This window comes from Ottowia flava (genome assembly GCF_008017535.1).
GTDB lineage: Bacteria > Pseudomonadota > Gammaproteobacteria > Burkholderiales > Burkholderiaceae_C > Ottowia > Ottowia flava.
In genome coordinates this window covers 1-56,567 of the sequence record NZ_VRUA01000010.1, presented here as the reverse complement: position 1 = coordinate 56,567, position 56,567 = coordinate 1, and the positions used below count along the sequence as shown (strand labels likewise).

The window sequence follows — 56,567 nt, the reverse complement described above, 5'->3', positions numbered from 1 at the left end:
CACGCGGAAGAAGGGCCGCGTGTGCTGCAAAGCATCGGTCAGCGCTCGGCCGTCATCCTGCGCAACCACGGCCTGCTGAGCTGGGGCCAGACGCTGCCGCAAGCCTTCGCCGTGCTGTGGACCTTGCAGCGCGCCTGCGAGATCCAGCTGGCCACGCAAAGCATGGGCGCGCCGCTGCCGGTGCCCGAAGCCATCGCGGCCAAATGCACGCGCGACTCGCTGCAGTTCGATCCGAAGCGCGGCGCGGGGCAGGACGTGTTCAACGCGCTCGTGCGGCAGATCGATCGGATCGATTCGAGCTATAAAAATTGAAGCTGCCTGCGCAGATGGTTGTAAGGCTGGAGGCCTAAATGATTCAAAAAGTGGCAATCTACGGCGCCGGCGCCATCGGCGGCTGGATGGGCGCGTGGCTGGCCGCGGCTGGCGCGCAGGTCAGCGCGGTGGCGCGCGGCGACACGCTGGCGGCCCTGCGCGCCCACGGTCTGCGCCTGCGCGATGGCGACCAGGAAACGACCTACCCCGTTCACGCCAGCGACCAGCCGGCCGACCTGGGGGTGCAGGACCTCGTCATCGTGGCCGTCAAGGCGCCCGCCATGCCCGACGTGGCGCGTGCCATCGGCCCGCTGGTCGGGCCGCAGACGGTGGTGCTCACGGCCATGAACGGCGTGCCGTGGTGGTTTCTGCAGGGCTTTGGTGGCCCGGCCGAGGGTCGCACGCTTGAATCGGTGGACCCGGACGGCACCATTGCGCGCGCCGTGCCGGCCGCGCAGGTCATCGGCAGCGTGGTGCACGCGAGCTGTGCCGTCGAGGCGCCCGGCGTGGTCCGCCGCCACAAGGGCGCGGGCCTGATCATCGGCGAGCCCGCTGGCGGCGATTCGCCGCGGCTGCAGGCGCTGGCCGAGCTGCTCACGCGCGCCGGTTTTGAGCTGACTGTGTCGCCGCAGATCCAGAAGGACATTTGGTACAAGCTGTGGGGCAACATGACGATGAACCCGATCTGCGCGCTGACCGGTGCCGCCAGCGACCGCGTGCTCGACGATGAGCTGGTGCGCGGTTTCCTGAGCGCCGTGATGCTGGAGGCGCGCGAGATCGGCGCGCGCATCGGCATCCCGATCGATCAGGCGCCCGAAGACCGCCACGCGGTCACGCGCAAGCTGGGCAGCTTCAAGCCGTCGATGCTGCAGGATGTCGAGGCGGGCAAGCCGGTCGAGCTGGACGCGCTGGTCGGCGCGGTGCGCGAGCTGGGCGCGCTGACCGGCGTGGCCACGCCGTCCACGGACGCGCTGCTGGGCCTGGCGCGCCTGCACGCGCGCACGCGCGGGCTGTACCCGGCGTGACACAGGCGTCGCCCACGCGCCAGTCCTGGCGCAGGCGCGCTGGGATGATGGGCGCATGACCGCGCCCACCCGAGCCTTGAGCGGCCTGGCTTTCGCCACGCTGCTGTGCATTGCCCTGCTGATGGGTGCCAACCACGTGGCCGCGCGCATGGCCTTCAACCACGGCGTGGACGTGCCCACGGCCGTGATGTTCCGCAGCCTGGTCACCGCCGCGGTGGTGGGCGCGTTGCTGATGATCAACCGCGTGCCGCTCACGCTGACGCCACGCCAGCGCAAGGCGCTGCCGGCGATCGGGGTGCTGATCGCCATCCAGAGCGTGTGCCTCTATTCCGCCGTGGCGCGCCTGCCGGTCGCGCTGGCGCTGCTGGTGTTCAACAGCTTTCCGCTGATGACCGCGCTGTGGGCGCGCCTGTTGTACGGCCACCGGCCCGAGCGCGCGTTATTGATCGCCATGCCGGTGATTCTGATCGGGCTGGTGCTGGCGCTGGACGTGCTGGGCGCGGCGTCGGGCCTGGGCGCGGCCGGGCAATGGCGCGAAATCGGCGCCGGCGTGGCGTTTGCCGTGGGCGCGTCGGTCACCTTCGGGCTGGCGCTGGTGTTGACGCAGCACGAGGCGGGCGGCCTGGACGGGCGCCTGCGCACCTTCGCCACCATGGCCATGGTGGGCGTGCTGGCCGCCAGCGCGGTGCTGGTCGGCGGCGGCCCGGCGCTGCCCACGGCGACGCCCGGCTGGTGGGGCTTGGCGCTGCTGACGCTGCTGTACGGCACCGGCATCACGCTGCTGTTCACCGTGCTGCCGCGCCTGGGCGTGGTCGGCAACTCGGCCATCATGAACGTCGAGCCGGTGTTCGCACTGATCCTGGCGTGGCTGATCCTCGGCCAGGCGATCGCGCCGGTGCAGCTGGTCGGCGCGCTGATCGTGGTGGGGGCGGTGATGTGGCTGGGCACGCGGAAAAAGTGAGCACCCCCTGAGCCGCTGACGCGGCTTCCCCCTCCAGGGGGACGACGTCAGTGCCCGGCGCAGGTCCGGGCACGGCGTCTGCGGGTTTGGCCTGCTCCGCGGCCATTTGGGGCGGCTTGCTGCGCAGCCTTGGACGGAGGCGTGTTGACGGCGAGGGGCTTTTGCAGCGCGGCCGCGGTCGCCTGGCTTGAACGGCGTAACTTGCGGCGGTGAGGGGCCACCGTCCAACCAGCCGCGCTACCATTTGCGCTCTTGCCCACTGCACCAGCACCATGACGACCGACCAGACGCCTGCGGGCGGCGATGACGCCGCTGAATTCGACGATGCCACCAGCGCGACGCTGGACACGCTGGAGGATGTGCTGGACGCGGTCCGCGAGCGTGACCCGGACGTGCCGCAGTGGGAGTTCTGCGAAGGCGTGATGACGGCGATGCTGGTGATGCGCCGCACGGTCGACGAGACCGAATGGCTGCAGGCGATCTTCGGCCGCGAGGCCGGTGACGTGTTCGCCAGCCCGGCCGAGCGCACGCGCTTTGTCATGGGCTGGATGGAGCGCGAAGCGCAGCTGCGCCACGCGCTGGACAACCCGGTGGAAGAGCTGGACGCCGACGGCGCGCTGGCACCGGCCGTGATGGACTGGCGCGGCCTGCTCGCCACGCTGCCAGAAGAAGAGCGCGCCGAAGCCGCCGATCCGGACGAGCCGCCACCCGCGCTGGCGCGCCTTTGGGCCTTGGGTTTCATGCACGCGGTCGACGTCTGGGAAGACGACTGGGCGCCGCCGCGCGACCCCGAGATCGCCGCCATGATGGCCGACGCCCTGCAGTGCATCGCCGACCTGCTGGACGACGACCGCGGCGCGCCCGCCATGAACCTGTACGACCCGGAAGGCCCGCCCAGCGTGAGCGAGGCGCGCTTCGAGACCTTTGGCGAAGCGCTGTGGGCCGTGTACGACCTGCACGACATCGCCAAGAGCCTCGGCCCGCGCCAGCCGCCCGTGCGCAACGACAACAAGGTCGGCCGCAACGACCTGTGCCCCTGCGGCAGCGGCAAGAAGTACAAGAAGTGCCACGGGGCGTAAAGGATCGCCCCCCCCCACGTTCCACGCGCTGCGCGATGTTTCGCCACCCCCCGTGCGGGAGCGCCGCTGTTGACCGGTGCGCGCCCGGCCAAGGCGGCCACTGGGTCGGCCTGCTCCGCGGTCATTGGCGCAGTGATCGGCGCGGCGTCGCCGGGCTTTGGCTGGCCGCGTGGTTGCACAAAGCGGGTCAAAGGATCGCTCCCGCGCTGCTTGTGCGACGGGATGTGTTGCTGTCTCCGCTTCTGTCCTGACTGCCGTGCGTCGTGAGCTGTCAAATCAGCTATATCATTGATAGCTGGTCGCGCAGGTGGCTGTAGCGCTGGAGGCTGATTTGGTTCTGAACTTCGTCTGGCTGGGTTTCTTTCTCAGCGCCTTCGTCGCGGCACTGGGGCAGACGCTGGCGGGCGACTGGACGGTGTTTCCGCGCCTGCTCACGGCCATGTTCGACGCGGCCAGAACCGGTTTTGACATCTCCATCGGCCTGGTCGGCATGATGGCGCTGTGGCTGGGGCTGATGAAGATCGGCGAGCGCGCCGGCATGATCGACGCCTTTGCGCGCGGCGTGAACCCGGTGTTCCGCCACCTCTTTCCCGGCGTGCCTCGCGGCCACCCGGCACAGGGCGCGATGACGATGAATCTCAGCGCCAACCTGCTCGGCCTGGACAACGCGGCCACGCCGCTCGGGCTGAAGGCGATGCAGGAGCTGCAGTCGCTCAACCCGAAGCCTGACACGGCCACCAACGCGCAAATCATGTTCCTGGTGCTGAACACCGCCGGGCTCACGCTGATCCCCACCTCGGTCATCGCCATTCGCCAGACGCTGGCCGTTAAGCAGGGCTTGGTCGGCTTCAATGCGGCCGACATCTTTCTGCCCACGCTGGTCGCCACCGCCTGCTCGCTGCTGTCGGCCCTGGTCGCGGTGGCCTGGGTGCAGCGGCTGCCACTGTGGCGCGCCGGCTTGCTGCTGCCGTTCGCCGGCTTCGCCGCCGTGGTGGGGGCGCTGGTGCTGTGGCTGTCGCACTACCCGCCCGATCAGGCGGCGCAGCTCATGGGCTTGGTCGGCGCTGGCTTCATTCTGGCGGTGGTCGCGGCGTTCTTGGTGGCTGGCGCGCTGCGCCGCGTCAATGTGTACGACGCCTTCATCGACGGGGCCAAGGACGGCTTTGGCGTGGCCGTGGGCATCATCCCCTACCTGGTCGCCATGCTGGTGGCGATCGCGGTGTTTCGCGCGGCAGGCTTGATGGACTTGCTGATGGGCGCCATCACCGCGGGCGTGTCGGCGCTGGGGCTGCCGACCGACTTCCTGCCGGCGCTGCCGGTGGGGCTGATGAAGGTGCTGTCCGGCTCCGGCGCGCGCGGGCTGATGGTGGACGTGATGCAGACCCACGGCGTCGATTCGTTTGCTGGCAAGCTGGCCGCCATCATCCAGGGCTCGACCGAAACCACCTTCTACGTGCTGGCCGTGTACTTCGGCAGCGTCGGTGTCAAGCACACGCGCCACGCGCTGCCCTGCGCGCTGTTCGCCGATGCGGTGGGCTTGGTGGCGGCGATCGCCGTGGCGTACCTTTTCTTTCGATGAGCGGCCCCGCAAGGCAAGAAGACAGCGCCCTAGGGTTTTGACCGGCGGTACCGCAGCCGCCGTCTTCCCGAGAGGCCGAGCATCAACGCGGCGGCGGCCAGCGCCCACACGCTTGCCGTGGGTACCGTGCTGATGGCGGTGCCCGTGCCGGCGCCCCCTTGGTCAACAATGGTGCCGTTGGTCTGCAGGTCGTCATCGCCCAGGCCGCCATCGGTGATCGTGAAAGTGGCCGTGTTTCTGACGATCGACGCCGGCATCACGTACCAGTGCGGCGTCCGGTTGTCAGGTGTCGGCCCCCACTTGTAGTACTGGGTATTGGCGGGAAGCGTTTGCGGGTAGGCCACTTCCAGCGTGATGTTGGCCGCGCCTCCTTCGACGTTGGAACACTGCGTGGCGCTGAAGTCAAACAGTCCGTGCGGGAACGCCACCCCAGCGGGCGTGCTGGGGGACGCTGACGGCTCGGTAGCGATGTAGCGAGTCGTGGCGGCGAACCCGCAGGCGTCGCCGCCGCCAGAGAGCGCGGCGGTGATGGTGCCAGTCCCGGTGGGCGATGGCGCGCTGTAGATCTTGTTGCCGGCCAGCGGCGCCGAGCACGCAGCCGCGCTGCCGCCTTGGCTGCCAGCGCATGACCACGTCCACGGCCCACTGCCGGACACCGCTGAAGCGGTGCCGACCTGACACAGGTTGGCGGTGGGTGGGCTACTGGCCGCAACACCAGTGGCAGCGCCACACGTGCCGTCGACGGCGCTCAGGTCGGTGTTGACCACGGGGCCGCCAACACCCGTCGTGCAATTCCAGGTGAACGCCGAGCTGTAGACCGGATGGGTCATGGCGGTGTCGGTGTAGGTGTAGACGGTGAGCGTCACCGGCGTGTCCGGGGCGGCGTTCAAGCCCCAGGCTGACGGGAAACTAAACCCATAGCCAATAGGCCCGCCTGCTGCGAGTGGGCCGTCTCCTGACGAGCGGTGACCGACGAAGTTCGGTGCGGTGACGGTGAAGTTCACGTAGACACCGGTCGCGCCAATGTTGGTGGCTTGAATCGTACCTGAGACAACATTCCCACCCGAGCAGGTGTCGCGGGGCTGACCGAGGTTGGCAACGACCACCTGCGCGGACGACGCCGCGTGGGCCGGAAAGAGCGCACACATGCCCAGGGCAACGACGATGGTTTCGATGAACGGCTTCATACGGGCTTTCGAGGTGAATCCCTTTCGGTCGCGCGTGCGCCGCGATGCGGCGCCGCAGGGCAAATCTAAGGAGATTCTTAGGTGCTCACCAGTGCCGAAAGTCATCTCTCTCTCCAGAAGACTTGCGGCATGGATTTCTTCGCTCTAACCCATGACTTTGGGCACTGGTGCCGGCAGGGTGTCGGACCTACAGTGCGCGTTCACGGTGCCTTGCAGGCCGGTCAGGGAGCCGCACGGTCTAACGGTACCTTGGTACTCATGGGACTGGGTGCTGGCGCGTCCCGCGCAGCGGCGCTGCGTCCCCGGCGGCGCATTGAAGTCAGCGCGCCATGCCATCTGGAGGGTGAGGGTGAACCAGGGCGCCCAAGGTTCAGTCAATGCGAGCGAACCGCCGTTGAGCTTGCCTGAGCGAGTCCGGCGTGAACAGTTACTGGCGCTGTTTCGCAACCGTGTCGGCGTGAACCTGGTCGCACTCCTGATCACGCTGCTCTTTTGGGTCGCGTGTTGGATGCGGTTGCGCAACCCCTGGATTCCGGTGTGGGGCGTCGCCCTGCATGCGACGCAGCTCTTGCCCATGCCCTGGTACCGACGCTTCTTCCTCGCCAGTGAACGTGGGCAGATCGATCCGACATGGGTCGTTGGGCTCCATGGGATCCTCATGGCCAGCGCACTGGTCTGGTCGGCAGCGCCCTGGCTCATGATGCCGGCCAACGACCTCACCATGACCACGGTGGTCGTGATCCTGATGATCGGCATCATCAGCGGCAGCGTTGCGTCGCTCGCCTCGGTCGCGCGCGTGATGTTCACGTTCACCGTTCCGGCGACCGCTGCGTTGTGCCTGGCCTTGCTGCGCCGCCCAGACGCGTTGCATGCCCTGTTGGCGCTGGCGGTGCTGGCTTATGTGGGCGTCACCTTGCGGTTCGCCTTGCGCCAGCACCACCTGGTGGCCGACGCGCTGGCCATGCGTTTCGAGAAAGAAGCGTTGGCCGAGCGCCTGGGCGAGCAGATCGCGGCCACGGAGCGGGCAAGCCAGGAGAAGACGAGGTTTCTCGCCACGGCCAGCCACGATCTGCGCCAGCCGCTGCACGCGATTGCGTTGTTTGGCGCAGCGCTTGAACACCAACTGCGTCAACGTGAGCGGGCCGAGCAGCAACTCGCTGTTGAGCTGATGCGCGGGGTGAACGCGCTCAGCGCTTCGCTCGACACGATGCTCGACATCTCGCGACTGGACGCCGGTGTGGTGGTGCCTGCCATCCAGGCATGTGTGCTCAACGACACGCTGTTGGCGGTGAGTGCCATCTTTGGCGGCGCGGCCGATGCCAAGGGCCTGCAGCTGCGTGTGCGTGCCACAAAGCTGGTGGTGCGAAGCGACCCCCAATTGCTGCTTCGCCTGCTGTCGAACCTGGTCGACAACGCGATCAAGTACACGCAGCGCGGTGGCGTGGTCGTGGTGGCCCGCGAGCGCGCCGACAGGGTGTGGCTGGACGTGTGGGACACCGGCGAAGGCATCGCTGGTGAACACGTCGAACAGATCTTCGACGAGTTCTTTCAGGTCGATAACCCGGGGCGCGATCGCGGTCGTGGCCTTGGCATCGGCCTGTCGATCGTCAAACGCCTGTCGCGGCTGTTGCATGCGTCGGTCAGCCTGCGCACGCGCCTTGGCGTGGGCAGCCGCTTTCGAATTGAGCTGGCCCACGCGGGCTCCGTGCAAGCACACGTTGTGACGCTGGAGGCGGCGCGCGAGGCGCAGTTGGGTGAGTGTCCTCGTCCGCGGCGCGTGCTGGTGCTGGACGACGAAGACAGCATCCGCTCCGCTTTGCTCGAGTTGCTGCGGGGGCACGGCATGCTGGCGAACGCTGCGTCGTCGGAATCGGCAGCGGATCGGGTGTTGGCCGACGCGCGCGCGGCCGGGCAGCCGTTCGAGGTGCTGGTGTGCGACCTGCGGTTGGCGAACGGTGCCAATGGGCTGGCGATTGGCAAGGCGCTGCAGCAGCGCCATGGCCCCGGGCTGGCCCTCCTGATCGTGACCGGCGAGACCGCGCCCGACGCGCTGCGTCAAGTTCGCGCGTCGGGCGTCACCGTGCTCTACAAGCCGGTTCAGGCGCAGCGCTTGCTCGCCACCATCTCCGCAGTGCAGGCCGAATCTATCCCGGAGAAACTATGAAAATAGTAGCTGATCGCGCAATATGGAAAGGCGCTATGGCTACTTTCAATATAAATGCTGGGTGAGCCCGGCGGCATTGGCGCCTAGCCGGTCGCGAGCGAGTAGGCGGCATCCAAAGCGACGGCAGCCACGGGCGTGTGACGTCCACCTCCAGAAATCGCCCCACGGCGCCGGCGTCCACTGGGCCGGCGGTCTGAACCCGACGAACGGATCGGTTCGCGGCCGTGTTGCGCGCTTGGCGCGGTGGACCGCGTCTGGATTTCGCGCAAGGTCTACTCGATGCCGTTGGCAGTATCCTGCGATGGCCTGCTCATGAAACTCAACGACGCCGATCCTGCCGCAGGATCATTCGAAGTCACTGCCGAGCGCATTTCGCGCGAGTTGCTTCACGGCCTGCACGCCACTTACCGCCCGTCTGGTTGGGGCGCTTTCGTGGCCATCGCCTTGTTCGGCGGCTTGTTCTACTGGCTTTTGCGCGATCCGAAGGTGCTGGGGTGGACGCTGGCCTTGTATGCCAGCGCAGCGCTGGTATGGCTCTGGTATCTGCGCTTCGATGCCGACGCCGGGCGCGTCGCGCCGCGTCCGCTTTCGTACTGGCTACCGCGCTTCTACGCCGTGCAGGCACTGGCGGGGGCTTGCTGGGGCGCTGCACCCTGGCTGTTTGTCCCGGTAGGCGATTTGCCGGTCACCGCCGTCTTGCTGGTGGTGGTGATGGGGCTCGCCAGCGCCAGCCAGGGCACGCTGTCGCTGGTGCGACACGGAATGGCGAGTCTTGTGCTTCCGATGATGCTGAGCGTGGCGATGGCGCTGTTGCGGCGACCAGACGCGTTGCACGTGGTGCTGGCGTTCTTCGTGCTTGCTCACATGGTGGTGGCCATCAAGCTGGCGGAGGGCCATCACCGGCTGCTGGTCAGTGCCTTACAGGCCCGGTTCGACAATCAGGCCTTGGCCGAGCGCCTGACCGAGCAGGTCGCGGCGACGGAACGCGCCAGCCAGGAGAAGACGCGGTTCCTGGCGGCCGCCAGCCACGATTTGCGCCAACCCCTGCATGCGCTGGCGCTGCTGGGCAGCGCATTGGAGCGTCGGTTGACTCAGCGCAGCGCCGTCGAAGCGCGCGAGGCGACCGACATGTTGCGTGCTGTGGACGCCTTGCGGGCATCCTTCGACGCGATGATGGATATCTCCCGACTGGACGCGAACGTGGTGGCGCCCGCGCGTGCGCCGGTCGCCTTGAACGCCGTTTTTGTCGAACTGCAGCGTGTCTTCGGACCCGCCGCGGAAGGCAGGGGGTTGGCGCTGCGCCTGCGGGCAACGCCATGGTGGGTCGACAGCGACGTCCAGCTGCTGGAGCGCCTGCTGTTCAACTTGCTCGACAACGCCTTGAAATACAGCGCGCGCGGTGGCGTGTTGGTGGGCGCACGCGCGCGCGGCACGCACATTTGGGTGGACGTCCTCGATACGGGGGTTGGCATCGCGCCGGAACACACCGAACGCGTGTTCGACGAGTTTTACCAGGTGGGCAACCCGGGTCGTGACCGCTCCAAGGGGCTAGGCATTGGCCTGTCGATCGTGCAACGCCTGGCAGCACTGCTGGACGCACAGGTGCATCTGCGTTCCGAGCCCGGCCGTGGCAGCCGATTCCGAATCGTGCTGCCACGCACCGCGGCGCCCTGCGCGGCCCCGCTGGCTGTTGAGGTGGCTGCGGCTATTAGCCCCAGGCCGCTGCCGCGACGTGTGCTGATTCTGGACGACGAACGCGATATCCGGCAGGCCACGCGAGCCTTGCTACGCGACCATGGAATCGACGCAGAAGCGGTGGCTGAAGAGGCGCCAGCCCTCGCCGCGCTGTGTCAGGCGCGGGATGCCCAGCAGCCTTTTCAGGTGCTGCTGCTCGACGGTCGGCTTGGTCACGGCGCGGACGGTTTGCAGGTGGCCCAACGCCTGCAGGCTGCGCTGGGGGCCGAACTGGCCCTGTTGCTCATCAGCGGGGACATCGAGCCCGATCGACTGCAACAGGCGCACGCTGCGAACGTGCCGATGCTCCCGAAGCCGGCGCACGCCGCCGCCTTGCTTGAGGCGCTTCGTCAGGTGCATGGCGCCATAAAAAAATAAGCTGCCGGCGAAGATTTTTCGGTCACCCGCGTTAAATTTGTCGGGCAAGGGGTTGCTCGACAAACTACGTCCTCGCGGCGCACGCTCGGTCGTCGGCGTCAGCGGCATCCTGCTGTGGGGCATCCGGAACGCTGCGATTCGCCGCGCGTTGCGGCGCTCAACGCAGACGGCTGATGAGCTGCGCGCGCGAACGAACGCCGAAGATCAGCAACAGCGCCGAGACATGGTTCTTGACGGTGCCTTCTGTCAGGTGCGCCCGCCCTGCGATCTCGCGGTTGGATTGTCCTGCCAGGACCCAGTCAAGCATTTCGGCCTGACGATGGGTGAGGCGCAAGCGTTCGCCGTCTCGCGTCTGGATCGTGCGCGTCGCATCACGGGCACCGTACGGACTTGACGCACATGGGCTCTCAGCGAGGGGCATCGCTGGGGGGCCAACCAGACCTTGCGCAGCCAGGTAAGCGATCACGTCGGCAAGGTGGCCAGCCTTGGGCAAGAAGGCGCGCGCCCCGGCCTGCAGTGCCTGTTGTCGGAGTGCCGGGTCGCTGTCGCCAGACAGTACGGCAATGGGGGCGGCGGGAAAGCGCGCCATGAATTCGCGCAGCCCCGACAGGCCGTGCGTGTCCGGCAGATGCAAGTCCAGTAAGACGAGCGTGATGCAGTGCTGGTGTTCCGCGTAGACGAGCAGGCCTTCGGCGAGCGTGCACGCTTCCAGCGTGTCGCTGGTCGGGCCGTCAGTGGCTTGTGCGGCCATCAGGGCGGCCAGGCCCAGCCGTACCAACTCATGGTCGTCTACGACCATGAGACGCGGACGGGCGGTGGAGAAAGCCGAAGCGCACGGGGCCATACCCCCTATGGTAGAGACCATAGTGCCGCCAGTGAAGTGACCAAAGTCATGGGCCCATGGCAGGTGGTCAGGGTGGTCAGGGTGGTCATCGGCAGACTGAGGTGCCTCATCGCGCCGTCCACGCGGCGTCTCAGCCGCCTTGATCGCGCCATTTCAGCGCCTGGTCGTACAGCGCATTGCGCGCCGCGCCGGTGATCTCCGCCGCCAGCTTGACGGCGGTTTTCAGCGGCAGCTCGGCCAGCAACAGGCGCAGCACGCGGTCTTCATCGCCCTGGTCGCTGGCGGCTTCGAACGGGTGCAGCACCAGCGCGAATTCGCCGCGCTGGCGCTGCGGGTCGGCGGCCAGCCAGGCGGGCAGGTCGGCGCAGGGCAGGGTGGTGATCTGCTCGAACTGCTTGGTCAATTCGCGCCCGACGGTGATGAGGCGCTCGCCCAAGGCCGCCAGCGCATCGGCCAGCGCGCCGATGCGGTGCGGCGCTTCCAGCAGCACGATGGCACGCGGCTCGGCCGCCAAGGCTTGCACGGCGTGAGCGCGCTCGCCGCTCTTGGCGGGCAGAAAGCCGGCGAAGACGAAGTGCCCGTCGCCCGACAGGCCCGCCACGCTGAGCGCGGTGACGACGCTGCTGGCGCCCGGCAAGGGCACCACGCGCCGCCCGGCCGCGGCGCAGGCGGCGGTCAGGCGCGCGCCGGGGTCGCTGATGGCGGGCGTGCCGGCATCGCTCACATAGGCCACGCGCTCGCCCGCCTGCAGGCGGGTCAGCACGGTCTGCGCGGCTTCCAGCTCGTTGTGTTCGTGCAGGGCGATCAGCGATTTGCCGTCGATGCCGTAGGCGCGCAGCAGTTGCTGCGTGTGGCGGGTGTCTTCGCAGGCGATGGCGTCCACGCGGTCCAGTACGTGCAGGGCGCGCAAGCCGATGTCGGCTAGGTTGCCGATCGGCGTGGCGACCACGTACAGCGCGCCGGCCGGATAATCCTGGCCACCCGCCGCGGCGCGCGCCGCCGCCAGCGCTGGCAGGAAGTTGGCGGGGCCCAGGGAGGGTTCAAATTTGGACATGGTTCATTGGTCTGGCGCTACAGGAGTCTGCGCATGCCGCTATTGAATTGGAAGCGAAAGGTGACCACACGCCAGTCCGGCGCGGCCGCGGAAGACGTGGCGCTGGCGCACCTGCAGTCGGCGGGCTTAAGCCTGGTGACGCGCAATTATCGGACGCCCGGGCGCGGCGGCGGCGAGATTGATCTGATCATGCGCGCGCCCGATGGCACGCTGGTTTTCGTCGAGGTGCGCGCGCGCCGCAACACCGACCAGGGCGGCGCCGCGGCCAGCGTGGGCGCCACCAAGCAGCGGCGCATCGTGCTGGCGGCGCAGCATTACCTGATGCGTCTGACCGCGCCGCCGCCTTGCCGCTTTGATGTGGTGGCGATCGACGGGGGCCAGATCAGCTGGCTGCCAGGCGCTTTCGACGCGGGCTGACCCTCGGCTTGGCTCGGCCCGGCTGGCGACAGGGGCATGCTTCCAAGTGCAACGTTGCTCCTAAATTTGCACCGAATTCGCGCCGCGCAGGTATGATCGGCGCCGATGGTGGAACAACGCATTCAGCAGCACTTCATCGACAGCGCCGACCTGTGCTACCAGTGGGCGCAGACGCTCGCGCGGCCGGTCATGGACGCGCTGCAGGCGCTGCTGGCCTGCGTGACCGGCGGCGGCAAGGTGCTGGTGTGCGGCAACGGCGCGTCCGGCGCGCTGGCGCAGTACACGGCGGCCCTGATGATCGGTGGCATGGAGCGCACGCGCCCCGAACTGCCCTGTGTTGCGCTGGGGTCGGACGCGGCGGCGTTGACCGCCGTTGCGCGGCGCGGTGAATTCGCCGACGTTTTTGCCGCGCAGGTGCGTGCGCTGGGGGCGCCGGGCGATGTGCTGCTGCTGATCACGTCCAATGGCAACACCGCCAACCTGGTGCGGGCCGCGCAGGCGGCGCACGACCGCGACATGGTCGTGGTGGCGCTGACCGGCCGGGGTGGTGGCGAGCTGGGCCGCATGCTGCGCGAAACCGATGTCCACGTGGGCGTGCCGCAGGAAAGCGTCGCCCGCATCCATGAGGCGCACCAACTGGTGCTGCACTGCCTGTGCGATGGCCTCGACGTTGAATTGCTGGGTGAAGAGGAGAGTTCCGAATGAACCAAGGCTTGACTTCCGGGTGGCTGCGCACCGGCCTGCTGGCCGTGGCGGTGGGCGCCAGCGTATCCGCGTGCGTCCCGGTCGCCCTGGTGGGCGGCGCCGTGGCCGGCGGCACCTTGCTGATGTCGGCCGATCGCCGCAGCGGGGACACGCAGACGGCCGACCGCAACATCGAAGCGGGCGCACAGGAAGCCATCGTCAAGCTGCTCCCGGGCCGCGGCCACGTCAACGTCAACAGCTACTACCGCAAGGTGCTGATCACCGGCGAAGTGCCCACCGCGCAGGACAAGCAGGCCGTTGAGGCCGCCGTGCGGGCGCTGCCCAACGTGGCCACGGTGCTGAGCGACCTGGCCGTGATGCCCGATTCCAATGCGCTGCAGCGCTCCAACGACAGCTTGATCACCAGCAAGGTGCGCACACGGCTGGTGGGTACCAACGGCATACCGGCGGGCAGCGTCAAGGTGTTCACCGAGCGCGGCGCGACCTACATCATGGGTCGCCTGACCGCGGACGAGGCCCAGCGCGTCACCGACCTGGTGGCGCAAACCGATGGCGTGCAGCGCGTGGTGCGCGTGATCGACATGGTGTCCGACGCTTCGGTGCGCGGCGGCACAAGCGCCGGCTCGGGCACGGCGGTCGCGGCCGACCCGGTGGTGGTGCCCAAGACCGGCAACGAGACGGCGCCGGGCGTGGTCACATCGCCCGTGACGCAGCCGACCATCGAAACGCCGCGCCAGCCGGTGCAGGTGCAAGAGCTGCCGCCGCTCAAATAACGATAGCTGCCCGCGCAGGTGGCACTAAGGCCAGCGGGCGATTTCTTTCAAATTTTCGGTCAAACAAAAAGGCGCCCTGAGCGCCTTTTTTTTGTTGGCAAGCCGACGCGCTCAGCGCAGGCGCTTGATCAGGCTGGACGTGTCCCAGCGCCCGCCGCCCATCTGCTGCACGTCGGCGTAGAACTGGTCGACCAGCGCGGTGACCGGCAGGCGCGCACCGTTGCGTTTGGCTTCGTCCAGCACCAGGCCCAGGTCCTTGCGCATCCAGTCGACGGCAAAGCCGAAGTCGAACTTGTCCTGCACCATCGTCGGGCCGCGGTTGTCCATCTGCCAGCTTTGCGCCGCGCCCTTGCCGATCACCTGAAGCACGGCGTCCATGTCCAGGCCCGAGCGCTGGCCAAAGGCCACCGCTTCCGACAGCCCCTGCACCAGCCCGGCGATGCAGATCTGGTTGACCATCTTGGCCAGCTGGCCGGCGCCGCTCGGGCCCAGCAGCGTGAAGGCGCGCGAAAACGCCATGGCCACCGGCTTGACCGCTTCGAACGTGGCCGCGTCGCCACCGCACATGACGGTCAACAAGCCGTTCTGCGCGCCGGCCTGGCCGCCCGACACCGGGGCGTCGATGAACTGCAGGCCGCGCGCGCGGGCGATCTCGTCCAACTCGCGCGCCACCGTGGCCGACGCCGTGGTGTGGTCCACGAACACAGCGCCCGGTGCCATGCCGGCAAACGCGCCGGTCTCGCCCAGCACGACCGAGCGCAGATCGTCGTCGTTGCCGACGCAGCAAAACACGATCTCCGCGCCCTGCGCGGCCTCCGCCGGCGTGGCAGCGCTTTTCACCTTCCCGGCGCCTTTCAGGCGTGCGCAGAAGGCTTCCGATTTGCTGGCGTTGCGGTTGTAGACCGTGACGTCGTGTCCTGCCAGCGCGAGATGGCCGGCCATCGGGAAACCCATCACGCCGAGGCCCAGAAAGGCAACGCGGCGCGCGGGGGTGGGCTCGTAGGTCTTGGCGTGGATGTCGGTGTTCATGGCGGCCATTGTAGGAGTGCGCTCTGCGCGCCGAGGCAGACTCGGACGCCGCAGCAGCGACCACACATGGCCGCGCACGCTATGCGGCCACTGCCGCCGGATCAGACGATCTGCAGGTGCTCGGTGCCGGCGGCCAGATCCAGCGACTTGGCGCGCTTGCTGGTCAGCTTGATCTGCAGGCGCAGGTCGTTGGCCGAGTCGGCGTTGCGCAGCGCGTCTTCGTAGCTGATCAGGTTGTCTTCGAACGCGTCGAACAGCGCTTGGTCAAAGGTCTGCATGCCGAGCTCGCGGCTCTTCTTCATGATTTCCTTGATCTCGCCGACTTCGCCCTTGAAGATCAGGTCGGAAATCAGTGGGGAGTTCAGCATGATCTCCACCACCGCGGTGCGGCCCTTGCCATCCTGCTTGCCGATCAGGCGCTGCGACACCAGGGCGCGCAGGTTCAGCGACAGGTCCATGAGCAGCTGTTGGCGACGCTCTTCGGGGAAGAAGTTGATGATCCGGTCCAGCGCCTGGTTGGCACTGTTGGCGTGCAGCGTGGCCAGGCACAGGTGCCCGGTTTCGGCGAAGGCCACGGCGTGCTCCATGGTTTCGCGGTCGCGGATCTCGCCCATCAGGATGACGTCGGGTGCCTGGCGCAGCGTGTTCTTCAGCGCGGCTTCCCAGTCTTCGGTGTCCAGGCCGACTTCGCGCTGCGTGACGATGCAGTTCTTGTGCGGGTGCACGAATTCGACCGGGTCTTCCACCGTGATGATGTGGCCCTGCGAATTGACGTTGCGCCAGTCCACCATGGCGGCCAGCGTGGTCGATTTACCGGAGCCGGTCGCGCCCACCAGGATGGTCAGGCCGCGCTTGCTCATCGCCACGTCCTTCAGGATCTGCGGCATGCCCAGCGTGTCGATGGTCGGCAGTTCCTGCGGAATCACCCGCATCACCATGCCCATCTGGCCTTGCTGCACGAAGGCGTTGCAGCGGAAACGCCCGATGCCGGCCGGCGAGATGGCGAAGTTGCACTCCTTGGTGCGCTCGAACTCGGCGGCCTGCTTGTCGTTCATGACCGCGCGCACCAGCGCCAGCGTGTGGCCCGAGCTCAGGTTTTGCGACGACACCTTGGTGACCTTGCCGTCGACCTTGATGGCGGGCGGGAAGTCGGCGGTGATGAACAGGTCGCTGCCCTTGCGGGTGAGCATCAGCTTGAGCAGGTCGTTGATGAACTTGCTGGCCTGATCGCGTTCCATGGTCGGGGCCTTCCTGCGGCTTCAATGAACCGCAAATGCTATTGTTTCGGTAGCTGGCCGCGCAGATGACTGTAGCGCAGCCGGCCGATATTGCTTGAAATCAGCCGGGGAAGTTCTCGGGGATCTTCGCCTTGCCGCGCGCCTCAGCCGGGCTGATGATGTTGCGGCGGACCATCTCGGTCAGGTTCTGGTCCAGCGTCTGCATGCCGGCGCCGTTGCCGGTCTGAATGGCGGAGTACATCTGCGCCACCTTGGCTTCGCGGATCAGGTTGCGGATGGCGGGCGTGCCGATCATGATCTCGTGCGCGGCGACGCGGCCGTCACCGGCCTTGGTCTTGCACAGCGTCTGCGAAATGACGGCCTGCAGCGATTCGGACAACATCGCGCGAACCATTTCTTTTTCTTCGGCCGGGAACACGTCGATGATCCGGTCGATGGTCTTGGCGGCCGACGAGGTGTGCAGCGTGCCGAACACCAAGTGGCCGGTTTCGGCGGCGGTCATGGCCAGGCGGATGGTTTCCAGGTCGCGCATCTCGCCCACCAGGATCGCGTCCGGGTCTTCCCGCAGGGCGGAGCGCAGCGCGTTGGAGAAGCTGTGGGTCATCGGGCCGACTTCGCGCTGGTTGATCAGGCACTTCTTGGATTCGTGCACGAATTCGATCGGGTCTTCCACCGTCAGCACGTGGCCGTATTCCATCTCGTTGAGGTGGTTGACCATGGCCGCCAGCGTGGTCGACTTGCCCGAGCCCGTGGGGCCCGTCACCAGCACCAGGCCGCGGGGCTTGAGCGCCAGGTCGCCAAAGATCTTGGGCGCGTTCAGCTGCTCCAGCGTCAGGATCTTGCTGGGAATGGTCCGCAGCACGCCTGCGGCGCCGCGGTTCTGGTTGAAGGCGTTGACGCGGAAGCGCGCCAGGCCTTCAATCTCGAACGAGAAGTCCACCTCCAGGTTTTCTTCGTACACCTTGCGCTGGGTGTCGTTCATGATGTCGTAGAGCATCGCGAAGACCTGTTTGTGGTCCAGCGGGTCCACGTTCAGCCGGCGCACGTCGCCGTGCACACGGATCATGGGGGGCAGCCCAGCCGACAGGTGAAGGTCGGATGCTTTGTTTTTGACGCTGAACGCCAGCAGTTGCGTGATGTCCACGGTGCCTCTCGTAAACCTGAAAAAGGGGTGGTTGCAGTTTGATACGCTCCAGGCATTATGACGACGATCGAGGGTAATCTCCAACACGTCCGTGCCCGTATCGCCACAGCCTGTGCCGCTGCCGGGCGCAACGTGGAAGATGTCACGTTGCTGGCGGTGTCCAAGACGTGGGGCGCTGACGCCGTGCGTGCCGCCTGGGAGGCGGGGCAGACCGCCTTTGGCGAAAACTACGTCCAGGAGGCGGTCGCCAAGATCGCCGCCCTGCGCGACCTGCCCCTGCAGTGGCACTGCATCGGCCCGCTGCAAAGCAACAAAACGCGCGTCGTCGCCGAGCATTTCGACTGGGTGCACACCGTCGACCGCCTGAAGATCGCCGAGCGGCTGTCCGAGCAGCGGCCCGAAGCGCTGGCGCCGCTGAACGTGTGCATCCAGGTCAACATCGACGGCGGTCCGAGTAAATCCGGCGTGGCGCCGGCCGACGCCCTGGCGCTGGCCCGGGCCGTTGCGCAGCTGCCACGGCTGCGGCTGCGCGGGTTGATGACCATTCCCGACATCACTTCAGATTTGATAGCTGCCCGCGCAATTCACTCCAGGGCCAAAGCCCTGTTTGACCAATTGAATGCCGCTGGACTGGGCTTGGACACTTTGTCGATGGGCATGAGCGCAGATCTGGAGCCGGCGATTGCCGCCGGCGCGACCCTGGTGCGGGTCGGCTCGGCCATCTTCGGCACGCGCCCGCCCAAGGGCTGAGGCCGGCGCAGGGCCGGCCGCCGCGGATCGGTCAGCGGAAGATGACGGTGCTGTGTCCGTTCAGCAACACGCGGTGCTCGCTGTGCCATTTGACGGCGCGCGCCAGCACCTGGCTTTCGGTGTCGCGCCCGCGCGCGGTGAGGTCTTCCACCGTATCGGTGTGGTCGGCGCGCGCCACGTCCTGCTCGATGATCGGGCCCTCATCCAGATCGGCCGTCACATAGTGCGCGGTGGCGCCGATCAGCTTCACGCCGCGGTCGTGCGCCTGGTAGTACGGCTTGGCGCCCTTAAAGCTGGGCAGAAAGCTGTGGTGGATGTTGATGGCGCGCCCGGCCAACTGGCGGCACATGTCGTCCGACAGGATTTGCATGTAGCGCGCCAGCACCACCAGCTCGGCGCCCTCGGCTTCGATGATTTCCAGTTGACGCGCCTCGGCCTGCGCCTTGTTGCCCTTGGTCATCGCGATGTGGTGAAAGGGCACGTTGTAGCTGGCCGCCAGCTGATAAAAGTCGCGGTGGTTGCTGACGATGGCGCGGACGTCTAGCGGCAGCAGGCCCGACTTCCAGCGGAACAGCAGGTCGTTCAGGCAATGGCCCTCGCGGCTGACGAAGATCACGGTGCGCATCGGCGCGCCCTTGGCGTGCAGGCCCCAGGTCATGCCAAAGGGCTCGGCGAACGTCGTCAGGGCGGCGCGCAGCGCGTCGGCCGAGGGCTCATCGCAGCTGAATTGCACGCGCATGAAGAACAGGCCGCTGTCGGCGTCGTTGAACTGGGCAGCTTCCTCGATGTTGCCGCCGCGCTCCAGCAGGAAACCGGTGACCGCGTGAACAATGCCGCGCCGATCCTGGCACGACAGGGTGAGAACATAGGTGTGTGACATGGGCCGCGATTGTCGCAGGGCGGCCTCGCGGTTCAGTCGGATCGGGCGCGCGGCGTGGCGCGCAAACCCAGCACGCGACCGGCCAGGCCAGTCAACTCAGCCACCATCTCCTCAGGTGACAGGCGCCCGTCCGGGCGGTACCAGTGATACAGAAAGCCGGGCAGGCTGCATGCGGCCTGGGCCGTCACGCGGGTTTCGTCGAAGTCGAAGTGGCCTTCGCGTCGGCCCTGTTCCAGCAGCGCGCACAGCTGCTCGTAGAAATGGTCGGCCACCTTTTTCTGCGCGGCGCGGTATTCCGGGCGGTACACCTGCGGCTCGCGGTAGAAGAAAAACGCTGCCGGGTGGTGCGAGATGGTGGCGCGGATCAGCCGCTCCAGCCCGTCCATCACCTTCTCGTGCGCGGGGCGCGCGTCGTCTGCCGCGAAGTCCATGCTGGTGAAGCAGTCGACCGCAGGCGCCCAGGACAGGGTCTCGAAGATCTCCTGCTTGTTGCGGAAGTAGTAGTAGACGTAGGGCTTGGTCACGCCCAGCGCGCTGACGATCTGCTCCATCGTCGTCTGCGCATAGCCCTGCTCGTGGAACAAGCGTTCGGCCGTGGCCAGGATGCGTTCGCGCTTGGCGTCGGTGCCGGCGGTGGCCGCCTTCTGGCGGCCGCTGGCGCTGGCGGCGCGGGGCTTCAGGGTTTTCACGTGGGTTGTCGCTCAGGTTCTACCGAAGGGTAGCATTGTTCTACCGAACGGTATATATTGCGCCAACAACAGCATGGGCGCCAGCGCATTGTGCCTGCGCCCCACCGTCTGGAGACACGCTTGTCCGCCGATCAGCCCCTGCACGAATACTTGCGCGCCAACGCCCGCCAACGTCCTGACCAGGCCGCCGTCATCTGGTACGGCCGCGTCATCACCTGGCGCGAGCTGGACGACTGGAGCGATGCGCTGGCCGCGCATCTGCAAGGCATTGGCGTGGCGCAGGGCGACCCGGTCGCGCTGTTCATGAACAACTGCCCGCAGTACATCGTGGCGCACCACGCCATCCAGAAGATCGGTGCCATCGTCTGCCCCTGCGGCCCGCTGAACAAGGCGCACGAGCTGCAGTACCAGCTGGACGACCTGGGTGCGCGTGTGATCATCGCCGCCGACAACCTGCTGCCCATCGTCGAGCAGGTGCGGGGCGACACCGCGCTGACCCACGTGCTGGCCGCGCGCTACGGCGAGCTGCTGCCGCCCGAGCCCGACTTGCCCGTGCCGCCGGAAATCCAGGGCGCGCCCGCGCCGCTGCCGCTGGGCTGTGGCGACATGCTGCAGATCGCCCGCACCGGCGCGCAAGCCGGCGTGCGCCCCACACCCGTCGCCATCGGCATGGACGACGTCGCGCTGATGACCTACACCAGCGGCACCACCGGCTTGCCCAAGGGCGCGATGCTGAGCTTTGGCAACGCCTTGTTCAAGACCCGCGTTACCGTGGGCAACTTCGGTCTGGCGCCAGACAGCTTGGCGCTGTCCATCGCACCGCTGTACCACATCGCCGGCATGCTGATGGGCGTCAACCTGCCCATTTACGCCGGCACCACGCAGGTGCTGCTGTTCCGCTTTGACCCGGCCGCCGTGCTGCAGGCCATCGCGCAGTACCGCGTGACGCACTGGTATTCCATCGCGCCCATGAACGTGGCCTGCATGCAGGTGCCGGACGCGCAGCGCTTTGACCTGCGCAGCCTGCAGCGCAACCCGACCACCAGTTTTGGCATCAGCTTCACCGAAGCGCTGGCACGGCAGTGGGAGGCGTTCACGCGCGGCCCTTGCATTTCGCACGAAGCAGCGTATGGCCTGAGCGAAACGCACACCATGGACAGCGGCATGCCGCACGACGCCATCCGCTGGGGCACGCACGGCAAGCCCATGCCGGGCGTGACCATCCGCATCGTCGACCCCGAAACGGGCGTTGAGAAAGCGGCCGGCGAAGTGGGCGAGATCACGCTGCGTTCGCCCGGCAACTTCAAGGGCTACTGGAAGAAGCCCGAGGCCACCGCCAAGACGCTGAAAGAGGGCTGGGTCTGGACCGGCGACATGGGCAAGCTGGACGCCGAGGGCTACCTGACCTTCATCGGCCGCACCAAGGAAATGATCAAGGTGTCGGGCTACAGCGTGTTCCCGGAAGAGGTCGAAACCATCCTCATCAAACACCCTGCGATCGCCCAGGCGGCAGCGCTGGCCGAGCCCGATGCCGAGAAGGGCGAGGTGGTCAAGGCCTTCATCGTCACCAAGGCCGGCGCCAGCCTGACGGCCGACGAATTGGTCGCCTGGTGCCGCGACAACATGGCGCCCTACAAGGTGCCGCGCCATGTGCGCTTCATTGATGCCTTGCCCGCGACGGGCTCGGGCAAGGTGCTGCGCCGTTTGCTGAAGGACGAGGCCTGAGGCCAAGGCGCTGACCTGACCGGATGCGGCGCGTACGCCCGCCCGCGTGGTGGCAGGCGCCGCATGCCAACGCCACCCCACCTGCTTTTTTCCTCAAGACGCCCTGCCCAGGCAGGGCCAGCTTTGACCCGAGTGCGCTCTGTGAGAAGCGCGCCATTCACAACCCAGGAGACATCACATGAAACTCACCACTTGGCTCGCGGCCAGCACTTTGTGCGCCGCATTGCCCTTCGGCTTGGCCCAGGCACAGGTCAAGATCGGCATCCTCAACGACCAGGGCGGCCCGTACTCCAGCATCACCGGCCCTGGCGCCGTGGCCGCCGCGCGCCTGGCGATCGAAGACGCGGGCGGCTCCTTGCTGGGCAAGCCCATTGAGTTGGTTTCGGCCGACCACCAGCACAAGCCCGACGTGGGTTCGGCCATCGCGCGCCGCTGGTACGACGCCGAAGGCGTGGGCGCCATCTTCGACATCTACAACTCCGGCGTCGCGCTGGCGGTGCAGAAGCTCGCCGAAGAAAAGAACAAGATCGTCGTGTCGACCGTGAACACGCTGGACATCACGGGCAAGTCCTGCTCGGCCAACGGCATGCAATGGGGCGCCGACAGCTACGCGCATTCCAACATCACGGTCAAGGGCGCCTACAAGGGCAAGCCCGAGTCCTGGTACTTCATCACCGTGGACTACTCGGCCGGCCACAGCATGGAAAAAGCCGCGCGCACCGCCATCGAGGCCGGCGGCGGCAAGTTCCTGGGCGCGGTGCGCTACCCGCTGGGTTCGACCGACTTCAGCTCCTACCTGCTGCAGGCGCAGGCGTCCAAGGCCGACGTGGTGGCGCTGATCGGCGGCGGCACCGACTTGCTCAACGGCATCAAGCAGGCCGACGAGTTCCAGATCCGCAAGACCAAGCAACGGCTGATCCCGTTCTCGTTCTCGACCGCCGATGCGGTTGCGCTGGGCAACAAGACCACGGCGGGTTTCCCGCTGGTGCTGAGCTTTTACTGGGACGAATCGCCCGCCACGCGCACCTGGACCGAGCGCTTTCGCAAGGTCAACGGTGGCAAGCTGCCGACCGACCTGCAGGCCAACGTCTACAGCGCGGTGCTGCACTACCTGAAAGCGGTGAAGGCCGCTGGCACGACCGACACCAAGGCCGTGCTGGCCCAGATGAAGGAAACGCCCGTCACCGATTTCTACACCGCCGGGGCGCGCATCCGTGAAGACGGCCGCCTGATGCGCCAGATGCTGTACGCCGAAGTGAAGACGCCCGAGCAGATGAAGAACAAGGACGATTTGATCACCGTGGTCAAGAAGTTCTCGGGCGAAGAGTCCTTCATGCCGCGCGCGCAGAGCGAGTGCCCGCTGATCAAGAAGTAAACCCGGCGCCGAAGGCCTGCCGCCCCCGCTCTGGTGGATGCGGCAGGCTTCGAGAGTTTAAGAGAAATCGGCCTCTGGCCCTACAGCTGTTTGCGCAGGCAGCTACTCCAACGATAGCAAGTCCATGACCTCTCCCACCTTCCACAAAGTCTTGATCGCCAACCGGGGCGAGGTCGCGGTGCGCCTGATCCATGCCCTGCGCGACGCCGGCATCGCCAGCGTGGCGGTCTACGCGCAGGACGACGCGCAAGCCCTGCACGTGCAACTGGCCGACGAGGCCGTGGCGCTGGCCGCCAGCGGCCCGGCCGCCTACCTGGACGCGGCCGCCGTTATCGCCATCGCGCGAGCGAAAGGTGTGGACGCGGTGCACCCGGGCTGGGGTTTTCTGAGCGAACAGGCCGACTTTGCCCGCGCCTGCGCCGACGCGGGGCTGGTCTTCATCGGCCCGCAGCCGGAGCAACTGGCGCTGTTTGGTGACAAGGCACGCGCCCGCGCGCTGGCGGCCGAGCATGGCGTGCCCTGCATGCCCGGGATCGACCACGGGGTGTCGCTGCAAGAGGCCGAGGCCTTCTTTGCCGAACAGGCGGCCGACGGCGCCGCCATGATCATCAAGGCCGTGGGCGGTGGCGGTGGCCGCGGCATGCGCGTGGTGGAGCGCGCCGAAGACGTCGCGCCCAGCTGGATGCGCTGCCGCTCCGAAGCCAGGGCCGCCTTCGGCGTCGAAGGCGTGTACGTCGAGCGCTTCATGCCGCGCGCGCGCCACATCGAGGTGCAGGTGGTTGGCGATGGCGCCCAGGTCATCGCGCTGGGCGAGCGCGAATGCACCTTGCAGCGGCGCTTTCAAAAGCTGGTGGAAATCGCCCCCAGCCCGACCCTGCCCGACGCGCTGCGCCAGCAGATCAGCGAGGCCGCGCTGTGCATGGCGCGCGCTGTGGGCTATCGCAGCCTGGGCACGTTCGAATTTTTGGTGGACGACAGAGCACTCGAGCCGCCGCCGGGCCGCCCCAAGGCGGCGAGCGCCCCCGCGGGGGGCAGCGAACCACGCGAAGCTGGGAGCGTGGGGGCCATATCCTTGCCATTTGTGTTCATTGAGGCCAATGCGCGCCTGCAGGTCGAACACACCATCACCGAAGCCGTCACCGGCCTGGACCTGGTGCAGCTGCAGCTGGGCGTGGCGCAAGGCCGCACGCTGGCCGAGCTGGGCCTGGCGCCCGGCACGCCGGTGCCCGTGCGCGGCCACGCGATCCAGTGGCGCATCAACGCCGAAACGCTGACGGCGGACGGCCAGGCGCGCCCGGCCAGCGGCACGCTGCAGCGCTTTGATTTGCCCAGCGGGCCGGGCGTGCGCGTGGACACGCACGGCCGCGCCGGCCTGCAGCCGTCGCCGCACTACGACACGCTGCTGGCCAAGCTGATCGTGCACCACCCCAGCGCCGACTTCGGCGCGGCGCTGCGCCGCTCGCACCGTGCGTTGGCCGAATTCGGCATCGCCGGCGTGGCCACCAACCTGCCGCTGCTGCGCGCCCTGGCCGACCGGCGGGAGACCGCAACCAACGCCGTCGACAATCGCTTTGTCGAGCGCGAGCTGCCCAGCCTGCTGGACGCCGCGCAGGCCTTCGCCGACGCCAGCGCGCCGGTGCCCAGCGCCGCCACACAAGCCGTCGCCGAGACCGAAGCCGAGCCGACCGACGGCACGGCGCTGGTGCGCGCGCCCATGGCCGCCAAGCTGGTGGCCTGGGAAGTGGACGTGGGCGACGTCGTGCCCGCCGGCGCGCAGCTAGGCGTGCTGGAGGCCATGAAGATGGAGCACCTGCTGCACGCGCCCAGCGCCGGCCGCGTGCTCGCCTTGGCGGCGCAAGCGGGCGATTTTCTGGTCGAAGGCCAGGCGCTGGTGCGGCTGGAGCCGGTGGATGCCGTACACAGCGCGACCGAGGCCGAACAGGCGCTGGATCTGGACACGCCGCGCGCCGACCTGCAGCGCGTCATCGACCGCCACGCATTCACCCTGGACGCCAACCGCCAGGCCGCGATGGCCAAGCGCCACGCGCAGGGTGGGCGCAGCGCGCGCGCCAACATCGCCGACCTGTGCGAATTGGGTGACGCTATCGATACCGAAGCTGGCCGCGCAAGCGTGACACCGGCCAGAAGCGGAAACTTCATTGAATACGGGGCGCTGGCGATTGCCGCGCAGCGCAGCCGCCGCACGCTGGAAGACCTGGTCGCCAACACGCCGGCCGACGGCATGGTGACCGGCGTCGGCAGCGTCAACGAAAAGCTGTTCGGCCCCGAGCGCTCGCGCTGCGCCATCATGGCTTACGACTACACCGTGCTGGCCGGCACGCAGGGTTGGCGCAACCACCACAAGAAGGACCGGCTGCTGAAAGTGGCACACCAGCTGCGCATTCCGCTGGTGCTGTTTGCCGAAGGCGGTGGCGGCCGCCCGGGCGATGTCGACATGCCGATCCTGGCGGGCCTGAACAACCACACCTTCAGCGACTTCGCGGCGCTGTCGGGCGTGGTGCCGGTGGTCGGCATCGTGCACGGCCGCTGCTACGCCGGCAACGCCGCGCTGCTGGGTTGCTGCGACACCATCATCGCCACGCGCGCCAGCAACATCGGCATGGGCGGCCCCGCCATGATCGAAGGCGGCGGCCTGGGCACGTTCGCACCCGAGCAGATCGGCCCGTCGGCCGTGCAAAGCGCCAGCGGCGTGATCGACGTGCTGGTGCAGGACGAGGCCGAAGCCGTCGCCGTGGCGCGCCAGTACCTCAGCTACTTCCAGGGTGCGGTGGCGGACTGGCAGTGCGACGACCAGCGCCTGCTGCGCCACGCGATTCCCGAAAACCGCCTGCGCGTATACGACGTGCGCGCCGTGCTGCGCGGCTTGTTTGACAGCGGCAGCTGGCTGGAGCTGCGCGCCGGCTTTGGCGCCGGCATGGTCACGGGCCTGGCGCGTGTGGAAGGCCGGCCGGTCGCGGTGCTGGCCAACAACCCGCACCACCTGGGCGGCGCCATCGACCCCGACGCAGCGGACAAGGCGGCGCGCTTCATGCAACTGGCGAATGCGCACGGCCTGCCGATCGTTGCGCTCGTCGACACCCCGGGCTTCATGGTCGGGCCGGAGATCGAAACGCAGGCCCAGGTGCGCCACACCAGCCGCATGCTCATGATCGCCTCGCACCTGCGCGTGCCGTACTTCGCCATCGTGCTGCGCAAGGGCTACGGCCTGGGCGCGCAGGCGATGACGGCGGGCGGCTTCGACGCGCCGGTCTTCAACGTCGCCTGGCCCACCGGCGAATTCGGCGCCATGGGGCTGGAAGGCGCGGTGCGCTTAGGCTTCCGCAAAGAGCTGGAAGCCGTGCCCGCCGGCCCGCAGCGCGATGCGCTGTTCGACCAGCTGCTGGCCAAGCAGTACGCCAACGGCGAGGCCATGGCGATGGCGCAGACGCTGGAGATCGACGCCGTGATCGACCCGGCTGACACGCGCGCGTGGCTGGCGCGCGGGCTGGACGGCTGCACCGCGCCGCTGGGGCCGACCAAGCCGTTTGTTGACGCCTGGTAGCTCGGGCGAGCCTGAAAATCCGGCCTTTTCGTTGTGAAAAAACGACGAAAAGGCCGATTTGGTTGGGTCGCTCCCCCTGGCCGCAACGCTTGTGTACCGAACTTTGCAAGCGGTTTGCACAGCCTTGACGCAGCCGGCGCACCATGAGGTTGTCGCTACTTCGTGAAAGGAACGCGAACCATGACGAACCGAATCTCCCGCCGCGCGGCCGTATGGGCCGCCACCGCGCTGTCCGTCGGCGCACTGACCCTGGGCGCCGCCGGCACGGCCCACGCTCAGGCCTACGTCAACGTGCAGATCGGCCCGCCGCCGCCGCCGGCACACGCGATGGTGCCAGCGCCGCGCGCAGGCTATGTGTGGGCGCCGGGGCACTACGAATACCGCCACGGCAACTACGTGTGGACGCGCGGCTACTGGATGCGCGAGCGTCCGGGCTACGCTTACGTGCCGCCGGCGTGGCAGCGCCACGGGAATGGCTGGGCCTACCAGGCCGCCCGCTGGGACCGCAGCCCGGTCCCTGGTTACGCGAACGGCCCGCGCTGGCGTGACCGTGACCGCGACGGCATCCCGGACCGCTACGACCGTCGCCCGGGCCGCGCCGACAACCGTGGTGACCGCGACCGCGACGGCGTGCCCAACCGCTACGACCGCCAGCCGGACAACCCGTACCGCCGCTAAGGCGTGAAAGCGGCGGGGCGTGCCAGACAGGGCGCGCCACCGCGGCACCCACAACAACGCCGGGCAGTTGCCCGGCGTTGTTGTTGGTGCGTTGCGTCATCGGGCGGCGGGCATGACCTGCCGCAGTTCGGCGCAATGGTCGCGCGGTGGCGCAGGGGGTGTCGGCCAGCGCAGATCGGCTGCCTCCGCAGGCTGCGCGGTGTTGCTGAGCGCTCTGTTTTCAGTAGCTGCTTGCGCAGACTCGGATTGGGCTGAGAGCACTTTTGATCGAGTTTCTTTGGAGAGGTGCACCGGCACGCCCAGCCCCCGCTGCACATGGCCATTGCCCGCCACCAGCAGCACGGTGCGCCCCGGTTGGCGCGCGGCGCTGACGGTCTCGGCCATCGCCTGGTCGCGCGCGATCTGCACCCGCGCCATCGGGCGGATCTGGCGGTCTGGCAGCAAGTTGCAATGGCCTTCGCGGATGCGCCGCTCCTGCTCGGCCAGCATGGGCGGCGCCAGCAGCTGGTCGAGCGTGGCGTTCTGCATGGCGGCGCGCAGGCCACTGCGCGGCAGGTTGGCGCCCAGCACCGGCACGCCGGCGCGCACGGCGGTCATGACGACCGGGCCGTAGCGCTTCCACGGCCAGCCGGCGTCGTCCCAGGCCAGGGCGCGGCGCACCTGCGTGGCGCTGGCAGCGCGCGGCAAATCGGCGGTGCTGTGGCCGCGCTCGGCCATCTCCATCGCCACGGCCGCCAGCGCGCCGCGGTCGGCCAACCATTGCACGACTTGGCGCTCCAACTGCTGGTGGGCGGGGGCATCGTGCTGTTCACCGATCAGCAGCGCGTCGGCCGGCAGCAGGCTGCCCAAGCGCTCGGATTCGGGCGGCGTCAGCGGTGGTGCGGGCAGCGTGGCGCAGGCGGTGAGCGTGGCGCAGAGTAAGCCGTAGGCAGCGGTCCGGAGCGGGGCGGGACGGTGACGCATGCGGGCATCGTACCTGTGCGAGATGCGGCGCGAGACCGCCTGGCTGCCGCTGCGGGGAGCCGCGGTCAGCGCGCCGCGCCGTTAGGTGATCGGATGGTGAAAATCGACATCAAATAACCCGTTAGCGCTACACCTGCTTGCGCAGGCAGCTATCAATACAGAAGCAATCATGACATCAGGTTTCGGGCGCTGAAAAGACAAGACCCGCCAAAGGGCGGGTCTTCAATGAAAGTCCAGTGCGACCAGAGCAGCCGCGTCGGCGGGTCAGTGCACCACGACCGGGTTCTGCGCCAGCTCGGCGTAGCCTTCCAGCGTGTCTTCTACCTCTTCCTGGGTGGGCGTGCTTTCCTGCCAGGCGGCGATGCGCTGCTGGAACATTTCGGCCCACAGGCCGTCCAGGTAAACCTCTTTGCCCGAACGCTTGTCCACGATCTCGAATCCGTGGCGCGCCAGCGCTGGTGTACCCGCGGGCAACTCGGCGCTGTCGGGCGCCTCGGGCAGCAGGTGGACGACCGCGAAGCTGTCGGAGTCGTAGAGCGTGTTCATCGTTGGGTTGAGCCTTTCTCGGGTGGGTGCGAAGGGATTTCGCGCCCTGCATACATAAGAACGCGCGAGCCCTTTTCAAGGTGTACGGCAGCGCCTACAGCGGGTGTCAGCCAAGCACGTTGTGCCTGCATCACGCTCAAAAATGCACACTTTCAGCGTATTTTCAGGGTTGTAGCGCGAGATTCTGCAGGCTGTGCTCCACGGTGTCGGCCTGCGCGAATGTCTGGCGCAGGCGCGCGGGCAGGTAATGCCAGGGCCGCGCCAACCACAGGGTGACAGCGGGTTCGTAGGGGCGCTCAGGTTGGTGCATCAGCACGGCGCAGGGCACGGGTTGGCCGTCAACGGTGAGAACCTCGTCTACTTGCACAGTCCATTCCCGCACTGCAGCGTCGCGTGCGCCCGTGATTTGCAGGCTGAGCCGGCTGCCCGGAGGGTACCGTTCGGGCGCGGCGGCCAGCAGCGCGCCCAGCTGCAGCACGGCGCTCAGCCGGTCCTGGCCACCGGGCGACCAAGGAGCGTCGGGCGTATTGGCGCTGAACCGCACGCGGCCACCCGCGGCATCGAAATGCGCTGCGCGCTCAGCGCGCGTCCGTTCGGCAAAGCGTTCCGGCATCAGGCCGACGCTGGTGACCAGGCCCTGGCTGTGCCAGCGGTGTGCCGGACGCGGGCCGTCGGCCAGCGTGCGCCATTCGGCTTCGTAGTGGCCCCCTGCGGGTTGCCAGCGGAGTTCTGATCGGGTGTCGACCGGCTGGCCTCGCGCTGTGCCGGTCACCGCGTAGGTGAGCGTGGCCGCCTGCGCGACCTGCACGCGGGGCAGCTCGGTGGCGCCGGCTGCGGGCGCGGCCGTCGCAGGTTCATCGACGGGCGCATCGGTGCCGGCAGCTGCAGCGACAGACTGGGTGGTCGTTGGCCGCGGTGCTGCCGAGACCGAGCGCCCAGGCGCGGCCAGGGCACCATCCGCTGGCCGTGCCAGGCGGTGGGGCGTTGCTGCGCGGCGCGTGCTCGCTGGGTTGGCCCGGGCGCGCGTTGCCCGTTGTGCAAGCGCAGCTGGTCGCGCCACCGCCGGCTCAGCGGCGGCTTGGGCGGCCGCCTCGTGCGCTTGCGCGGGTGGCTGCGCGACCGATCGGGTGGACCAGTACAGGGTGCTGCTCGGCGCGTTCGTTCGCGGGGGTGACGACAGCGCGGTCAGCACCGCCGCGTGCGCCAGCACGACCACGGCCACCAGCCGCAGCCATGGCGAGGAAGGGCGGGTGTTGGCGAAACGGGGCACGGGCGTAGGGCCGAAGCAGCGGTGAAAGCGGGACTTCCGTCTGGCGTTGGTTCAAAGGAAGCGGGGGCATCGGTGGGTGGGCCAGCAGGCCTACGCGTGACGACGTGCATCCCCTGTATCATTTTCTGCGCACGCGGCGGCGCTCGCCAGCCGCTTATTTCACGGTCGGGACGGGCCCGTGCCGTTCGAGCATTCGGGCAAATTCCCCATGAAACTGGCCACTTTGAAAGACGGCTCGCGCGACGGTCAGCTGATCGTCGTCTCACGCGACCTGGGCACTGCGCATTTCGCCACCGGCATTGCCGGGCGCCTGCAGCAGGCGCTGGACGACTGGAACTTCATCGCGCCGCAGCTGCAGGACGTGTCGGATGCGCTCAACCAGGGCCGCGCCCGGCACGCCTTTCCGTTCGACCCCGCGCAGTGCATGGCGCCGCTGCCACGCGCCTATCAGTGGCTGGACGGCTCGGCGTATTTGAACCATGTCGAGTTGGTGCGTGCCGCCGGCCGCAGCGACGTGCCTGAGCGCTTTTACACCGAGCCGCTGATGTACCAGGGTGGCAGCGACGACCTGCTGGGCGCATGCGACGACATCCTGGTCAGCGCCGAAGCCTTCGGCATCGACTTCGAAGCCGAACTGGCTGTGATCACCGCCGACGTGCCCATGGGCGTCACCCCCGACCAGGGGCTGGACGCCGTGCGCCTGCTGATGCTGGCCAACGACGTCAGCCTGCGCCATCTCATCGCGAGCGAGGTCGAAACACGGCTCGGCCTGGTGCAGGGCAAGCCTTCCACCGCCTTCAGCCCGGTGGCGGTCACGCCCGACGAGTTGGGCGACGCCTGGCAGGACGGCCGCGTGCACCTGACGCTGCAAACCAGCTGGAACGGCCGCAAGGTCGGGATGTGCGACGCCGGGCCCGATATGCGCTTTCACTTTGGCGAACTGATCGCCCACGCCGCGCGCACCCGCCGCCTGCGTGCGGGCACCATCGTCGGCAGCGGCACCGTCAGCAACCCCGGCGTTGAGCAGAACGGCCGCCGCGAATGGCCCAAGGGCTATGGCTGCATCGCTGAAAGGCGCGCCATGGAAACGTTGCAGGACGGTGCGGCGACGACCGACTACATGAAGTTCGGCGACCGCCTGCGCATTGAGATGAAGGGACGGGATGGCCACACGTTGTTCGGGGTTATTGACCAGAAAGTGGTTCAATATACCCCCTAGCCCATGCGCAGTCGGCGCGGGCAGCTATCAATTCAGGAGACTTTGATGCAACGACGTGAATGGCTTTCCCTGGCCGCGGCTGGCTTGGCCGCCAGTGCCGGCGTGCGTGCCCAGGGCTGGCCCGCCCAGCAGATCAAGTGGATCGTGCCCTACCCCGCCGGCGGCGGCACCGACGTGCTGGCGCGCGCCATCGCCGAGGCCATGCGCCCGCAGCTGGGCCAGGCGATCATCGTGGACAACCGCCCCGGCGCAGCGACGAACATTGGCGCGGACCTCACGGCCAAGGCCAAACCCGACGGCTACACGGTCATGTCTGCCGATAACGCGCTGCTGGCCTTCAATGAGCACCTGTTCAGCAAGCTGCCGTTCAACCCCACCAAGGACTTCACTTTCGTTGGCGCGTTTGGGCGCTTTCCCCTGGCGCTTGTGGTCAACCCCCAATTCGAGGCCAAGACGTTCAAGGACTTTCTCGCTTACGTGCGCGCCCACCCGGGCAAGGTCAACTGCGCGTCGCCCGGCAATGGCTCGCCCCACCACTTGGCGATGGAGCTGTTCCAGGAGCGCACCAAGACCTCGCTCACGCACATTCCGTACAAGGGTGCGGCGCCTGCCTTGCAGGATGTGATGGGTGGCCAGGTCCCGTGCATGTTCCTCGATCTGCCCGCTGGCCTGCCGGCCATCAGCAGCGGCAAGGTGCGCGCGTTGGCCATCGGCTCGGCCAAGCGGGTGGCGCAACTGCCGGACCTGCCCACCCTCGCAGAAAGCGGCGTGAGCGATGCCGAGGTCTACGCGTTTCAGGGCATGGTCGGCCCGGCGGGACTGCCGAGCGATGTCGTCGCACGGCTCAACACCACCATCAACAAGGCGCTGCAAGACCCGGCTGTGGTCAAGCGCATGCAGGAATACGGCATTGAAGCCCTGCCCGGAACGCCCCAGCAGTTCCAGGCCATGTCCCGCGCCGAAAGCGAGCGCTGGGGCGCGGTCATCAAGCGGGCGGGCGTCAAGCTGGACTGAGCGCAGCGCGCGGCTCGCCGCCGCGTCACGCGAAATGGTCGTACCCGGTGCGCGCGATGGCGGACTGGCCGCCCGCGCCGTCGTCCAGCCAGAGCCCACTGCCTGATCGGATCTGACCGATGCGGGTGAGCGGCAGCGCAGACGCCACAGCCAGGGCGTTCACCGTGTCTCGCTGGCCGGGCGATGCGGTGAACAGCAACTCATAGTCGTCGCCGCCTGTCAGGGCAAGTGAAACTGGGTCTGCCGGTCGGGGACTGACGCACTCGGCCACCGGGCCCACCGCCTTGCCCAGCGCCATGCTGTCCAGCACCGCGCCCACCCCGCTGGCGACAGCCATGTGCGTCAAGTCGCCCGACAAGCCGTCGCTCAGGTCCATCGCGCTGGTGGCGATGGCTCGCAGCGCCCGGCCGAGCGCGATGCGCGGAATGGGGCGCTCCAGCCGCTCACGCAGCACGGCCAGCCGCTCGGGCGCCAACTCGATCTGGCCTTGCAGGGCGAGCAGGGCCAGGCGCGCTTCGCCCAGGGTGCCGCTGACCCAGATATCGTCGCCCGGCTGGGCGCCGTCGCGGCGCAAGGCCTGGCCAACGGGGATCTGGCCAAAGACGGTGATGCAGATGTTGAGCGGCCCGGCCGTGGTGTCGCCGCCGATCAGGGGGCAGCGGTGTTCGTCGGCCAGGGCGAACAGGCCTTGGGCGAAAGCGCTCATCCAGGCGTCGTCGGCGGCGCGCTCAGGCGGCAAGGCCAGCGCCAGGGTGAAGGCCACAGGCTCTGCGCCCATGGCGGCGAGGTCGCTCAGGTTGACGGCCAGGGCCTTGTGGCCGAGCGCGGCCGGGTCGACGTCAGGGAAGAAGTGCCGTCCCTTGACCAGCATGTCGGTGCTGATGGCCAGTTGCTGGCCGGGTGCGGGGGTGAGGAGAGCGCAGTCGTCGCCAATGCCGAGAGCAATGGGCGGTGCTTCAATTGCTACCGAATTGGTAGCTGATGGCGCAGGTGGCTGTAGGGCGGAGGGCGTTTTTCGCTTGAAATAACGCGCGATCAGGTCGAATTCGCCCACGCCGATTGCCTACCGCCTAAGGCGCGCTCAGCGGCCGCCGAACACATTGGCGCGTTCGCGCACGCGCGCCACGCCATCGGTCAGGCGGCGCATGCGGCCGGCGCGGCGCGCGGCGGCTTTCAGAAACGACATCATCAGAGGGCCACTGTCCAGCGCGTTCAACGGTTCGTCCTGACCGGCCAGGTGGAATTCGGGGTGCCACTGCACGCCGACGACAAACGGGTAGCCGGTGTGGCGGATGGCTTCGGGTACGCGGTCGATCGGGCTGCGCGCCTCGATCACCAGGCCGCGGCCCAGCTCGTCCACGCACTGGTGGTGGATGCTGGTGACGCGCTGCGGCTCGTAACCGTAGATGTCGGACAGCAGCGAGCCGGGCACGAAGTGCACTTCGTGCGTCAGCCGGTCGTAGGTGACGGTGTCCTGGTGTGGGATGGCGCCGGGCCACAGCGAGGGGATGTCCTGCACCAGCGTGCCGCCAAAGTACACGTTCAGCAGCTGCGCGCCGCGGCAGATGCCCAGCACCGGCTTGCCCGCGCCGATGAAGCCGCGCAGCAGGTCCAGCTCGTATTCGTCGCGGATCGGGTCGGCCTCGGGGTCGGTCTTCCAGGGCTTGGCGCCGTAGGTTTCGGCGCTGATGTCGACGCCGCCCTGCAGCACCAGACCGTCCAGGTTTTCGACCAGATCGGCCGTGGGTGGGCGTTTACGCAGGGTGGGCGTGCGCTGGTCGATGAAGGGGATCATCAGCGCGACGACGCCGTAGTTCATGATCCAGTGCGCCATGTTGCTCTCGAGGTATTGCAGCCGTTTGAGCGGCAGGCCCATACCGGGCGGGGGAGCGTGCAACAGACGGGCGGAGATGCCGATGCGCAAGGTCATGGTGAGAGATTGTGACGTGAAACGCGGGGGTTTGTCAGACGGTGGCGGCGTCGCCCTGGTTCCGGGCGGGCTGTGTACAAGCGTGACAGCGCTCGCATCGGCGCTCCTTTATTGACCCCGAAAGCGCAGGCTGGCTTGGCGGATGACTTCGCCCAGCAGGTGCTCGCGCGCCTGGCGTTCGCGCAGCCAGCGCGCGTCGTTGCGGTCTTCGGTCACGACCTGGCGCAACGCGGCCAGGGCGTCGGTGGCACCGCGCGCTGCCGCAAACGGCGCCAGCCGATCCATCGTGCCCAGCAGGTGCTCGCGCAGCGGCAGGTGCTCGCCCGTAGCGGGGTCTACATAGACCGCGTCCAGCCCGAAGCGGCAGGCCTGAAAGCGGTTGTAGCTGTAGACCAGGTAGTCGTCTTCGACCGGGGTGAAGGGCCGCTCGGACTGGAACCAGGCGGCCAACGACTGCACCAGGCCGGCCAGCGCGGCAGCGCGCTCCACCGTCAGCGGGGTGTCGAACACGCGCACTTCGATCGTGCCGTACTCGGGCTTGGGGCGGATGTCCCAATAGAAGTCCTTCATGCTCTTGACGACGCCGGTGTGCGTCATCTTGTCGAAGTACTGCTCGAATTCCGTCCAGGTCAGCAGACAGGGCGCGCGCCCTGACAGTGGGAATGCGAACACCGAGTTCAGCCGCGCCGAATCGAACGCCGTGTCCTGCGCCTGCACATAAGGGCTGGATGCCGCCAATGCGATGAAGTGCGGGATGTAGCGCGACATGCAGTGCAGCGTGTACAGCGCCGAATCGGCGTCGGGACAGCCCACGTGCACATGCTGGCCGAAGATGGTGAACTGCTTGGTCAGGTAGCCGTACAGCTGCGACAGCTGGTGAAAACGCGGCTTGTCGTAGATGCGCTGCTGGTGCCACTGCTGGAACGGGTGCGTGCCGCCGCCGACCACGGCAATGCCCAGCTTGTCGGCGCACTGGACCAGCGCGTCGCGGATCTGCTGCAGCTGGCCCAGCGCCTCCTGCCAGGTGTGGCAGACGCCGGTCGATATCTCGATCATGCCGGCGGTCATCTCGGGCACCACGCTGCCGGGCAGCTCGCGCTTGGCCATCAGGCGCAGCATGTCGTCGGCGTAGTGCGTCAGGTTGTAGTCGTGCGTGTTGACGAGCTGAAGCTCCAGCTCCACGCCGATCGTCAGGGCCTCGGACTGGCCAAAGGGCTCCAGGCTCATGTCAGCGGGCCTTTGTCGGTGTCGGGTTCCAGTTCGCCCTCAGGGGGCGATTCGGGTGCGCGTGAGCCGGCCTGGCGCCAGGGCTTGGCCGCTTCGCCGGTGCGGTACAGCGCCAGGCTGACCAGCACCGCGCCGATGAGTTCGGTGATCAGGATCACCGGCAGCGCGATGGCGGCCACCTTTTCACCGATGCTGGGCGAGGCGCTGACGAACTGGGACGTCAGCAGCAGCGCCACGGACGACATCGGCACCATCGCCACCCCGACCCAGAACGATTTGCGCGGCGACAGCCCGCTGCCCCAGCCGGTCGCCAGCAGGCTCGCCACCTTGGCCAGCGCCCGCACCACGATCAGCGCGAGGGCCGCCCAGGTCAGCGCGCCGTGCCAGTTGGCCTGCGCGGCCATCGACGAGACCAGCACGAACATCAGGATGGTCAGCATCGACGCTGCCGTGCCCAGCTGGCGCGGCCACACCCAGGGGCGCGGGTAGAACTGCTTGAGCAGGATGCCGCCCAGCAGCGCGGCCAGCGGCGCCGATCCGCCCAGCGGAGACGCGATCGCGGTGCAGGCGCCGATCAGCGCCAGCATGACCACCGCGGTGTCCTGGCTGGTGGCGCGCAGGATGCGGAAGGCCAGCGCCAGCAAGCCCGCCAGCATGCCGCCCAGCAGCAAGGAGATGCCCAGCACGCCGAGCGAGCCGCCGACGGACGCCAGCATCGTGCCGTCGCCACGCCCAATCGTCCGCAGCATGGCGGTTCCGAGGGTCAGGGTGTAGAGCGTGTTGAGCGTAGCCAGGGCAATCGCCCGGTCGGTCATCGGACCGTCGGCGCGCAGATCGGACACCACGCGCATCAGCACCGCCGGCGCGGTGGCGACCGCCAGCACCGCCAGCGCGCGCACCACGGTCAGCTCCAGCCCGAGCGCGCGCAGCGTGAGGAAGGCGACGGCGTAGGTGAGCAGCGACTCGGCCAGGCTTTGCACAAGGACCATCGGGTTGTGGCGCAGCCAGCGCAGCGACAGCCGCGCGCCGGCGTCGAACAGCACCACGGCAATGCCCAGCTCCAGCAGGAACAGGCCCACGCCCTGCAGCGGCCAGGTAGCGCCCGCAACGCCGAGCCAGCCGGTGATGGCACCGACGACGGCGTAGCCAATGATCTTGGGAAGCTGGGTGTAACGCTGCACCCAATGGCCAGCCAGCGTGGCCACCGCCAGCAGCAAGGCCCATTCCAACGCTTGCGGGCCCGGGGTGTTGCTCCATGCAGCGACCCAGCCGGACGTCAGTTGATCTGTCAAGCGGCGAGTCCTCGAAGTTGTCGGTCGATCCTAACCGCAGCGCCGGGTGGCGGCTACCTTGGCGGCGATGGTGGCTCCAAGGGCTTGTCGCCGCCGACCGGTGCGTCGGACGCAGGGGCGGCGTCTGGCTCGGCTTCAGTGGCCTGAGGCCGGTGCTTGAGCCGCACCGGCAGCACGAACGACAGAGGCTGGCGCAGCATGCGGCGGCGAAGGGCGACGTACAGCCGCTTGCGGTTGACGGCGCCGATGTTCTGCGCGGTCAGCGCCAGGCGGAAGGCCAGCAGGAAACTGAACGCCAGGTTCATCAGCCCCGTAATGGCAATGCCGCCTACCGCACCCCAGAACATGGCTCGGTGAATCACCTGCGGACCGATTTCGTGTGCTGCCGCCCCGACCTGCCCGGCGACCAGCGTGACGTGACGCACCTCGAACGGAATGCCGAAGAAGCCCAGCACCGGGGGCACCAGGCCCAGCATGAGTCCCAGCGAGATGTTGGCGGCGTAGCTGGAAATGCGCTGGCGCCAGTACGCGCCCCAGCGCCGCGCACGCTCGGCGCCCAGCCAGCGCGTGACGCGCGGGTGATGCGCAATCACGGAGTCCAGCCGATGGAACACGAACCAGTTTTCCACCCAGCCCGCGATCAGGCTGGAGAGGAACAGCAGGCCGCCTGTGGCGGCCGCAAACAAGGCGGTGGGCCCGAAGATTTGGTGCTGCGCCAGCGTGTACTGTGCGTGGTAGCCGTCCATCACCGTGTGGTGGGCGGTGCGCTCGATCAGCATGGCGATGCCGATCACGACCGGCACCACCACCCCCACGTTGCCCAGGATCGCGGCGAACTGCGAGCGCAGCAGGTAAACCACCTCGTCGACGAAATCGTCTGCCGCGCCGGGCGCGCCGATGTTGCGCAGGCGCGCCGCCATGGCCGGGGCGGTCATCGCCGGCTGCTTGGTGGCGACGGTCCACCCCAGCAGCATGATCAGCACGAAGCAGGCCGCGTAGTTGATGCCCGCCACCAAGCCAGCCCAGAACGCGGTCAGGCCGAGCGAGCCGATCACCAGCTTGATCCAGGTGGTGCAGGCCAGCACCGCACCGCCGCCCGCCGCCGCGCCCAGCATGTGCAGGTACTCGCTGGCGTTGCGGGTGATGTAGTGCTGGCCGGTTTCGGCGTTGCGCTCGGTCACCTTGGCGGCCAGCAGTTCGGTGTTGTCCGCCATCAGGGCGCGCAGGCTGCGCGCATCCTGGTCCACGCGCACCAGGTGCGACAGCAGTTGGGTCGTCGCCTGAGCGGGTGCGTCGGTTTCCAGGCACAGCAGCAGCGCCTTGACGCGGATGATGCGCTGGCGCAACTGCCGCAGCTGGAACTCAATGTGCACCGAAATGCCGTGTTCTTCGAGGTGCGTGTAGACCGTGGAGGCGGCCGCGCGACAGGCGTCCAGCTGCTCGCGCAACTGGCCGATGGCGATCAGCGCCGGCGCGCTCTGGCGGCCATGCGCCTGGATCGCCTCGCGCATGGTGACGAAGGCCAGCGGCAGCTGAGCGAACGCGCGCTCGCGCTTGGCGTCCTCCGACATGCGCATGCGCACCGCCGTGGAATGGCCGATGGCGCAGATCTGCGTTACCGCAAACATCACCGCGTCCATCACCGTGCGCATCGCGTAGTCGTTGATGTTCGGTGGCGGCGCGTCGGGCGCGGCGCGAAACAGCACGGTGCGCAGGCGCGTCAGCGTGCGCGCGTCAAGCGCGCGCAGCCATTTGGCGTCGAAATCGGTCGGAAACAGCAGCGGAAACAGCTCGCTCAGGTCGGTGGTCTCTGGCGTTGGTGGCATCAGCTTGCGGCGCAGGCGGTGCACCAGCTCGCTCATCAGCGCGCCCTGCGGTGCAAAACCCAGGTCCGCCAGCAGCGGCGTCGCGTCGATGGTGGTCAGAAACTCCTCCCACCAGTGGTGCCAGAGCTTCAGCCACTCCGGGCGAACCTCGGCCGCATCGATCAGCATGCGCACGCGCGCCACCGCCATGTCCGGGTCTTCGGTGTCGCCGCGCACCCAGTCCAACAGGCGCATCAGCCACAGGTGGCGCTCGGCCAGCGGCGCCTCGGGGTCGATGGCGCGCAGCAGTTCGATCAGGTCAAGCTGGGAGCTCGCCATGGTTCAAGCGATCGAGAGCAGGAACAAAAAAGCCGGGCGCGCGCTCAGTGCAGCACCCGCGCCGTGCCAGCGCCCTCGCCATGGGCGTCCAGCACGAACATGGGGATATCGGCGTCAAAGCGCTCGCCATCTTCGGCCACGCAGAAGTAGGTGCCGTGCATGGTGCCACTGGGCGTGCGCAGGCGGCAGGCGCTGGTGTACTGGAAGGCCTCGCCCGGCTGCAGCAGCGGCTGCTGGCCGACCACGCCCAAGCCTTTGACCTCTTCCACATGCCCGCGCGCGTCGGTGATGACCCAGTGGCGCGAGATCAGCTGCGCCGCCGTGTCGCCCGTGTTGTGCACGGTGATGGTGTAGGCAAAGCCGTACTGCTCCTGCTCTGGCTGCGACTGATCGGGCAGGAACTGGGGCTCGACTTCCACCTGAAACTGGTATTTGGCCATGTCGCCAATGGTAAACGGGCGACCTGACGCGGCTGCTGGGGCCGCTGCGCGACAATCGCGGCCCATGAGCACCACCTACCGCATCGCCCCGTCCATCCTGTCGGCCGACTTCGCCCGCCTGGGCGAGGAAGTGCGCGACGTCATTGCCGCCGGCGCCGACTGGATCCATTTCGACGTGATGGACAACCATTACGTGCCCAACCTGACCTTCGGCCCCATGATCTGTGAAGCCATCAAGCCGCACGCCGTGCGCGCCGACGGCACGCCGGTGCCGATGGACGTGCACATGATGGTGCAGCCCGTCGACGCGCTGGCCCAGGCCTTTGCCCAAGCCGGCGCCAACACCATCAGCTTCCACCCCGACGCCACGCCGCACGCGCACCGCAGCGTGCAGGCGATCCGCGCGGCCGGCTGCCAGCCGGGCCTGGTGTTCAACCCCGCGGCGCCGCTCGACGTGCTGGACTGGCTGATCGACGACATCGACCTGATCCTGATCATGAGCGTGAACCCCGGCTTCGGCGGCCAGTCCTTCATCGACAGCGCGCTGCGCAAGATCGAAGACGCGCGCCGCCGCATCAACGCCAGCGGGCGCGATATCCGCCTGGAAGTGGACGGCGGCATCAAGGCCAGCAACATCCGCCAGGTGGCCGACGCGGGCGCCGACACCTTCGTCGCCGGCAGCGCGATCTTCGGCCAAAAGGACTACGCCGCGGTCATCGCCGACATGCGCAAGCAACTACAAAAATAGGAGCTGGCCGCGCAGGTGGCACTAGCGCCGTAGCCCGATTTGTCTTGAAATTGGGGTGGGCGAAGGGGCGGCGCACCCACGCCTCCGCCCACGCCGCAGCACGGCCTCAACCGCGTGCTGCGCGCCCCGCCGTCTTGCCCGTTGGGCGGCCCCTTGCCGAGCTTGCCGGCGCCTTGACCGGCTTGCCGCGCGGCGCCGATTTGGCGGCGGGCGGGGGCGCCGCCAGCGCGCGCTCCAACCACATCAGCGCCTCGGCCTGGCCCATGAAGTGCTGCAGGTAGCCGGGCGCAGTCTCGCGCATCAGCGTCAGCGCGCGGTGCAGCAGCAGTTGTGAATTCAGCGGGCCGGCCTGGTCCGGCAGCGCGGTCTGCGACTGGGCCACGCGCTGCTCGGCGCGCAGCTGGGTCCAGGCAGCGCGGTGGGTTTGCACGACCTTCAGGTCGCGCGGTGCGGCGCTGGCTTCGGCCGCATCGGGCCGGACCGGCTCCAGGTGAGCGCGCAGCGCGCGCAGCGTCTGCACTGGTGACGCAGGCAGCGCCGCGTTGACAGCCGCTTCGCCACCAGCGTCAACAGGCGGCTTGGCCCCGGCCAGCAAGGCCTGCAGACGCGCATCCAGCAGCTGCCGCATGGCGCCATGGTGCGCCTCAGCGCGGCGCGCTAGCGCTTCGATGCGTTGCCAGCGCGCGGGATCGGCGGATGGGCCCCCGGCCGCGCGCGCAGCGTCTAGGGCAGCTCTCAGCGGCGTGGGCTGGGGCGCCATGTCGGCGCCATCGTCCGTCACCGGAGCCACAGGATCACCCACGCGGTGCCTCCGGCGCGACGTGGGCGCTCGTGTCAGGCTGTGAGGGTGCCTGGGCGTTGGCCGGGCTGGCGCCATCGGCCGCGGGCTGGCGCGGCATCGGCGCGATTTCGACGCGGCGGTTTTTGGCCCGCCCTTCGGCGTCGGCGTTGGAGGCCACGGCCTGCTGCGAGCCAAAGGCCGCGGCAAACACCGCGGCTGGCGGGACGCCTTCTTCGATCAGGGTGCGCGTCACCGTCAGCGCACGCTGGGCCGACAGCTCCCAGTTGTCGGCAAAGGCCTTGCTGCCGCCGCGCACCTGGCGGTCGTCGGTGAAGCCGCTGACCATCAGGATTTCTTGCCGCGTCTTCAGGTAGCTGGTCAGCGGCGCGGCCAGGCTTGTCAGCAGCGCGCGGCCTTCGGGTTGCAGCTCGGCCGACGACAGCTCAAACAGCACGTTGCCGTTGATGCCGATGCGGCCGTTGTGCAGCGTCACGCGCCCGGCGGCCAGCGGGCCGGCCAGGGCTTGCTCCAGCGTTTGCAGGCGCTGCGTCTGGGCGGCGCGCTGCTGGATCTCGTCCTGCAGGCGCGCGGTCAGCTCAAACTGCAGGCCCAGCGTGCAGACCAGGATCAGCACGAAGGCGCCCAGCAGCCCGGCCATCAGGTCGCCAAAGGCGGTCCAGACCGGCAGCGCGGCTTCGGCTGCGTCGACGTCGTCCAGCGTGGTCATCGTGTCACCTCGCGTACGCCGCTCACTGGCGTACCTTCGGCTTCGCCTGCGGTGCGAGCCCCCTTCGGAGCGGCCGAGCGGGGGCTCATGCCGCCGTGCCTTCGGCCGCGCGCTCGCGCGCCAGGCGCTGCAGGTCGCCCACGATCTGCTGCTGCGACGACAGGCTGAGGTCGATCACCTCGCGCGCCTGCGCCACGTAGTAGGCCAGCTGCTCGTCGCTGCGCGCGATCGACTGCGCCAGCGTGGCGTCCAGCTGCTGCAGGTGCTGCGTCAGCTGCGCGTTCGATTCGCCAAAGGCCTGCACGGCCTGGCCGAAGGCGTCGCCCAGGCTGGCGATTTCGGTGGCGCCGGCGCCGATCTGCGCCGCGGCTTCGGCCAGACGGCCGCTGTCGGTTTCCAGGCGTTCGGCAAAGCGTTGGGCGGTGCGCTCCAGCACCTCTGCCGAGCCGCCGACCAGCTGGTCGATGGCCTGGCGCTGCTCGGTCGACGCGTGGTTGACCGCGTCCAGCAGCGTTCCCAGCGTCTGCATCACGCGCGCGCGCTCTTCCAGCATGGCGTTGTCGCGCGCCATGCTGTCGGTGAGCTTGTCGCGCAACTCGCCAATCACTTCGGCGGCAGCGCGCGGTGCGGCGGCGGCGGCGTCCAGCAGGCGGCCGATCTCGGCCACCGTGCCCTGTGCCTGGCTGGCCGATTGCGCGGCCATGGTCTGCGTGGTGTGGGCCAGCGCGGCCAGGATGGCCTGCTGCTGGCGCGTGCCTTCGGCGCCGGTCTGCTGCCACTGTTGATGCAGCTGCGCGGCGGTGTCGGTCAGCGTTTGCTGCCAGACGGCGAGGCGGCTTTGCTCTTGTTCCGATAGCTGCTTGCTCAGGTGGTTGTAGCGCTGGTTGGCGTTATGGTTCATCAACTCGGCCTGCTCGGCAAAGCGCGCGGCGCTATCGGCCAATGCGGCCTGCGTGCGCGTGGCCACGTCTTCGCTGACCTGCGTGTGCTGCGCCAGCTGCGCTGTCCAGGCCGCCAGTTGCTGTGCGTCGCGTTCGGCCGCCTGGGCTTGCAGCGTCGCATGGGCTTGGGCCACGCCCTCGTGCAGCACGCCGATCTGCTGCTCGAAACGCTCGGCCGTTTGGGTCAGTGCCTGCTGCGTGTCGCGCGCGTGGGCGCCGCTGGCGCTCTCGTGCGCGGTCAGCGCGGCGGTCCAGGCGGCCAGGCGCAGCGTGTCGCGCTCGGCCGCTTGGGTCTGGCCCTCGGCAAGGGCTTGCTGGGCGCCTTGCAGCAACTGCGCAGTGTGCTGTTCAAACTGGGTGGCGGCGTCGCTCAGCTGGCGCTGCAGGCGCTCGGCCTGGGCGTTTCCGGCCTCGGCCTGCTGGGCCAGCAGGGCGTGGCCTTGCTGCGTCAGGCCGCCCGTGGTGTCGGCGAGTTGCGCGGTGACCTGCCCGACCAGTTGGGCTGAGCGCTGGGCGAAGCCGTCACTGAAGGCCGCCAGCGCGCCGCCCAGCTGCGTGGCCATGGCCTCGTGCGACTGGCGCTGCGCGGCCAGGGCGTTGTCCCAATGGCGCGCCACGCCGTCGCTGTGCGCGTCAAAGCGCTGCGCCAGACCGGCGAGGTGGTCCTGCACCTGCGCCGACACGGTGCTTTGCAGCGCGCCGGCCTCGCGCGCCAGGCCGGCGAGAGTGGCTTCCACCGCGGGCTGCAGCGCGGCGCCGGCTTGGCGCGCGCTGTCGGCCAGGCTGTCGCGCAGCGAACGGTCGACCGAGCTGGCGAGCCCGGCATACGCGGTCTCGGCCTGTTGGTGAAAGCGCTCTTGCCCGGTTTGCAGGCGTTCGGCCAGCGCGCCGTGTTGCTGCTCCAGCTGGATCGCCAGCGTCTGCAGGCGCTCGGCCAGCAGCGGCAGCGCGTCGGCCTGGCGCTGCATCAGCGAAAAAGCCTCGTCGCGCTGGTGCGCGGGCGAGAAGGCGCGCAGTGGTCCGCTGATGCGCGCGTCCAGCTGCTGGCCGGCCAACAGCCTTTCGCGCCGCGCCAGTGCCGACAGCAGGCCCAGCATGGCGGAGGTGGCCACGCCGGCCAGCGAGGTGCCGAAGGCCACGCCCAAGCCCTTGACCGGCGCGGCGAGGGACGCGCGCACGGCGGCCAGATCGGTCGCGCTCTCCAGCGCCATGCCGGTGCCGCGCAGGGTGACGACCATGCCGGCAAACGTGCCCAACATGCCCAGCAGCACCAGCAGACCGGCCAGGTACGGCGTCAGCGCCGGCGCCGGCAGCGCGGCGCGCTGGCCTTCGACCCGCCCGCGCACGGCCTGGCGCAGCGCCGGGTGCAGCGTGCCCAGCCAGTCGGCCAGGCGGGTGGGCGGCGTCTGCAGCCCGTCCATGGCCTGAGCCAGGCTGTGCGTGCCCTGGCGGTAACGCCACAGCTCGGCCACGCCAACGATGAAGAACGCGCCGATGACCGCGGTGACGGCCAGCGCCAGCGGGTAGGCGGACCCGTAGCCGGCGCCGACCCACACCACGGCGGCAAGGCCGGCCAGCACGGGCAGGGCGAAGGTGGCAAAGGATGACAAGCGGTTCATGACGGGGCAACCATTCAGTTCAGGCCACGGCGTTGGCGTGGTCCGGGGTGTGCAGGGCGGCAAGCAGGGCGCGGATCGGGTGCCAGCGCAGGTCCAGCTCAGCGTGCAAGGCGGCTTCCAGGTCGTGCTGAAAGCCGGCCTGCCAAGAAGAGGTGGTGGGCGCGTCGTCAGCGGCCGCGGCGCGCAGCTGGGCAAAGCGCTTGTCCAGCAGGCCGGGCAGGGCGTCGAGCAGGCGGCTTTCGGGCGCGCCCAGCATGCGTTCCATCACGGCGTCCAGCGCGGCCATGCGCGCATGCGCGGGCGAGCGCAACTCCAGCGCCCGGCGCAGGCGCGCGCGCAGCGGGGCGATGCGGTCTTCCATGCTTTGCTGCTGGGCCACGACGTGCCGGCGGTAGGTGGGGAAGTCGAACGCCATCTCGGTCGGCGCGGGGGCGGAGGTGGCGATCCAGCCCGACGTGGCGCTGCGCCGGCGCGGCGCGGCGGCCTCGCGCCAGGGCGCGTCCTCGGTCAGCGTGCGGGTCAGCAGGGCGTGCACGGCCTGGCTGTCGGCTTCGGCGCTGTCCGCGCTCGCGTCTTCGTCGTCCGACAGTGGCGCAACGGTAAGCGGCTCTTGCAGCGCGGCGAACAGGGGTTGGGCGTCGGTCCAGCGCAACCAGCCGCTCAGCTGGTCGTGGAAGTCCGATGGCGGGCCGTCGGCCGGCTGCACGCCCCAGGACGCCAGCAGGCGCACGAGCGCCGCGTCGGTAAAGCCTGTGCGCCGCGTCGCCGTCGTCATGCCCGCCCGAATGCAAAGCCGGCGAGTCTACACGGCGCCCCTGGCGCGCCCGGTCAGGCGCTGTAAGGGGCTGTAAGCAGGGTGAAGGCGCGCCGCGCACCCAAGAAAACGGCGCTGCGGTTGGCAGCGCCGAAGACTATCAAATCAGGAGCTGGCCGCGCAGGTGGGTGTAGCGCTGGCGCCCGATTCAGGGCTTGATGTACGCGTAACCTTCGCGCGACTGCAGCTGGGCGATGCGCGCCACGCCGGAGGGCGTGAAGTCGGCGTCCATGATGAACTGCTCTTTCTTGAGGTTGTTGTTGCGCATCGTGATCTCGCACACCTCAAAGCGCACGCCGCGTGCCTTCAGGGCGCTGACCAGCGCGGCGTAGTCGATGTCGCGGTTCTTCGCGTCCTTGGCGCCTTCCATCAGGAACTTCACGCCGTCGGCGTGCGTGACCACAATGATCTTGGTGTCGGGCGCCACGTCCAGGTGGTTGCGGATGTTGCGCAGGCCCTTGGTCGCCTGGGCGTCGGAGTTGTCGATGTGGTACACCACCTTGTCACCGCCCTTGGCGGGCGCGGCGGTTTGCGCCGACGCGCCCGTGCTGGCGACCATCATGCCGACGCCGAGCGTGCCTGCGGCCAACACCATGCGCAGCGTATTGCGAAAAATGCTCATCGGAATCTCCTCTGGGAATTGATCAATGTCACACCTGACACTAGCACAGCCTGTTATTGCCTGCATGGTGGATCTCGACGGCACGCTCGTCGATACCTTGGGCGATTTCGAGGCGGCGCTGGCCGCCATGCTGACCGCCATCGGCCGCCATCCCTTGAGCCGCGCGCAGATTGAGCGGCTGGTGGGCAAGGGCTCCGAGCACCTCATCCGTTCGGTGCTCGCGCTGACCGCGCCAGCGGGTGCGCAGCAAGACCCTGCCGCGCAAGAGGCCTTGACCGAACAGGCCTGGCGCTACTACCAAGCGGAGTACCTGCGCATCAACGGCCAATGCAGCACCGCCTACTCCGGCGCCGAAGCCGGCTTGAAGGCCTTGCGCGCGCAAGGCCTGCGGCTGGCCTGCCTGACCAACAAGCCGATCGCCTTTGCCCGCCCCCTGCTGGCCGCCAAGGGGCTGGAAGGGTACTTTGACCACGTCTTCGGCGGTGACAGCTTCGCGCGCAAGAAGCCCGACCCGCTGCCGCTGATCGAAACCTGCCGTGCCCTGCGTTCGGCGCCGGCACAGACGCTGATGGTGGGCGATTCCAGCAACGACGCCGCCGCGGCGCGCGCCGCTGGTTGCCCGGTGGTGCTGGTGACCTACGGCTACAACCACGGCGAGCCGATCCGCGCGGTGGACGCCGACGGCTTTGTCGATCGCCTCGATGCGCTGGCCCTGCGCGCGGCCACCGCAACACCGACACAGTAGCATCGGGTGATCGATCCAAGGAGACCCTCACCGTGACCACCGGACATGATCTGCTGGCGCGCGCGGCGGCCCAGCCCGAGGTGCTGCAGTGGCACACCTGGGCCTCGCTGAACCCCGGCCCCGCGCTGGTGGTGCTGGGCGCCGTGCACGGCAACGAGCGCAGCGGTGCCATCGCCATCGCGCGCGCCATCGACGACTTTCAGCATGGCCGCCTGGTGCTGCAGCGCGGACGCCTGACGCTGGTGCCGATCGCCAGCCCGCTCGCCTTCCGCCAGAACACCCGCGAGGGTGAGCGCAACCTGAACCGCCGCTTCGTCCCGCGCGACGATCCGCAGGACTACGAAGACCGCATCACGCGCCAACTGGCGCCGCTGCTGGCTGCGCACGACGCGCTGCTCGACCTGCATTCCTTCCACACGCCGGGTGATCCGTTCGCCATGGTCGGTCCGCGCAACAACGCCGGCCCGCGCGAGCCCTTCGCCCGCGCCGCCGAGGAAATGGCGTTGGCGCGCGCTCTGGGCGCGCAGCAGGTGGTCGAAGGCTGGCTGGACATCTACGACCGTGCCGCCCGCGCGCGCGGCGAGACGCCGGACGACGAAGGCATCGGCACCAACGAGTACATGCGCAGCCAGGGCGGCTACGCCGTCACGCTGGAAAGCGGCCTGCACGACGACCCCGAGGCGGTGGAAGTGGCCGAACGCGCGATCTACGGCGCGCTGGCGCACCTGGGCTTGGCCGACGTGCCAGTGCCGCCGCGCTTCAGCGGAAAAGCGGCGCGGCTCAAGGAGGTGGTGCTGCGTGAAGCGCCGGGCGACCGGCTGTTGCAGGACTGGCACAGCTTCGACCGGGTGGAGCCCGGCGACGTGATCGCCGAGCGCGCCGACGGCACGCCGGTGGTGGCGCAGCAGGCGGGCTGCGTGCTGTTCCCGCACCCCGACGCGGACGTGGGCCAGGAATGGTTCTACCTGGCGGAGCCGGGCTCGGCCGACTGAAGGTGCGTGCAATACCTTGACGACCTATTTCAGACGAAATAGGCTGCTGGCCCTGTACAGGTCTGCGCAGGCAGCTATCAAAAAAGAAGTAAAAGGCGCCTGCGCGATCGCGGCAGCACCACGCCGTGATGCACAGTGGGCTTGGGCCGGGTGGGCGATACAGTCGTGATTGGCCAAGTGCAGGGGAAATCAAGTGCCAGCCCAGCAGAGGTGTGCGCAGGATGCTACTGAAAACAGAGCGATCTGCGTGACTTCATCGCCGCGGCCAGCGACCGCCGGGCGTTCAGCCCTCTTTGCCCAGCAGCGCGTCCTTGAGCTTCCAGTCGGCCGGTTTCTGGCCCAACCAGATGCTCAGCAGGCCGCGGAAGAATTCGGGCTCGCGGAAGGGCTCGCCTTCGAGCTTGCCGTTCACCGTCAGCACGCAGCCTGTGCCGGGCACCCAGTCCATCTGAATGCTGTTGCCGGGCACCATGCGCTTGTAGTCGGTGAAGATCTGGCTCATGCGCATGATGCCGGGCAGCAGCTTGACCATGCTGCCGCGCTCGGCGTTCTCTTCCATACCGCGCGCGAACATGTTGCCGAGCTCTGTCGAGTCGATGTCGCGCAGCATCACCAGGCGCAGGCGCTTGGGGGTGTCGGTAGACCAGGCCTCGGCGACCGACGACGTTTTTTGTGGCACGTAGAGCGCGGCGACATAGACCTTGAACATCGCCTTGTAGCGCACGCCAGCGCCGTTCAGCACCAGCGGCTTGCCCGCGACGGTGACGCTTTCCGGTACCGGCGTGCCGGCCACTTCCAGCGCCCGTGCCGGGGTTGCCAGCAACGCGCCTGACAGGCACAGGGCGGCAGCCAGAACCTGGCGCCGAGACGGAGAGGCCGCAGTGATGTGTGTCATGGCGCCAATCAAAAAAGAACGGTCGTTCGTTTGATGATCGGACAGAACGCCATCGCCCCGCATCGGTGTTAACACCAAGTGGACGGACTTATTCCCCCGGGAGGTGCAGCTACTGCCCCATAAATTGAGGGCTATTGGCTGCCCTTCAGCATGGTCATGCAGGTGGCAACTCGTCCGTCACCACCGTGAAATTCTCCAGTTGCTGCCAGCCGAACACGGTGGCGATCGCCACGTCGGCGGCATCGCGCCCGCGCGCCATCACCACGCGGCCGATGCGCGGCACGTTGTGGCGCGCGTCGAAGGTGTGCCACTGTCCGCCCAGGTAGGCTTCGAACCAGGCCGAGAAATCCATCGGGTAGGGCACGGGCGGCACGCCGATGTCGCCCAGGTAGCCGGTGACATAGCGCGCCGGGATGTTCATGCAGCGGCAAAGCGTGACCGCTAGGTGCGCGAAGTCGCGGCACACGCCCACGCCTTCCAGCCAGCCCTGCAGCGCCGTGCGGTTGGCGCGCGCCTGCATGTAGTCGAACTGCAGGTGGCCGTGCACGTAGTCGCAGATCGCCTGCACGCGGGCCCAGCCCTCGGGCGCGCTGGCGAACTGGTTCCACGCGAAGGCCATCAGCTCGCTGTCGACCTCGCAGTAGCGGCTGGGCAGCAAAAAGCGAAACATCTCCGACGGCAACTCGTGCAGCGCGTGCTGGCGGGCGTCGACTGGCACCGGGTCCGGCGCGTCGGAGGTGGTAACGATGGCGCTGTTCTGCAGGCGCAGCCGGTTGGTGCCGGGCGGCAGGTCGATGCGGGTGATGGTGTTGTCGAAACCGTCCTGGTAGGTGGTCCAGGGCAGCGCGGGCTCCACGCTGATCTGCTCCGGCGCCTGCAGCGCGCCCGCTTGCGAGGGGTGCACGTGTAGCGCGCCCAGCACGCTGGTGGGGCCTTGCAAGGCCAGAGCAATGTCATACCCGATCCGAATCAGCATGTCGTCGTCCGTTGAAAGCGTTGAAAAGGGTGGAGAGGCGACTGCCCATTGCACCGTCGCTCGGCCGGCCGCACCAGTGTCCGGCGACGCAAGCCCGTGTGGGACAAGCCCGCGCGAGGCGCCGTCACGCGGCGGGAACGCGGCTTTGCTACACTGCCCGCCATGTGTTCTTTCCACAATGTCATTTCACCGCTGGGCGCCCAAGGCACCCAGGGGGCGTGGCCCTGGCGTAAGCCTGCACGTTGACTTGTGACCCGCGTCCGCAAGGGGCGCACCTGGGGCACCCTACGGGTGCCAGATTGAAAGACACATGGCCGCCGCCGCGCCGCTGACTTGAAGGCTCAGCCCACAACGCGCCCGCGGCCCAGAGCTTGGAGGCTCGATTCCCGTGATCACCGAACTTGAATTCAAAAGCCTGGTTGCCCAGGGCTACAACCGAATCCCCTTGATGACCGAGGCGTTCGCCGACCTCGAAACGCCGCTCAGTCTTTACCTCAAACTGGCCGCCAACGCAGGCGGGGCGGGCGGTGGCCGCTACAGTTTTCTGCTCGAATCCGTGATTGGCGGTGAACGCTTCGGCCGCTACAGCTTCATCGGCTTGCCGGCGCGCACGGTGCTGCGCGCCACCGGCTTCGGCGCCGAGGCCAAGACCGAAGTGGTGACCGACGGCCAGGTGGTCGAGACCGCGCCGGGCAACCCGCTGGACTTCATCGAGTCGTACCAGGCGCGCTTCAAGGTCGCGCTGCTGCCCGGGCTGCCGCGCTTTTGCGGCGGCCTGGCGGGTTATTTCGGTTACGACACGGTGCGCCACATCGAGAAGAAGCTCGAGAGCACCTGCCCGCCCGACCCGATCGGCCTGCCCGACATCCTGCTGATGCACTGCGAGGAAGTCGCCGTCATCGACAACCTGTCGGGCAAGCTGTATTTGATCGTCTACGCCGACCCGGGCCAGCCCGAGGCCTACACAAAGGCCAAGAAGCGCCTGAAGACGCTGCGAGAGCAGCTGCGCTATTCGGTCAGCGTGCCGCAGGTGAAAGCCACGCAAAACTTCCCGGCCGAGCGCGAGTTTGCCAAGGCCGATTACCTGAAGGCGGTGGAACACGCCAAGGAGCTGATCGCCGCGGGCGACTTCATGCAGGTGCAGGTCGGCCAGCGCATCAAGAAGCGCTACACCGAATCGCCGCTCAGCCTGTACCGCGCGCTGCGCTCGCTCAACCCGTCGCCGTACATGATTTACTACGACTTCGGCGACTTCCAGGTGGTCAGCGCCAGCCCGGAAATCCTGGTGCGGCAAGAGCACACGCCCGAAGGTCAGAAGATCACCATCCGCCCATTGGCCGGCACGCGCCCCCGCGGTGCCACGCCCGAGCAGGACAAAGCGACCGAGGTGGAACTGGTCAACGACCCGAAGGAGCGCGCCGAGCACGTCATGCTGATCGACCTGGCGCGCAACGACATCGGCCGCATCGCCAAGACCGGCAGCGTGAAGGTGACCGAAGCCTTTGCCGTGGAACGCTACAGCCACGTGATGCACATCGTCAGCAACGTCGAAGGCATCTTGAACGACGGCATGACCAACATGGACGTGCTCAAGGCGACCTTCCCCGCGGGCACGCTCACGGGCGCCCCCAAGGTCCACGCCATGGAGCTGATCGACCAGCTGGAGCCGACCAAGCGCGGCATCTACGGCGGCGCCTGCGGCTACTTGAGCTACGCCGGCGACATGGATGTGGCGATTGCGATTCGCACCGCCATCGTCAAGGACCAGCAGCTGTACGTGCAGGCCGCCGCGGGCGTCGTCGCCGACAGCGTGCCCGAGCTGGAATGGAAAGAGACCGAGCACAAGGCGCGCGCCATCCTGCGCGCCAGCGAGCTGGTCGAGGAAGGCCTGGAGTGAGCCGCGCCATGAACACCCCGCATTCCAAGCCAAATCACCCTGTGGTCTTAGAGCAGCCTGCGCAGGGTGCTATCGAACATGAAGCGATGATTGCCGCGCTGCGCGCCCGCGTGCCCCCCGGCGTGCGCGTGCTGATGGTCGACAACTACGACAGCTTCACCTTCAACATCGTCCAATACTTCGGCGAGCTGGGCGCGCAAGTCACCGTGCTGCGCAACGACGAAGTCACGCTGGAACAGTTGGCCGAGCGCTTCGAGCGCGGCGAGTTCGACCGCCTGTGCATCAGCCCCGGCCCGTGCTCGCCGGGCGAAGCCGGCGTGTCCGTCGCCGCCATCCGCCACTTCGCGGGCAAGCTACCGATCCTCGGCGTGTGCCTGGGCCACCAGGCCATCGGCGCGGCCTTCGGCGGTGACATCGTCCGCGCCCAGCAGCAAATGCACGGCAAGACCAGCGTCATCAGCACCGACCAGCAAGGCGTGTTTGTAGACTTGCCGAAGCAGTTCACCGTCAACCGCTACCACTCGCTGGTCATCGACCGCGCCACCTGCCCGAAGGAGCTGGCCGTCACCGCCACCAGCGAAGACGGCGAGATCCAGGGGGTGCGCCATACGGGCTACGCCCATGACGTGCGCATCGAGGGCATGCAGTTCCACCCGGAGAGCATCCTGACCGAGCATGGGCATGCGATGCTGGCGAACTTTTTGCGCTGAGCGCGCGGCCCTGTTTCAGGAGAGATGCCGATGACCCATGCTTCCGTGGTCGACCTGCGCAGCGACACCGTCACCCAACCCACGCCCGCCATGCGCGCCGCCATGATGGCCGCGCCGCTGGGCGACGATGTGTTTGCCGATGACCCGACGGTGAATGCGCTGCAGGCGCGCATCGCCGAATTGACGGGCAAAGAGGCGGCGCTGTTCATGCCGTCGGGCACGCAAAGCAACCTGTGCGGCATCCTGGCGCACTGCGGGCGGGGTGACGAATACATCGTTGGTCAGCTGGCGCACACCTACCGCTACGAAGGCGGTGGCGCGGCCGTGTTTGGCAGCGTGCAGCCGCAGCCGCTGCCGCAGGACGCGCAAGGCCGCATGGCGCTGGCCGACATCGCCGCCGCCATCAAGCCGGACGACCCGCACTTCGCGCGCACGCGCCTGCTGTGCCTGGAAAACACCTGGAACGGCCACGTCATGCCCGACGCGTATTTGCGCGATGCGGCGGCGTTGGCACGCCAGCACGGCATGGCGGTGCACCTGGACGGCGCGCGCGTCTTCAACGCCGCCATCGCCAGCCGCCAGCCCGGGCAGGCCACGGCGGCGCGCCTGCGCGAGATCGCGGACCTCTTCGACAGCCTGTCGGTCTGCTTCAGCAAGGGCCTGGGCGCGCCCGTGGGCTCAGCCCTGTGTGGGTCGAAAGAGCTGATCGCCCGCGCGCTGCGCATCCGCAAGATGGCGGGCGGCGGCCTGCGCCAGGCCGGCCTGCTGGCCGCTTGCGCGCTGCACGCGCTGGACCACCATGTCGAGCGCCTGGCCGATGACCACGCCAACGCCCAGCGCTTGGCGGATGGTCTGCGCGCCATCCCTGGCCTGACGGTGCGTTCGGCCGAAACCAACATCGTCTTCGTCGACGTGTCAGACGGTCGCGGCCCGGCCCTGCTGGACCACCTCAAGGCCCACGGTGTGCTGGCCACGGGGCTGATCGGCCTGCGCTTTGTCACGCACCTGGATGTGGACGCGGACGGTGTTGACCGTGCCGTGGCGGCTGCGCGGGCGTTCTTCGCTGCGGGTGCCGACGGGCCTGCGCGGGCTGCTGCCGCAGCGGGCCCTTACTGATCACGGCAAGGCTGCCATGCCAGACTTTCACCACCTCCTGCTCTTCATCGCCGCGGGCGTCGTGCTCAATCTCACACCGGGGCCGGATGTGATGTTCATCGTCGCCAACGCGGTGCGCGCCGGTGCGCGCGCGGGCGTGGCGGCGGCGAGCGGCATTGCGGCGGGGTGTCTGGTGCATGTGGCGGCGGCGGCTTTGGGCGTGTCGGCCCTGCTCGCGGCCAGTCAGACGGCGTTTGCGGTGCTGAAGTGGATGGGTGCGATCTACCTGGTGTGGGTGGGGGTGCAGATGCTGCGCGGCGCGCTCCGCCACCCGGCGCCCGAGGCGAATGCGCTGGGCGGGCAGGGCCTGGCGACTCCGAAATCCATAGCTGGACGCGCCCAATTGGCGGGTGCTGCAGGCCAAAATGGCTTGAAATTGCCTGTGGGCAACATCTTCCGCCGTGGCTTTCTGACCAATGTGCTCAAGCCGAAGGTCGCACTGTTCTTTCTGGCCTTCGTGCCGCAGTTCATTGCGCCGGGCACGGCTCAGCCGGGCTGGGTGTTTCTGGCGCTGGGGCTGCTGTTCACCTTCAATGGCTTGCTGGTGTGCGTGGCCTGGGCACTGGCGGCGGCTTGGGCGGCGCGCCGCGCCGGCATGCTTCAGCGCGCCATGCGTTGGCTGGACGGCGCAGCCGGCAGTTTGTTCATTGTTTTTGGCGTCAAGCTGGCGCTGACGCAAGCGCCCGGCGGGCGCTGAAGCGCCGCGCCGACGCATCGGGAAAATTCGACGTTGACTCTCACAGGAAAAACCACCGTGTCCATCACTCCGCAAGAAGCGCTGCAGCGCACCATCGAACACCGCGAGATCTTCCACGACGAGATGCTGCACCTGATGCGGCTCATCATGACGGGCGAGATCTCGCCGCTGATGGTGGCGGCCATCATCACCGGCCTGCGCGTGAAGAAGGAAACGATTGGCGAGATCACCGCCGCCGCGCAGGTCATGCGCGAGCTGTCGACCAAGGTGCACGTGGCCGACCCGACGCACCTGGTCGACGTGGTGGGCACGGGCGGCGACGGCTCGCACACCTTCAACATCAGCACGTGCTCGATGTTCGTCGCGGCCGCAGCGGGCGCGAAGGTGGCCAAGCACGGCGGGCGCGGCGTGTCCAGCAAGTCGGGCAGTGCCGACGTGATGGAGGCACTGGGCATCAACATCCACCTCAACCCCGAGCAGATCGCGCGCTGCGTGGCCGAGACGGGCGTGGGCTTCATGTTCGCGCCCAACCACCACCCGGCGATGAAGAACGTGGCGCCGATCCGGCGCGAAATGGGCGTCAAGACGATCTTCAACATCCTGGGGCCGCTGACCAACCCGGCCGGCGCGCCGAACATCCTCATGGGCGTGTTCCACCCCGATCTGGTCGGCATTCAGGTGCGCGCGCTGCAGCGCCTGGGCGCCGAGCACGCCGTGGTCGTCTACGGCCGCGACGGCATGGACGAGGTGAGCCTGGGCGCGGCCACGCTGGTCGGCGAGCTGAAGAACGGCGAGGTGCGCGAGTACGAAATCCACCCCGAGGACTTCGGCATGCAGATGCAGAGCAACCGCAGCATCAAGGTGGCGTCGCCGGAGGAATCGGTGGACATGCTGCGCGGCGTGCTGGACGACACGGCCGGCGCAGCCAAGGACATCGTGCTGCTGAACGCGGGCGCCACGCTGTACGCGTCGGGCGTGGCGGGCACCATTGCCGACGGCATTGCGCGCGCCCGCGCGGCCGTGGAATCGGGCGCGGCCAAGGCCAAGCTGGCCCAGGTGGTGGCTTTCAGCCAGGCGCAAACCGCCGCCTGAGGGCGGGGCAGCAGCAGGCCATGTGGCAGGACGAAGGCACCTGGATCGCGCTGGGCATCTCGGCGCTGTTTGTTGTGGCGGGGCTGGTGATGCACCGCGTTTTTGTGAAGATTCTCAAGAATCCGGCGCCAGACGGGCGCAAGGAGCTATCAAAAGATGAGTGATATCCTGGACAAGATTGTCGCTGTCAAGCGCGAGGAAGTGGCTGCAGGTCTGAAGAAGAAGTCGCTCGCCGCCATGCGCGAAGACGCCGAAAGCCGCGTGCTCACGCGCGATTTCGTCGGCGCGCTGCGCGCCAAGATCGCCGCAGGGCAGGCGGCGGTGATCGCCGAGATCAAGAAGGCCAGCCCGAGCAAGGGCGTGATCCGGCCCGATTTCGTGCCCGCCGACATCGCCCAGAGTTACGCCGTGGGCAACCGCGACAGCGGCGGCCAGGTGAGCGCGGCCTGCCTGTCGGTGCTGACCGACAAGCAGTTCTTTCAGGGCAGCATCGACTACCTCAAACAGGCGCGCGCCAGTTGCGAATTGCCCGTGCTGCGCAAGGATTTCATGGTCGACGCCTACCAGGTGTACGAAGCGCGCGCGATCGGCGCCGACTGCATCCTGTTGATTGCCGCCTGCCTTGGGGATGCGCAGATGGCCGAGTTGGAAGCGGTGGCGCACAGCCTCGACATGGCGGTGCTGGTCGAGGTGCACGACGGCGACGAACTGCAGCGCGCGCTCAAGCTGAAGACGCCGCTGGTGGGCATCAACAACCGCAACCTGCGCAACTTTGAGGTGAGCCTGGACACCACGCTGGGCCTTTTGACGGACGTGCCGGCCGACCGGCTGCTCGTCACCGAAAGCGGCATCGCCACGCGCGCCGACGTGCAGCGCTTGCGCGAAGCGGGGGTCAACGCCTTCCTGATCGGTGAAGCCTTCATGCGTGCCGACGAGCCAGGCGAGGCGCTGGCGCAGTTGTTTGCCTGACGGCGCCGGTTGGCAGCGCTCGATGCAATGGCAATTGCTATCAAATGAGAAGCTGTATGCGTGAATGGGCGTGGGGCAAAAGGTGGATTTGATTCGGAAAACCACGTGGGCGCCGGGCGGCGCCTGTGCTGCGCGCACCAACCATCGCTCCCCGCTGTCTGCGCAGCGGCCGTCCGCGCCCTTCCGCGGTGGCCGGCATTTCAGCGCTGCCAACGCGTCTTTGAAGGCCGGCGGCCATCCCCTGATCGGATGGCTCGGCGAAAAAAGCGATTGCCAAGTGGAGATGCTTGCCGAGCGAAATCAAACAGTGGCATAATCCATGGTTCTCTGCCGGAGAGGTGGCCGAGTGGTTAATGGCAGCAGACTGTAAATCTGCCCTCTTACGAGTACGCTGGTTCGAATCCAGCCCTCTCCACCAGCAGACACCACGCCGTAAGGCGCGGCTGACAGGCGAGCGATAAGGATTGGCGGTTCCGGTTGTGGCCGGGAACAAGCTCCAGCAAGGCGCCATCCTTGGTGCTTCAGGCGGGAGTAGTTCAATGGTAGAACCTTAGCCTTCCAAGCTAATGACGCGGGTTCGATTCCCGTCTCCCGCTCCAAAGTCGGCCGTCCCCGTCGGTGCGACGCAAAAAAGTTTGCGCCCTTGTGGCTCAGTGGTAGAGCACTCCCTTGGTAAGGGAGAGGTCGTGGGTCCGATTCCCACCAAGGGCACCATTCAAAGTGGTCGCGTGCCGCGCAGTGCAGGCTATCACGCAACGTTGTTGAGTCAATTTTTTTCGGAGTCGAAGAAATGGCAAAAGAGAAATTTGAGCGTAAGAAGCCGCACGTGAACGTGGGCACCATTGGTCACGTGGACCATG

At 68.0% G+C, this 56,567-nt stretch carries 51 protein-coding genes, 3 tRNA genes and 1 pseudogene (1 of these 55 running past the window's edge); 31 read left to right on the top strand and 24 right to left on the bottom strand.

What is annotated here, in order from left to right; all coding sequences use genetic code 11:
* The 5 genes from FVQ98_RS11465 to FVQ98_RS11445 form a co-directional block, all read left to right on the top strand.
* Positions 1-312, top strand: the 3' portion of a protein-coding gene (locus FVQ98_RS11465) for a class II aldolase/adducin family protein (protein WP_147913576.1). It extends 471 nt beyond the left edge of the window; the window shows 312 of its 783 coding nt (coding positions 472-783); its start codon lies beyond the left edge, outside the window; the stop codon is at positions 310-312.
* Positions 313-350: 38 nt separating this feature from the next.
* The gene (locus FVQ98_RS11460; RefSeq protein WP_147913575.1) at positions 351-1,337 is read left to right on the top strand and encodes a 2-dehydropantoate 2-reductase; all 987 of its coding nucleotides are present in this window, start codon (positions 351-353) and stop codon (positions 1,335-1,337) included.
* 55 nt (positions 1,338-1,392) lie between these two features.
* On the top strand, positions 1,393-2,298 hold the full coding sequence (locus FVQ98_RS11455) for an EamA family transporter (protein WP_147913574.1): 906 nt from the start codon (positions 1,393-1,395) through the stop codon (positions 2,296-2,298).
* Between the two features lie 272 nt (positions 2,299-2,570).
* Positions 2,571-3,377 carry a YecA/YgfB family protein gene (locus FVQ98_RS11450; protein ID WP_147913573.1) on the top strand — a complete coding sequence of 269 codons (807 nt, stop codon included), beginning with the start codon at positions 2,571-2,573 and terminating at the stop codon, positions 3,375-3,377.
* Positions 3,378-3,708: 331 nt separating this feature from the next.
* Complete coding sequence (locus FVQ98_RS11445) at positions 3,709-4,956, top strand: nucleoside recognition domain-containing protein (RefSeq protein WP_147913572.1); 1,248 nt, start codon at positions 3,709-3,711, stop codon at positions 4,954-4,956.
* Positions 4,957-4,985: 29 nt separating this feature from the next.
* On the opposite strand, the gene FVQ98_RS11440 is transcribed toward FVQ98_RS11445, so the two are convergent.
* Positions 4,986-6,143, bottom strand: a complete 1,158-nt coding sequence (locus tag FVQ98_RS11440) for a choice-of-anchor U domain-containing protein (protein ID WP_147913571.1) — start codon at positions 6,141-6,143, stop codon at positions 4,986-4,988.
* Positions 6,144-6,537: 394 nt separating this feature from the next.
* Between FVQ98_RS11440 and FVQ98_RS11435 the strand changes: the two genes are divergently transcribed.
* A complete protein-coding gene (locus FVQ98_RS11435) occupies positions 6,538-8,307 on the top strand; it encodes an ATP-binding response regulator (protein WP_187265710.1) in 1,770 nt (589 codons plus the stop codon).
* A 678-nt stretch (positions 8,308-8,985) separates the two neighbouring features.
* Positions 8,986-10,419, top strand: a complete 1,434-nt coding sequence (locus FVQ98_RS11430) for a sensor histidine kinase (protein ID WP_187265709.1) — start codon at positions 8,986-8,988, stop codon at positions 10,417-10,419.
* Between the two features lie 157 nt (positions 10,420-10,576).
* Here the strand turns inward: FVQ98_RS11430 and FVQ98_RS11425 are convergent, their stop codons facing one another.
* The gene (locus FVQ98_RS11425; protein WP_255507749.1) at positions 10,577-11,218 is read right to left on the bottom strand and encodes a response regulator transcription factor; all 642 of its coding nucleotides are present in this window, start codon (positions 11,216-11,218) and stop codon (positions 10,577-10,579) included.
* A 175-nt stretch (positions 11,219-11,393) separates the two neighbouring features.
* Entirely contained in the window at positions 11,394-12,317 is a 924-nt protein-coding gene (gene rsmI, locus FVQ98_RS11420) for a 16S rRNA (cytidine(1402)-2'-O)-methyltransferase (protein WP_147913567.1), read from the bottom strand.
* Positions 12,318-12,350: 33 nt separating this feature from the next.
* On the opposite strand from rsmI, the gene FVQ98_RS11415 reads away from it, so the two are divergent.
* The 3 genes from FVQ98_RS11415 (at position 12,351) to FVQ98_RS11405 (ending at position 14,212) form a co-directional block, all read left to right on the top strand.
* On the top strand, positions 12,351-12,734 hold the full coding sequence (locus FVQ98_RS11415; protein ID WP_147913566.1) for a YraN family protein: 384 nt from the start codon (positions 12,351-12,353) through the stop codon (positions 12,732-12,734).
* A 105-nt stretch (positions 12,735-12,839) separates the two neighbouring features.
* Positions 12,840-13,439: an SIS domain-containing protein gene (locus tag FVQ98_RS11410; protein ID WP_147913565.1), complete on the top strand. Its 600-nt coding sequence runs from the start codon at positions 12,840-12,842 to the stop codon at positions 13,437-13,439.
* On the top strand, positions 13,436-14,212 hold the full coding sequence (locus tag FVQ98_RS11405; protein WP_147913564.1) for a BON domain-containing protein: 777 nt from the start codon (positions 13,436-13,438) through the stop codon (positions 14,210-14,212). The genes FVQ98_RS11410 and FVQ98_RS11405 overlap by 4 nt, the downstream gene beginning before the upstream one ends.
* A 111-nt stretch (positions 14,213-14,323) precedes the next feature.
* Here FVQ98_RS11405 and FVQ98_RS11400 read toward each other — a convergent pair whose 3' ends face one another.
* From FVQ98_RS11400 to FVQ98_RS11390, 3 genes are all read right to left on the bottom strand, one after another.
* Positions 14,324-15,241, bottom strand: a complete 918-nt coding sequence (locus FVQ98_RS11400) for an NAD(P)-dependent oxidoreductase (RefSeq protein ID WP_147913563.1) — start codon at positions 15,239-15,241, stop codon at positions 14,324-14,326.
* A 101-nt stretch (positions 15,242-15,342) separates the two neighbouring features.
* Positions 15,343-16,479: a PilT/PilU family type 4a pilus ATPase gene (locus FVQ98_RS11395; RefSeq protein WP_147913562.1), complete on the bottom strand. Its 1,137-nt coding sequence runs from the start codon at positions 16,477-16,479 to the stop codon at positions 15,343-15,345.
* A 100-nt stretch (positions 16,480-16,579) separates the two neighbouring features.
* Positions 16,580-17,623: a type IV pilus twitching motility protein PilT gene (locus FVQ98_RS11390; RefSeq protein ID WP_147913561.1), complete on the bottom strand. Its 1,044-nt coding sequence runs from the start codon at positions 17,621-17,623 to the stop codon at positions 16,580-16,582.
* Positions 17,624-17,680: 57 nt separating this feature from the next.
* On the opposite strand from FVQ98_RS11390, the gene FVQ98_RS11385 reads away from it, so the two are divergent.
* Complete coding sequence (locus tag FVQ98_RS11385) at positions 17,681-18,373, top strand: YggS family pyridoxal phosphate-dependent enzyme (RefSeq protein ID WP_147913560.1); 693 nt, start codon at positions 17,681-17,683, stop codon at positions 18,371-18,373.
* 31 nt (positions 18,374-18,404) lie between these two features.
* Here the strand turns inward: FVQ98_RS11385 and purU are convergent, their stop codons facing one another.
* On the bottom strand, positions 18,405-19,253 hold the full coding sequence (purU, locus tag FVQ98_RS11380) for a formyltetrahydrofolate deformylase (protein ID WP_147913559.1): 849 nt from the start codon (positions 19,251-19,253) through the stop codon (positions 18,405-18,407).
* A gap of 32 nt (positions 19,254-19,285) precedes the next feature.
* The gene (locus tag FVQ98_RS11375; protein WP_147913558.1) at positions 19,286-19,942 is read right to left on the bottom strand and encodes a TetR/AcrR family transcriptional regulator; all 657 of its coding nucleotides are present in this window, start codon (positions 19,940-19,942) and stop codon (positions 19,286-19,288) included.
* Between the two features lie 120 nt (positions 19,943-20,062).
* Here FVQ98_RS11375 and FVQ98_RS11370 point away from each other — a divergent pair, with 120 nt between their 5' ends.
* The 4 genes from FVQ98_RS11370 to FVQ98_RS11355 all read left to right on the top strand — a co-directional run bounded on the left by FVQ98_RS11370 (position 20,063) and on the right by FVQ98_RS11355 (position 27,282).
* A complete protein-coding gene (locus FVQ98_RS11370) occupies positions 20,063-21,667 on the top strand; it encodes an AMP-binding protein (RefSeq protein ID WP_147913557.1) in 1,605 nt (534 codons plus the stop codon).
* Positions 21,668-21,845: 178 nt separating this feature from the next.
* On the top strand, positions 21,846-23,042 hold the full coding sequence (locus FVQ98_RS11365; RefSeq protein WP_147913556.1) for an ABC transporter substrate-binding protein: 1,197 nt from the start codon (positions 21,846-21,848) through the stop codon (positions 23,040-23,042).
* 124 nt (positions 23,043-23,166) lie between these two features.
* Positions 23,167-26,604, top strand: a complete 3,438-nt coding sequence (locus FVQ98_RS11360; RefSeq protein WP_147913555.1) for an acetyl-CoA carboxylase family protein — start codon at positions 23,167-23,169, stop codon at positions 26,602-26,604.
* A gap of 180 nt (positions 26,605-26,784) precedes the next feature.
* A complete protein-coding gene (locus tag FVQ98_RS11355) occupies positions 26,785-27,282 on the top strand; it encodes a YXWGXW repeat-containing protein (protein ID WP_147913554.1) in 498 nt (165 codons plus the stop codon).
* 96 nt (positions 27,283-27,378) lie between these two features.
* Here the strand turns inward: FVQ98_RS11355 and FVQ98_RS11350 are convergent, their stop codons facing one another.
* From FVQ98_RS11350 to FVQ98_RS11340, 3 genes are all read right to left on the bottom strand, one after another.
* A complete protein-coding gene (locus tag FVQ98_RS11350) occupies positions 27,379-28,245 on the bottom strand; it encodes a ChaN family lipoprotein (RefSeq protein ID WP_147913553.1) in 867 nt (288 codons plus the stop codon).
* A gap of 264 nt (positions 28,246-28,509) precedes the next feature.
* Complete coding sequence (locus tag FVQ98_RS11345; protein WP_147913552.1) at positions 28,510-28,791, bottom strand: BTH_I0359 family protein; 282 nt, start codon at positions 28,789-28,791, stop codon at positions 28,510-28,512.
* Positions 28,792-28,954: 163 nt separating this feature from the next.
* Positions 28,955-30,061, bottom strand: coding sequence for a DUF3108 domain-containing protein (locus FVQ98_RS11340; protein WP_147913551.1), 1,107 nt, complete (start codon positions 30,059-30,061; stop codon positions 28,955-28,957).
* A 208-nt stretch (positions 30,062-30,269) separates the two neighbouring features.
* Here FVQ98_RS11340 and FVQ98_RS11335 point away from each other — a divergent pair, with 208 nt between their 5' ends.
* The gene (locus FVQ98_RS11335; RefSeq protein WP_147913550.1) at positions 30,270-31,280 is read left to right on the top strand and encodes a fumarylacetoacetate hydrolase family protein; all 1,011 of its coding nucleotides are present in this window, start codon (positions 30,270-30,272) and stop codon (positions 31,278-31,280) included.
* A 45-nt stretch (positions 31,281-31,325) separates the two neighbouring features.
* Positions 31,326-32,294 carry a Bug family tripartite tricarboxylate transporter substrate binding protein gene (locus tag FVQ98_RS11330; RefSeq protein ID WP_147913549.1) on the top strand — a complete coding sequence of 323 codons (969 nt, stop codon included), beginning with the start codon at positions 31,326-31,328 and terminating at the stop codon, positions 32,292-32,294.
* 25 nt (positions 32,295-32,319) lie between these two features.
* Here FVQ98_RS11330 and thiL read toward each other — a convergent pair whose 3' ends face one another.
* From thiL to apaG, 6 genes are all read right to left on the bottom strand, one after another.
* Positions 32,320-33,348, bottom strand: a complete 1,029-nt coding sequence (thiL, locus tag FVQ98_RS11325) for a thiamine-phosphate kinase (RefSeq protein WP_370512952.1) — start codon at positions 33,346-33,348, stop codon at positions 32,320-32,322.
* A gap of 27 nt (positions 33,349-33,375) precedes the next feature.
* Positions 33,376-34,224, bottom strand: coding sequence for a gamma-glutamyl-gamma-aminobutyrate hydrolase family protein (locus FVQ98_RS11320; protein ID WP_147913548.1), 849 nt, complete (start codon positions 34,222-34,224; stop codon positions 33,376-33,378).
* Between the two features lie 108 nt (positions 34,225-34,332).
* On the bottom strand, positions 34,333-35,451 hold the full coding sequence (locus FVQ98_RS11315; RefSeq protein ID WP_147913547.1) for a YbdK family carboxylate-amine ligase: 1,119 nt from the start codon (positions 35,449-35,451) through the stop codon (positions 34,333-34,335).
* Complete coding sequence (locus tag FVQ98_RS11310; RefSeq protein ID WP_370512951.1) at positions 35,448-36,743, bottom strand: cation:proton antiporter domain-containing protein; 1,296 nt, start codon at positions 36,741-36,743, stop codon at positions 35,448-35,450. Before FVQ98_RS11310 ends, FVQ98_RS11315 begins: the two co-directional genes overlap by 4 nt.
* Before the next feature lie 53 nt (positions 36,744-36,796).
* Positions 36,797-38,887, bottom strand: a complete 2,091-nt coding sequence (locus FVQ98_RS11305) for a site-specific recombinase (RefSeq protein ID WP_147913546.1) — start codon at positions 38,885-38,887, stop codon at positions 36,797-36,799.
* Between the two features lie 44 nt (positions 38,888-38,931).
* Complete coding sequence (gene apaG / locus FVQ98_RS11300) at positions 38,932-39,327, bottom strand: Co2+/Mg2+ efflux protein ApaG (RefSeq protein ID WP_147913545.1); 396 nt, start codon at positions 39,325-39,327, stop codon at positions 38,932-38,934.
* A gap of 64 nt (positions 39,328-39,391) precedes the next feature.
* Here apaG and rpe point away from each other — a divergent pair, with 64 nt between their 5' ends.
* Complete coding sequence (gene rpe, locus FVQ98_RS11295) at positions 39,392-40,075, top strand: ribulose-phosphate 3-epimerase (RefSeq protein WP_147913544.1); 684 nt, start codon at positions 39,392-39,394, stop codon at positions 40,073-40,075.
* A gap of 106 nt (positions 40,076-40,181) precedes the next feature.
* Here the strand turns inward: rpe and FVQ98_RS11290 are convergent, their stop codons facing one another.
* The 5 genes from FVQ98_RS11290 to FVQ98_RS11270 all read right to left on the bottom strand — a co-directional run bounded on the left by FVQ98_RS11290 (position 40,182) and on the right by FVQ98_RS11270 (position 45,579).
* A complete protein-coding gene (locus FVQ98_RS11290; RefSeq protein ID WP_187265708.1) occupies positions 40,182-40,877 on the bottom strand; it encodes a DUF2894 domain-containing protein in 696 nt (231 codons plus the stop codon).
* Entirely contained in the window at positions 40,870-41,583 is a 714-nt protein-coding gene (locus FVQ98_RS11285) for an OmpA family protein (protein ID WP_147913542.1), read from the bottom strand. Before FVQ98_RS11285 ends, FVQ98_RS11290 begins: the two co-directional genes overlap by 8 nt.
* Before the next feature lie 85 nt (positions 41,584-41,668).
* On the bottom strand, positions 41,669-44,143 hold the full coding sequence (locus FVQ98_RS11280) for a DUF802 domain-containing protein (protein WP_147913541.1): 2,475 nt from the start codon (positions 44,141-44,143) through the stop codon (positions 41,669-41,671).
* A 19-nt stretch (positions 44,144-44,162) separates the two neighbouring features.
* On the bottom strand, positions 44,163-44,918 hold the full coding sequence (locus FVQ98_RS11275) for a DUF3348 family protein (RefSeq protein WP_147913540.1): 756 nt from the start codon (positions 44,916-44,918) through the stop codon (positions 44,163-44,165).
* A 187-nt stretch (positions 44,919-45,105) separates the two neighbouring features.
* Positions 45,106-45,579: a DsrE family protein gene (locus FVQ98_RS11270; RefSeq protein WP_255507741.1), complete on the bottom strand. Its 474-nt coding sequence runs from the start codon at positions 45,577-45,579 to the stop codon at positions 45,106-45,108.
* Positions 45,580-45,643: 64 nt separating this feature from the next.
* Between FVQ98_RS11270 and gph the strand changes: the two genes are divergently transcribed.
* Together gph and FVQ98_RS11260 are read left to right on the top strand one after the other, a co-directional pair.
* Complete coding sequence (gph, locus tag FVQ98_RS11265; protein WP_370512950.1) at positions 45,644-46,324, top strand: phosphoglycolate phosphatase; 681 nt, start codon at positions 45,644-45,646, stop codon at positions 46,322-46,324.
* 32 nt (positions 46,325-46,356) lie between these two features.
* Positions 46,357-47,316 carry a succinylglutamate desuccinylase/aspartoacylase family protein gene (locus tag FVQ98_RS11260; protein WP_255507740.1) on the top strand — a complete coding sequence of 320 codons (960 nt, stop codon included), beginning with the start codon at positions 46,357-46,359 and terminating at the stop codon, positions 47,314-47,316.
* 283 nt (positions 47,317-47,599) lie between these two features.
* Here the strand turns inward: FVQ98_RS11260 and FVQ98_RS11255 are convergent, their stop codons facing one another.
* Together FVQ98_RS11255 and FVQ98_RS11250 are read right to left on the bottom strand one after the other, a co-directional pair.
* Positions 47,600-48,211, bottom strand: coding sequence for a chalcone isomerase family protein (locus FVQ98_RS11255; protein ID WP_147913538.1), 612 nt, complete (start codon positions 48,209-48,211; stop codon positions 47,600-47,602).
* Positions 48,212-48,365: 154 nt separating this feature from the next.
* Positions 48,366-49,187, bottom strand: a complete 822-nt coding sequence (locus FVQ98_RS11250; protein WP_147913537.1) for a transglutaminase-like domain-containing protein — start codon at positions 49,185-49,187, stop codon at positions 48,366-48,368.
* A 388-nt stretch (positions 49,188-49,575) separates the two neighbouring features.
* Between FVQ98_RS11250 and trpE the strand changes: the two genes are divergently transcribed.
* From trpE to FVQ98_RS20410, 11 genes and pseudogenes are all read left to right on the top strand, one after another.
* Positions 49,576-51,084, top strand: coding sequence for an anthranilate synthase component I (trpE, locus tag FVQ98_RS11245; RefSeq protein ID WP_147913536.1), 1,509 nt, complete (start codon positions 49,576-49,578; stop codon positions 51,082-51,084).
* 122 nt (positions 51,085-51,206) lie between these two features.
* Positions 51,207-51,794, top strand: coding sequence for an anthranilate synthase component II (locus tag FVQ98_RS11240; protein WP_187265711.1), 588 nt, complete (start codon positions 51,207-51,209; stop codon positions 51,792-51,794).
* 30 nt (positions 51,795-51,824) lie between these two features.
* The gene (gene ltaE, locus FVQ98_RS11235) at positions 51,825-52,910 is read left to right on the top strand and encodes a low-specificity L-threonine aldolase (protein WP_147913535.1); all 1,086 of its coding nucleotides are present in this window, start codon (positions 51,825-51,827) and stop codon (positions 52,908-52,910) included.
* 16 nt (positions 52,911-52,926) lie between these two features.
* Positions 52,927-53,646, top strand: a complete 720-nt coding sequence (locus tag FVQ98_RS11230; protein ID WP_147913534.1) for a LysE family translocator — start codon at positions 52,927-52,929, stop codon at positions 53,644-53,646.
* A 57-nt stretch (positions 53,647-53,703) separates the two neighbouring features.
* Positions 53,704-54,738, top strand: a complete 1,035-nt coding sequence (gene trpD / locus FVQ98_RS11225) for an anthranilate phosphoribosyltransferase (protein ID WP_147913533.1) — start codon at positions 53,704-53,706, stop codon at positions 54,736-54,738.
* 20 nt (positions 54,739-54,758) lie between these two features.
* Positions 54,759-54,902: a hypothetical protein gene (locus FVQ98_RS19680; RefSeq protein WP_187265707.1), complete on the top strand. Its 144-nt coding sequence runs from the start codon at positions 54,759-54,761 to the stop codon at positions 54,900-54,902.
* Entirely contained in the window at positions 54,895-55,707 is an 813-nt protein-coding gene (trpC, locus tag FVQ98_RS11220; protein ID WP_147913532.1) for an indole-3-glycerol phosphate synthase TrpC, read from the top strand. Before FVQ98_RS19680 ends, trpC begins: the two co-directional genes overlap by 8 nt.
* Before the next feature lie 332 nt (positions 55,708-56,039).
* Positions 56,040-56,125: transfer RNA gene (locus FVQ98_RS11215), tRNA-Tyr, on the top strand.
* 107 nt (positions 56,126-56,232) lie between these two features.
* Positions 56,233-56,306: transfer RNA gene (locus FVQ98_RS11210), tRNA-Gly, on the top strand.
* 40 nt (positions 56,307-56,346) lie between these two features.
* Positions 56,347-56,421, top strand: a tRNA-Thr gene (locus tag FVQ98_RS11205).
* A gap of 76 nt (positions 56,422-56,497) precedes the next feature.
* Positions 56,498-56,567, top strand: a pseudogene (locus FVQ98_RS20410) (GTP-binding protein); the annotation flags it as partial.

Excerpts from the sequence above, each read along its gene's own strand:
- FVQ98_RS11440 (WP_147913571.1), bottom strand. The coding sequence starts at position 6,143 with ATGAAGCCGTTCATCGAAACCATCGTCGTTGCCCTGGGCATGTGTGCG.
- FVQ98_RS11400 (WP_147913563.1), bottom strand. The coding sequence starts at position 15,241 with ATGAACACCGACATCCACGCCAAGACCTACGAGCCCACCCCCGCGCGC.
- FVQ98_RS11455 (WP_147913574.1), top strand. The coding sequence starts at position 1,393 with ATGACCGCGCCCACCCGAGCCTTGAGCGGCCTGGCTTTCGCCACGCTG.
- FVQ98_RS11335 (WP_147913550.1), top strand. The coding sequence starts at position 30,270 with ATGAAACTGGCCACTTTGAAAGACGGCTCGCGCGACGGTCAGCTGATC.
- FVQ98_RS11405 (WP_147913564.1), top strand. The coding sequence starts at position 13,436 with ATGAACCAAGGCTTGACTTCCGGGTGGCTGCGCACCGGCCTGCTGGCC.
- FVQ98_RS19680 (WP_187265707.1), top strand. The coding sequence starts at position 54,759 with ATGTGGCAGGACGAAGGCACCTGGATCGCGCTGGGCATCTCGGCGCTG.
- purU (WP_147913559.1), bottom strand. The coding sequence starts at position 19,253 with ATGTCACACACCTATGTTCTCACCCTGTCGTGCCAGGATCGGCGCGGC.
- FVQ98_RS11350 (WP_147913553.1), bottom strand. The coding sequence starts at position 28,245 with ATGCGTCACCGTCCCGCCCCGCTCCGGACCGCTGCCTACGGCTTACTC.
- FVQ98_RS11305 (WP_147913546.1), bottom strand. The coding sequence starts at position 38,887 with ATGGCGAGCTCCCAGCTTGACCTGATCGAACTGCTGCGCGCCATCGAC.
- FVQ98_RS11275 (WP_147913540.1), bottom strand. The coding sequence starts at position 44,918 with ATGACGACGGCGACGCGGCGCACAGGCTTTACCGACGCGGCGCTCGTG.
- FVQ98_RS11345 (WP_147913552.1), bottom strand. The coding sequence starts at position 28,791 with ATGAACACGCTCTACGACTCCGACAGCTTCGCGGTCGTCCACCTGCTG.
- FVQ98_RS11395 (WP_147913562.1), bottom strand. The coding sequence starts at position 16,479 with ATGGAACGCGATCAGGCCAGCAAGTTCATCAACGACCTGCTCAAGCTG.
- FVQ98_RS11425 (WP_255507749.1), bottom strand. The coding sequence starts at position 11,218 with ATGGTCGTAGACGACCATGAGTTGGTACGGCTGGGCCTGGCCGCCCTG.
- FVQ98_RS11460 (WP_147913575.1), top strand. The coding sequence starts at position 351 with ATGATTCAAAAAGTGGCAATCTACGGCGCCGGCGCCATCGGCGGCTGG.
- FVQ98_RS11415 (WP_147913566.1), top strand. The coding sequence starts at position 12,351 with ATGCCGCTATTGAATTGGAAGCGAAAGGTGACCACACGCCAGTCCGGC.
- FVQ98_RS11315 (WP_147913547.1), bottom strand. The coding sequence starts at position 35,451 with ATGAGCCTGGAGCCCTTTGGCCAGTCCGAGGCCCTGACGATCGGCGTG.
- FVQ98_RS11330 (WP_147913549.1), top strand. The coding sequence starts at position 31,326 with ATGCAACGACGTGAATGGCTTTCCCTGGCCGCGGCTGGCTTGGCCGCC.
- FVQ98_RS11360 (WP_147913555.1), top strand. The coding sequence starts at position 23,167 with ATGACCTCTCCCACCTTCCACAAAGTCTTGATCGCCAACCGGGGCGAG.
- FVQ98_RS11270 (WP_255507741.1), bottom strand. The coding sequence starts at position 45,579 with ATGAGCATTTTTCGCAATACGCTGCGCATGGTGTTGGCCGCAGGCACG.
- gph (WP_370512950.1), top strand. The coding sequence starts at position 45,644 with ATGGTGGATCTCGACGGCACGCTCGTCGATACCTTGGGCGATTTCGAG.
- FVQ98_RS11355 (WP_147913554.1), top strand. The coding sequence starts at position 26,785 with ATGACGAACCGAATCTCCCGCCGCGCGGCCGTATGGGCCGCCACCGCG.
- trpC (WP_147913532.1), top strand. The coding sequence starts at position 54,895 with ATGAGTGATATCCTGGACAAGATTGTCGCTGTCAAGCGCGAGGAAGTG.
- FVQ98_RS11450 (WP_147913573.1), top strand. The coding sequence starts at position 2,571 with ATGACGACCGACCAGACGCCTGCGGGCGGCGATGACGCCGCTGAATTC.
- FVQ98_RS11250 (WP_147913537.1), bottom strand. The coding sequence starts at position 49,187 with ATGCTGATTCGGATCGGGTATGACATTGCTCTGGCCTTGCAAGGCCCC.
- FVQ98_RS11385 (WP_147913560.1), top strand. The coding sequence starts at position 17,681 with ATGACGACGATCGAGGGTAATCTCCAACACGTCCGTGCCCGTATCGCC.
- FVQ98_RS11230 (WP_147913534.1), top strand. The coding sequence starts at position 52,927 with ATGCCAGACTTTCACCACCTCCTGCTCTTCATCGCCGCGGGCGTCGTG.
- rsmI (WP_147913567.1), bottom strand. The coding sequence starts at position 12,317 with ATGTCCAAATTTGAACCCTCCCTGGGCCCCGCCAACTTCCTGCCAGCG.
- FVQ98_RS11365 (WP_147913556.1), top strand. The coding sequence starts at position 21,846 with ATGAAACTCACCACTTGGCTCGCGGCCAGCACTTTGTGCGCCGCATTG.
- FVQ98_RS11320 (WP_147913548.1), bottom strand. The coding sequence starts at position 34,224 with ATGACCTTGCGCATCGGCATCTCCGCCCGTCTGTTGCACGCTCCCCCG.
- rpe (WP_147913544.1), top strand. The coding sequence starts at position 39,392 with ATGAGCACCACCTACCGCATCGCCCCGTCCATCCTGTCGGCCGACTTC.
- ltaE (WP_147913535.1), top strand. The coding sequence starts at position 51,825 with ATGACCCATGCTTCCGTGGTCGACCTGCGCAGCGACACCGTCACCCAA.
- FVQ98_RS11280 (WP_147913541.1), bottom strand. The coding sequence starts at position 44,143 with ATGAACCGCTTGTCATCCTTTGCCACCTTCGCCCTGCCCGTGCTGGCC.
- FVQ98_RS11410 (WP_147913565.1), top strand. The coding sequence starts at position 12,840 with ATGGTGGAACAACGCATTCAGCAGCACTTCATCGACAGCGCCGACCTG.
- apaG (WP_147913545.1), bottom strand. The coding sequence starts at position 39,327 with ATGGCCAAATACCAGTTTCAGGTGGAAGTCGAGCCCCAGTTCCTGCCC.
- FVQ98_RS11285 (WP_147913542.1), bottom strand. The coding sequence starts at position 41,583 with ATGACCACGCTGGACGACGTCGACGCAGCCGAAGCCGCGCTGCCGGTC.
- FVQ98_RS11255 (WP_147913538.1), bottom strand. The coding sequence starts at position 48,211 with ATGACACACATCACTGCGGCCTCTCCGTCTCGGCGCCAGGTTCTGGCT.